Raw genomic sequence first — 57,671 nt, 5'->3', positions numbered from 1 at the left:
GTGGCCGTCGCCGGACCGTCGGTGCCGTCCGACTCCCCGGTCACGGTCCCGACGTCCCCGGCGGCGTCCGAGTCGCCGGCGGAACTGGAGTCGCCGGCGGAGTCTGAGTCCCCAGTGGCGCCGGAGGTGCCGGGACTGTCCGGCGGCCGAGTGAACACGAGTCGGTGCTCGCCGTCGGAGAGGGTCACCGTTGCGTTCACACTGCTGGAGTCGACGTCGTACCGGGGCGTATCGCCCTCGGCCGCCGTGAAGGCGTTCAACGGGCCGGACGAAGCGTCGGTCGGGAGCCGCAGCGTCACGTTCCCTTCGCCGCGGACGAACACGTCGAACGCGGCCACCGGACGCCCGTCGCCGTCGACGGTGCCGTCAGCCGTCGCGTTGTCGAGCCGGACGCCGGTGACACCGCGGGACGCGCTGACGAGACGTGCGCCGGACACGTCCGAATCGAGAACGATGACCGACGCGCGACCGTCGAGTGACCCGCCGTTCTCCGACTCGACCGTGACCGGACCGGTGAACCGGGTCGGCTCGCCCTCCGGGACCGCCGCGTCCACCGGAACGGACACGGTCAGGTTCACACTCGCGGCCCCGCCGACGCCGACGGTCCCGTCGGGACCGACGGCGGCGACCGTTCCCGGCAGCGCCGTCCCCGCGTTGTTCGTGAGTTCTCCGGCGGTGGCCTCGACAGCGCCGAGCGACTCCTGTCCGCCGCTCTCGACGACCCGGATCGACCCGCGCCGGTCCGCTCCCGGCGTGGCCTCGATGTCGACCGCCGACGGGACGAGCCCCATCACGGCCGGTCGGTCGGGTGTCGTCACCGCGAGTACTTCGACCGGGGCCGAGTCCTGACCCGTCGCGTTCCCGGCCACGGTAACTCCGATGTCGCGACGGCTCACGTTCTCGATTCGCACCGACTGGACCATCTCGCCGGTCCCGGAGACGGTCGCGTTCGGGATGTCGGTGGTTACGGTTCCAGTCACCGGGTCACGCCCAGCGGTCCGGCCAGCCGCGTCGGTCAGCTGAAGCGACGTCTCGGCACCCGTCGGGGACACAACGAGGACGCTGAGGCTGTGTGTCTCCGGACCGGTCGACAGCGACTCCGTGACGCGCCCGTCCTCGGCCGTGAGGTTGGTGTCGAACAGTTGCCGGACCTCGGGCCGGTCGTCGGTGAACGACTCCTGGGCCATCGCCAGTCCGGATTCCGTCGAGGCGGTTGTCAGTGCCACGTTGGGCCGACGGACCCTGAGCGTGCCGGACGCGGCTGTCTCCGGGGGCACGGGGTCGGGGCTATCGGCTTCGTCACGCCCGTACCCGGTCCGCCCGTCCGGGTCGGCGCAGTCGACGTTGCCCTGTCGACCGCCACGTTCACAGTCGAGGTCCCGGATGTCGAAGAACGTGTGATCGGTTGCGGTGTCGACGACCTTCCCCTCCATCAACAGGAGCGTGTGCTGGAAGTAGACGCGGAACGGGTCGCCAATCGGCTCCGACAGCGTCAGAGTCGTGTCCTCCGTGAGTGTCTCTCCGGGGTCCAGCGTTGCGGCCGATTCGCTGGATGCCGGGACCGTCGTCGCCTGTCCGTAGGTGCTGAAGTCGCTCCGGTCGGAACGGTACGTCGCGACGCTCACCACCCGCACCGGAGCGGGTTCGGTCCCGGTGTTGCGGACACTGATCCGGCGTTCGTCAACGTACCGCGTCTTGATGTCCACGTTTGTGTTTTCTTCGAGGGGTCGGTTCGCGTCGACAACCTGCACTCCGTTCTCGTCCTCGGAGAACGTCGGCGCCGTCTCGATACGTCCGTCGACGCCACCGACCGACGGGTCCCGGTACTCCGAGGACAGCCACTGTCTCACGTCCCCGTTGACGTTCCCGACGTTGTCGACGTCGTGCATCGCGTACAGGTGGGTCTTGAAGAACCGCTGGACCGTCGCGAAGCGCGCTTTCTCGCGTTCGATCGTGTACAGCACTTTGCCCGTGGTTCCGACCGCCTCGACCCCGGTCCCGACGGCGAATCCGTACGGGTTCTTGGTGGCGACACTCACGTCGGTGATGGTCCCACCGATGCGGCTGACGAACGAGGACAGTTTCTTCGCACCCTGTGACCCCTGGAAGTTCTGATACGCGCGCCGATGAGACGCCCGCGCCCCGGCGCTCTGATTGACCGTATAGACAGCTCCGTCCGGCGTCACGACGAGACCGTTCGCGACCCACTCACCCGCGATCGCATCCCGTTGGGTCTCCAGCACGTCCTCCATCGCCGCTGGATCGTAGTTCGGACCTGACCCGCCGCCGGGTAGCGATTGCCCGTCGTCCTCGCTGGTCAGTGCGTCCCTGAACACACACCCCCTGGGCGGGTTCGGGAGCGAACACACGTCGACGTTCCGTGACCGCAACTCCGCGAACCGGTCGCTCGTCTCCCCGATCAACCGCTCGGCCTCGACGGCCGTCGAGAGGTCCCGGTACTCGTCGCCCGCCTTCTGGACGTCGCCGTACGGGAACGAGGTGAGCCACTCGTTGTTCTCGAACTGCTGTGTGTAGGTCTTGTACTCCTCGGCGTCGTCGTTGGTGACGGCGCCAGCGACCAGCGCGCCGTACCGCTCTTTGATCTGGTTGGCAGTGACCGTGGTCGCACTCGATTTCGCCACCGACGTCGCGAACTCCGTGAACACGCTTTTCGCGGCCTGTCGCGGGCTCTTGGTGCCTCCTCCCTTCTTCGGATCCGCGGCGACCCCCGCGATCACCGAGTCCAGGAACGTGTTCGCCAAACTGTCGACGCCGGGAACCGGGTCGCCTTCCTCCAGGACGGTCCCGGTCTGTATGTGTGCGTTGTATGCCCGACGCAACGCGTCAGTCCGGCGGTTTCGGGAGGCGAACCGGAACGCAGACACCTCGTCGGTCATGTGGTCGAACCGCGTCGTGTCGGTGTGTGTCACCGTCGTCGACGTCACGTCGCCGGACTCGACCGCGATACACTGGGTCTTCACGTCCCGCGGACTCCGGTTCGGTGGCGCGACCAGCAGACAGTACTCGCCGGCCTCGAGTCCGGTGTACCGGACGATGCCTTCGGGTCCGGTCCTGACCACCCGGTCCGCAGTCTGTGAGACTTCGACGCCGTCGAACGGGAGGGTAATCTCCCCGTCGGAGTCGTCGTAGTACTCACGCCCGGCTTCCGAGGCCAGCGCGTCGGCAGTCGTGATACTCCGATCTTCGACCGAGAGCGGTTGTTTCTGGTAGAGGTACACTGTCGTCCCCGGGAAGGGCGTCGCCTCGTCCCCGTCAGAGACGGTCGCCGTGAGTCCGGTCGCGGCCGGGCTGACCGGTTCACCTAGCGGGTTTCCACAGAGTACAGCCCCCGAACACGTCCCATCTGCGGGACCGTCGGGAGTCCCCCACCAGTTCCGGCGGGCGGTCCCTCCGGGCGACGCACCACGGGCGTCGATGCCGGCAGCGTCCTCGAACTCCGTCCGGTGGATTCGCCAGACGCCGTCGGCATCGAGTGCGTTCACGTCCACTACGTCGTTCCCGGTGAACGTACTCCCGCGAATCTCCCAGTCGCCGGTCGTCGCTGCCGCGTCGACACCGGCGTCGCCGGCGCCTTCGACCCGCGCACCGTCCAGTTCCCACGACCCCACCGCGCCGGCGAGCGTCACTCCGTCACCGCCGCTGTCGCTGATTCGCAGGCCGGTCGCCGTGAGTGTGCCCGTCGCCGCCAACTGGGTCGCACGCACGCCAGCACCACCCGCGCCGTCGACGGTCACGTCCACGAGTTCGAGGTCGCCGGCGAACCCGTCAGCACGCACACCCGTCTCACTCGGGTCACGAACAGTGACGTCCGACAGCGAGACCGAACCGTCGGACCGCAATAGGTTCACGCCCACCTCGGCGTTCTCGACGGTGACCCCAGAGACGGTCAGGTCGGACCCGTCCCGAGCGTCGATTCCGTCGTCGAAGCCACGGACAGTGAACCCGACGATGGTCGGTTCGGCGTTGCTCGCTGCGACCCTGAAGCCGTCGTCCGCGATACCGCTGGTCCCCTCGCTCGTCAGTGTTGCGCCGTCTGGCGCGGCGACCGTGACGTTCCCGTTCAGCAGCACACCCGGCCCCGACTCGATTTCCCCGACGCTCGTCTCAACGGTTCCGGTCCCATTGTACGTCCCCGGTCTGACGACGACGGTCCCGTCGTCGCTGACGGCCTGCAATGCCGGGAGGAGTCGACGGAAGGCCGCGTCCGGGCCGCCGTCGTCGTCGACGACGATACGCCCGGCCGAGGCCCCTACTACGACGGACCGAGTGATGGTATCACTGTTGCCCTGCTCGTCCGTGACGGTCAGTTCGACGGTGTACGACCCCGCCTCCTCGTAGGTGACCGTCGCCGTCTCGCCGGTCGCAGATTCGCCGTTCCCGAGCGCCCACTCGTAGCTCCGAACCGTCCCCTCCGCAGTCGTCGGGCCAGCGTCGAACTCGACCGACTCCCCGACGACCGGGTCGCTCGACAGCTCGAAGTCGGGAACGAGTCGCTGGTCGGCCGCAGCCCGAGCGTCGGCACAGGCGGTTCTGACGGACCCCTCGCTGAACGCGTCCAAGATACCGGTCGTCAGTCGTGTTGCATCGTCACACACCGGGCTCACGTCCGCCCGCGCGACGTTGACGACTGTCGTCGCCGTGTCGGTGCCGGTTTCGTTGCTGACGGTCAGCAGGACCTGGTAGGTGCCGTCCGAATCGTACGTGTGGCTGACGGATTTCCCGGTCGCGGTCGTCCCGTCGCCGAATGCCCACTCGTAGCTCACCTCCCCGGTCGCCGTCGACACACTCCCGTCGAGGAACGTGGTGTTTCCGATGACGAGCGACCGGCCCTCCGCGGTCGGCGCCGGCGCGATTACGGTCGGGAGCCCGCTACAGGCCGCCACGACCGTGGACTTCTCGAACGGTTCGAACAGGCCCGGCGGGCGGTTCTCGGCGTTCTGACACACCGACGCAGGTTCGCCTGCGGCCACGTCTACACTGGCCGATGTCGTATCCGTGCCGGACCCGTTGCTGACGGTCAGTTCGACGTCGTACGAACCGTCCGCGTCGTACGCGTGGGTGACGGCCTGGCCGGTCGCGGTCGTCCCATCACCGAAGGCCCACTCGTAGCTCACCGAACCGGTCGCGTCGCTCGCAGTGGCGTCGAGGAACGCCGTGTCACCGATGGTGAACGCGTCGACCGAGGCCGTCGGTGGCGCGCCCGTGGACCCGTCCGCCAGCGCAACGGTCAGGTCGTACGCCCCCAACTCGCCCTCGCCGAGGCTCGGCCTAACGGTGTAGGTCCCATCGCTCGGCAACTCGACGGTCCCGGTGACCGTACCCCCGTCCTCCGACAGGTCCGTCGTCTCGAGTTGGTTCCCGTCGGGACTGCGCACCTCGAACCTCGGGAACGCGTCCGCGACTCGCGCGTCCAGTGTGATCTGGACCGTCTGGCCGTCGGTCCCCTCGAACTCGACGGGCTCGTAGAACGCTACCTGAGCCGTCTGTGGGTCTGTGGAGTCGACGAGTCCGGTTTTCGTCTCGCCGAGGGCGATGGAGCGGAGGTCACCGTCCGCTGGTCCCACCTCGCCGGGATTTCGAAGCGTCAGGTCGTACGACGCCGGTAGGTCCGTCTGTGGTGTGGCTACTGAAACGGTGTAGCTGCCGTCACTCGGGAGGACAGTCTCGTACGCCAGGCTCCCCTCGTCCCGTACCGGTTCGAGGGACACGCCCGCTGTCGTCTCGATTCCCGCTATCTCCAGATTGTCCACGTCCGTCTCGACGGTCGCCCGGACACGGTCACCCTGTGTCCCCTCGAAGGTAACGGTCTCCGTTACTTCGGAGAATCCCGTCTCGTCTCCGGAGTCTACCTCGCCGGTCTTCGTTTCGCCGAAGGCAATCGAGTCGAGGTCGGTGCCCGGTTGGGTCTCGGTCAGGCTCAGTTCGTACGAGAGCGTGTCGTCGGTGAAGAAACTGGCCGCGATGATTCGGTACTGGCCGGTTTCGGGGAGGGTCTCCCGACCGATCGTCGCGTTCAGGCCAACTCCTCCGTCGTCGTTCTCGGCAAGGACAGTCCCGTCGGGCCCGACGAGGTAGAGGTAGCTGTCCCCGCCGGAGCGCATCTCGACGGTCACGGTGTCGCCGGCCGTCCCCTGGAAGGTAACCGGCTCGTGGTACCCGTCGTACGCGGACACCCTCGGATCATCAGCGTCGATTTCGCCGCTGCGAGTCTCGCCCACGTCGATCGAACGGAGGTCGGTCGCGCTCTCGTCGCCGGTATCGCCTCCACCTGTGGAGCCGTTGCCACCGTCGTCGGACTCGCCAGAGCCGTCGGTGTCGTTCGGTCCATCTCCCGGTGTCGACGTCGGGGTGTCAGTTTCCGTCGGCGTCGGGGTGTCAGTTTCCGTCGGCGTCGGGGTGTCAGTTTCCGTCGGTGTCCCGCTCGTTCCGCCGCCCCCACCGCCACCTTCGAGCGGTTCGTCCTGCTGCTGTCCCACCACGCCGCTGGCCACGTTCGACGGGCCCCCGACTGTCAGACCGACCACTGGCGCCACCACGAGCGACAGTAACAGGCCAACGACGACTAACTGCCCGAGCAACGCCCGAACAGTTACTCCCGCGCGGCTTTCATCACGATACGTACCGTTCGCCACGGATCCCGTCCCACCGAGACCGCAACCCCACGACCAATCCATACCTCTTGATTTACACCACTATCCGGCTGTCCTAACATAAATGTGTTGCACAAGTCGAGAAAAATAGATGTCAGATAGGGGAACCGAAAGTCAGAGGGTCGGAATCGGTGCGGTCGGCCGAACTCTGCGTGGGTTCGAGGTCTCAGAGGAGCGGTTTCTGGTACGCGGGACAGGCGAGTGTCTCGGGGTTCGACCCCGTAGCCGTTCAGGGGTCGATCCGTTTGAGGTCGCTGTCGCCGGAACTGCTGTCGTCGTCATCGCCGCCGACTTCCTCGCCGTTGAGCGCCAGATAGACCGCGAACAGCATCGGCGAGAGGACACCCAGCACGATCGCCGCTCCAATAGCCAGCAGGCCGTCGGTCAGGACGATTTCGCCGCCTTCTTCCTCGCCACCGAGGGCCGCGTCGCCGACGACGACGACGCCCTGCATCACGCCCTGGTGGGGTTCACACAGGTACTTCACGACGCCGTCCTCCTCGAGGGTCTGCTCGAACGTCGCGCCGGTCTCGCTGACCGGGTCGCCGCTGTCGAAGTCGCGGTTCTCACCGACGACGTTGTGTCGGCCACCCTGCCACTCCCAGGTGATGGTCGTTCCGGGGTCGACCTGGACTGCGGGCGGGTCGAACACCAGACCGTCGCCCCCGACGGCGATGGTCACAGCGTCCTGTCCCGTCATGTCGACGACCTCACCGTCGTAGTTGGTCGTGTCGGCCAGCCACCCGTCGAAACTCGGTCCGTTCGACCCCATCTCCGTTCCGTCCTGTGCCGTCGCCGTGCCGGTCGCACCTGCCGCGACGCCCGCGGCCGCTCCAGCCGTCGCTGCCGTCCGCAGAAAGCCGCGACGACTGGCCGCCCCGTCGGATTCGTTCGAACGTTCTGTCTCCATATGCCTCGATTTTTCACCGTCCAGTATAAGCCCGACTAAACGTAACAGTGGTTGCGAATCCATTCCACACCACTTCGTCGAGTCCAGCCGAGTGACCCGGCGGACGATAGTGACGGGACAGGGTGCCCGTCTGAGAACCGCCTCGGCGACGCTGCCCAGCAGAATCCGCGAGACGCCCGACCGGCCGCGGCTCCGCCTGACGACGCGGTCGACCGCTTCGGTGTCGGCGTACTCGACGATGCTCCGGGCGGGGCGGCCGCGCGTCGTCGCCGCCTCCAGCGTGACGCCATGCCCGTCGGCGAACAACTGTTCGGCGTTCTCCTTCTCGCTCTCGTGCCAGTTCTCCCAGCGGCCCGGGAGCGACGCTTCCATCGGCGCGCCGTAGCCCGCTTCGATGACGTCCAGAACGTGCAATGCGGTGACCGCCGCGTCGTCGTCGGACTCCTCCAACGCGAACGTCACGGCCTACTCGGACAGCGGCGACGCGTCGATGGGCACCAACACGTGGTCTGTCATCGTTCGTGCTTGGCTCTCACCCCAATTAATCTCCGCCGTGAGTCCTGGTCCCCGGGAATCGCCGGTCGTGTGCCGACTGGGCACGACCGGACCGGAACACACGACTTTAGCCCGTCCAACCGCTATCGGTGCGTAATGGACAGACGACAGTACATTCGGGCCGCGCTCGGCGCAACAGCCGGGACGGTCGCCGTCGCCGGCTGTCTCGGCGGTGACGAGGACGGTCCGTCCGACCGGCACCCGAACGTGAAGCTCTCAAAACAGGAGATGTCCTTCGACGCCGAGGACGTTCGATTTCCGGCGTGGGGACAGCAGATTCCGTCGGCGACACTCCCGGACGCGCTGGGCGGGGGTGAGGCGACGACGACTGGCTTCGACGGGCCCCTCGCGTTGACGTTCATTTTCAGTAACTGCATGACGGCCTGTCCACTGTTGACGCAGGCGCTCGTGTCGGCACAGGGCAAGGCCCTCGAGGAGGGCTGGGCTGACGCCGTCGACTTCGCCGAAATCACCTTCGACCCGGTGCGGGACACGCCCGACCGCCTCCGAACGTACGCACGGGAGCGCGGCATCTCGCTCGAGGTCGGCAACTGGACCTTCCTCCGCCCCGAGACGGAGGCGCGGGCGAAGACAGTCGTGCAGAACCAGTTCGGCGTCTACTTCGAGAAGACAGAACCCGGTTCGGGAGGGACGGACGCCGAGACGACAGCAGCCGACTCCGGTGCCGGACCATCGACGTCATCGGCTGCGACCCCGGCCGGGACACCGACGGGGACTGACGAGGAATATATGTTCACACACCGGTCGCTGATTCTGCTGGTCAACGCCGAGGGTTACGTCGAACGGTTCTGGCACGGAAGCGGAGCGACTTCGACGGCCGCCGCCGAGTTGCCCGACGCGATGGACCGGCTCAGGACGGCCTGAACAGGGTTTCAGTCGTCGACGGCCCAGCCACCGTGCGTACAGCCAATAGACGATGACGGCAACGCCTCGTGTCGTGAGGGCGCTCTCGGCGATAATAGTGCCCTCCCGGGTGAGCGACAGAACGAGGTCGAATACGCTGGCCAGGGTACTCCCGGGGGTTCCGACTGCAAGCCCCCGCGCGAGGAACCCAGGTGGCTTCGCGCCGGTTCGACGAACGGTCCTGTACGAGAAGTAATTGATTACCCGCACCTCCGACCAGCGGCCCCGCAGTCGTTCGTCTGCGGTCCGGGCGGTCCGACTGAGGCCGGCTTTGACCGCCCGGTCCTCGTCGGGGGCCACGACGACCTCCCCGAAGTTCACCCGATACTGGCCGGCGTGTGGCCGTCGGGTCGAATCTCCACCCCCTCGAATAACAGCGACGCTTTGGTCAGCAGGTCCAGTTTCCGGTAGGTGGTCGACAGCGGGACGTCACAGGCCGCCGATACTTTTCGGCCGTCATGGGTTCATCGAGGCTCCAGGCGATGGCTCGACGTTTCGGGTCGTCCAGCGCGTCGAGCACGCCCCGTAGACCGGACCGGTCCTCGTCCGCGAACGGGTCTCGGACCCTGTATCGCCACCACGATTGGTGACAGTTATACTCGCTCCGACACACGAGCGTCGGTAGCGGCCGTGTGTCCGGGTTTGGCCGCTCGTTCGGCGAACGCGTTCGACCCACGTAACGTGGCGGCCAGTACTTATGAATACAAAAGAAGACACCCCGTCGCCCGCCTGTGTGTCGATGAACGCGTGACTGACGGACCGGTTCCCTTTTAACAGGGCCGGGTCAATAAGGGTGCGTGTTCGCCGTCGAGTTGCACTCTCACTCGTCGTTATCTCACGACGGCCGTGACCCCATCGAACTGCTTCTGGGACAGGCACAGGCCATCGATCTGGACGCGTTGGCTATCACCGATCACGACGAGATCGAGGCCAGTCTATCGGCCGTCGAAAAGGCCGAGGAGTACGGTCTCGTCGGCATCCCCGGTATGGAGGTCTCGACGGCCGCCGGCCACGTCCTCGCACTCGGGGTTCGCGAGGTGATCCCGCCCGGCCTGTCGTTCGGGGAGACGCTCGACCGCATTCGCACGCTCGGCGGTATCGCAGTCGTCCCACACCCGTTTCAGGAGTCTCGGAGCGGCGTCCTCGCGAACGTCTCCCAAGAGACGCTGACAGCCGCCGACGCCATCGAAGTGTACAACTCACGACTGCTGACGGGACGCTCGAACCGTCAGGCCGAACGGTTCGCTCGCCGCAACGGCATGCCGATGACCGCTGGCAGCGACGCACATATCAGCGAGATGATCGGGCAGGCCGTCACCCGCATCGACGCGGCCGAGCGCAGCGTCGACGCAATCCTCGACGCCATCCGCCAGGGTCGCACGACCGTCGAGGGCAAGCGAACGCCCTGGCGGATTAGCTTTCGGCAGGCCGCCGGGGGCGTGAAGCGTCGTGTCGAGCGCCGACTGTCCGACCTCCGATGATCGACGGCACCGACCCGGCGACCGTTCGTGCCGCGCTCGACAGTGCCGACCCGCTGCCCGGAACCCGAGGGTTCGCGGGCCGACTCGACGACCCGGACGCCGACGCGACCGCCCCCCGGTCCCCGTTAGTCCGGGACGTGCTCGGCCGATACCCGTGTTTCTCCGATGCCGACGACCCGACCACCTGGAGTGCCGACCCGACCGGGTTGACCGACCCAGAACCGGTACCCCCGGGACACGTCCGCACCGTCGACGGCGACGAACACGTCTGGACGCTCCCGGAGCCACCCGCGACAGACGACGACGCCGCGGCCGTCGACAGGGTCCGGCAGGCCGTCGACGTGAGTACCGCAGCCGTAGCCGAGGACGGACTCGCGGTGGCCTTCTCCGGCGGCGTCGACTCGGCCATTCTGGCCGCCAGACTGGACGCACCGCTGTACGTCGCCGGCTTTCCGGACAGCCACGACGTGGCAGCCGCCCGTTCGGCCGCCGCGGCGATGGATCGGGACCTCACCGTCGTTGAACTCACCCACGAGGACCTCGAACGCGCCGTCCCCGACCTCGTCCGTGCCACTGGACGAACCAACGTCATGGACGTCCAGATATCGCTTGGACTCTATCTCGTGGCCGAACGCGTCGCCGCCGACGGCTACGACCGCGTGGCGGTTGGACAGGGTGCCGACGAACTGTTCGGCGGCTACGCCAAGGTCGCCGGCGCCTCCGACGACACCCGCCTCACCGCCGAGACGGTCCGGGGTGCCCGCCGCGAAACCGTCACGACACTACCGGACCAGCTGGAGCGGGACGTACTGGCGTTGCGGGCTGCGGGCGTCGAACCTGTCGCGCCGCTGTTACACGACCGGGTCGTCGCAGCCGCGCTCCCGTTATCCGGGCGTCTGCTCGTGGCCGAACCCGGCCCGAACGAGGAACGGAGTGACTGCGAGCGGAAAGTCGCGCTCCGGCGGGCGGCAGCTCCGTGGCTCCCCGAGAACGTCCTTCGGCGAGAGAAGAAAGCCGTTCAGTACGGCAGTCTGATCGCTCGAGAACTGGATCGGCTGGCCCGGCAGGCCGGCTACAAACGCCGGATGGGCGAACACGTCAGGAAGTACGTCCAGTCGCTGGTCGCGTAGCCGTCACCGGCGACCGGTGCTCGGGAAAAAGCGTCGCAGGCGTTACTTCGCGACCGTGTCTTCGGCTTCCAGCAGTTCGTGGTAGCGGTTGCGGATGGTAACTTCGGAGATACTGGCGACTTCTGAAACCTCCGACTGGGTCACCTTCTCGTTGGCCAGCAGGGAGGCGGCGTAGACGGACGCCGCTGCCAGCCCGACGGGAGACTTCCCGGAGTGGACGCCTTTCTCCTTGGCGGAACTCAGCAGTTCCCGGGCCCGTCGCTCAACTTCCTCCGAGAGGTCGAGGTCGGAGGCAAAGCGGGGCACGTAGCTCTCGGGGTCTGCCGGCTGAATCTCGAGGCTCAGCTCTCGGACGACGTAGCGGTACGTCCGGGCGATCTCGTCTTTGTCGACACGGGAGACGCTGTCGATCTCGTCGAGACTGCGCGGTGTTCCGGCCTGGCGTGCGGCGGCGTACAACGAAGCCGTCGCGACGCCCTCGATGGATCGGCCCGGCAGCAGGTCCTCGTCCAGCGCGCGTCGGTAGATGACGCTGGCGGTCTCGCGGACGTTCTCGGGAAGACCCAGCGCGGAGGCCATGCGGTCGATCTCGCCCAGCGCCTGCTTGAGGTTACGCTCTTTCGAGTCCCGAGTTCGGAACCGTTCGTTCCAGGTACGCAGGCGCTGCATCTTCTCACGCTGGCGTGAGGACAGGGAGTTGCCGTACGCGTCCTTGTCCTGCCAGCCGATGTTCGTCGACAGCCCCTTGTCGTGCATCATGTTCGTGGTCGGGGCGCCGACACGTGACTTCTCGTCTTTCTCCTTGGCGTCGAACGCACGCCACTCCGGCCCAGGGTCGACCTCGTCTTCGGAAACGACCAGCCCACAGTCCTCACAGACTGTCTCGCCGCGTTCGGAGTCGGTTGCTAGCGAACCGCCGCACTCCGGACAGACGACCTGTTCTTCGTTTTCCCGCTCGTTCGATTCCGTCGAATCTTCGCGCGTGCGCTCGCGCTCGCCCGAATACTCTCTGATGGTGGTGTCGGTCATTGGTTAAATCGGCGGGCGCTGATGCCCGAGAAACTCTCTGAAGCAATCTCATATTGTGGGTGCGCCAACTTAAAGGTTCCGGCATTCTGACGGGCCCTGCGCACCGATTTTGGCCGTTCAGGGCCTCTCCCTGCGCGGGCGCGCCCGCGAGCGACCGAATCTACGACCGAAAGCCAATGTACCGAAACCCTTACCGCCGGTCCGGGCCTGGCCGCGAGTATGAGCGATTCGGCCGTCGAACCCGAGGACGTGCGCCACGTCGCCTCGCTGGCCCGCGTCGACCTCGACGACGAGGAGGTCGACCGGTTCGTCGAGCAGTTCGCGGACATCCTCGATTACTTCGAGACGCTGGACGAGGTTCCGGAAGTCGACTCCGAGACGGACCTCGCGAACGTGATGCGGGCCGACGAGGTCCGTGACTCTCTCGACCAGGACGAAGCGCTACGGAACGCCCCCGAGGACGAGGACGGCTTTTTCAAGGGTCCGAAGGTTTCCTAATGTCGCACAACGCCTACATCACCGACGAACGAATCGAGGCGGACGACGGCGGCCCGCTGGCAGACCGGACCGTCGCGGTCAAGGACAACATCTCCACCGAGGGGGTCCGGACGACCTGTGGCTCGGCGATGCTCGAAGAGTACGTCCCGCCCTACGACGCGACGGTCGTCGAGCGCCTCACGGCCGCCGGCGCGACCATCACCGGCAAGACAAATATGGACGAGTTCGGGATGGGTACAACCACCGAAACCTCCGCGTTCGGTCCCACCGAGAACCCTGCCGCACCGGGACACGTTCCCGGTGGTTCCTCCGGGGGCTCGGCGGCGGCCGTCGCGTCCGGTGACGCCGACCTCGCCCTGGGCACCGACACCGGCGGCTCCGTCCGCTGTCCCGCCGCGTTCTGTGGCGTCGTCGGTATCAAGCCCACATACGGTCTCGTCTCACGGTACGGCCTCATCGCCTACGCGAACTCCCTGGAACAGATCGGCCCCATCGCGCCCTCGGTCGCGGAGGCGGCCGAACTGCTGGAGGTCATCGCCGGCCCCGACGACCACGACGCGACCACCCGTGATGCCAGCGAGGAGGGCGCGGACACCGACTACGCCGCTGCTGCCGACGACGACGTCACGGGCATGAAAATCGGCATCCCGACGGAACTGGTCGAGGGTGCCGACGAGGCGGTCGTCGAGACCTTCTGGGACGCCATCGACGACCTCGAAGCACAGGGTGCCAGCTACCACGAGGTCGACCTGCCCTCGGCCGAACACGCCGTCGAGGCCTACTACGTCATCGCCATGTCAGAGGCCTCCTCGAACCTGGCGCGGTTCGACGGCGTCCGTTACGGGCCGAGCCCCGACTACGAGGGCAACTGGAACGAGGAGTTCGCAGGCGTCCGTGAGGAGGGCTTCGGGGAGGAGGTCAAGCGCCGCGTCCTGCTGGGCACCTACGCCCTCTCGGCGGGCTATCACGACAAGTACTACAAGAAAGCACAGGACGCCCGCGCCTGGGTGAAAGCGGACTTCGACGAGGCCCTGACCGAGGCGGACGTGCTGGCCTCGCCGACCATGCCCGTCCCGCCCATGCAGATGGGCGAGAGCCTCGACGACCCGCTCACGATGTACCTGGCCGACGCCAACACGACACCCGTCAACCTCGCGAACCTGCCGGCCATCTCCGTGCCTGCGGGCGAGACCGACGACGGCCTCCCCGTCGGGATGCAGTTCGTCGGGCCGGCGTTCGGTGAGGTGGATATCATCCGGGCCGGGAGTGCGCTGGCCTGAGGGTCCCGATTGCTCCACGGAGCGTCCTCGTTCCCCCGCGCCCCGTTCTCGCTGGTCGAAATAGGCCACCGAACCCGAGAGGGCCACCGGACGTTCGCCGTGTTCCAAGTCGTCGCTTCAGCCGCCGGGCACGTCGCGAAGTTCGTGGCCACCGAGGTCGACACAGCACAGATCGGTGTAACCTCTCGCCCTGACACGGCTCACGCCATCGACTCACACGGGGGCTGGCGAACGGTTCTACGATACAGACACAATGAGGCAGGCAATCTACAGTTCGCCGCCGAGCGACGGTTCCCTCGTCGGCGCGGTACTGGTGTTGCGACTGGCCGAAATCAAACAGTGAGACCGTGACAGGGTCGACGAGCGGATAGAGGCTCACTCGCGTCCGTGCGGAGGGGGACCAGCCATGGGCGACTGTCCGGGTTCCCCTGCCTCCCGATGACAGTTACTCTTCGTAGGCGAGGTTCATCACCCACTGTGAGAACGCGTCGGAGTGAGGGTCGACCTCCTCGTCGCCGATGAACGGCGAGAGCATGTCGCTGGCCATCAGCAACGAGAAGTTCAGGTCGCGGGGGGCAGGTGTGAGGTGATAGGTGTTGTGGCCCTCGTAGACAGTCTCCTCGCGCTGAATGAGACCTTTGTCGGCGAGCGACTCGACGATGCGGCTCCCCTTCCGAGAGGAGACGTCGAGTTCCTTCCAGAATTCGCTCTGGTGGATGCCACCGGTCTCCCGGACGAGTTCGAGACCGCCGCGCTCGTCCTCGGTAAGTTCGGATTCGGGCATAACCATACCCACTCTGGGACTGTCTGCGGTTTAAAACTGACTTTCGACGCGGCGGTAGTCGGTCTCACAGGGTGGTCCGTCGGCGAAGCGGTAGTGACTCCCCTTTGGACCGATGGTCAACAACGACGACGAGCGCGTCCCGAATCGATCCCGGTGGATACAGACGCCGTACTCGTGGTCTGCGATTACGTCTCCGGCGCGTTCGACCCACGCGCCGGCCTGCTCGCCGGGTTCGGGCTGGAGCTCCGTGCGGACCGCGGCGGCATTGCCGGCCTGCTGACGGCCGTCCTCGGTCCGTTCCCCGGGAATCCGCACGTCGTCGCTCGCACCGACGTTGACGACGACCTGGACGCCGGGCTGAAAGTTCCGAACCGCGAGTTGGCCGTCCCACTCCAGCAGGAGAGCGGCGGTCTCGTCGGCCAGGGCGAGATTGAACCCGTCGAACTCGTGATCTCGGACCTCGTTCTCGACGAAGCGAGCGGCTTCCTCTGCGCTCTCCTTCCGAAGGGCGTCCCGCGTTAGCAGGCCGCGCGACCGCTCGCCCGCCAACTCGACGTCGGTCCAGCGGTTCGTGATGCCGACGAACAGTCCGTGTTCGTTGTGTCCGATCCAGGTGCCGCCGGCTTCGCTGTCACGCGGCGCGACCACCGCAGGCGCATCGTCGAGCCGCTTGGGCGGCTCAGAGGGGCGGTCGACCATCTCGTCACGGTTGGCCGCGACGGCGACGGGCGTGTCGGCGAACACCTGCCAGGCGAGAACGAGTGTGCACACGAATCTGCATAACCACCGTGTCCGCTTAAACTGTCGGTAGATGTGCGGTCGCGCCAGGCTTATTCTCCTCCCTCTCGAAGCCGCTCTAGCACCCGCGCCCGGTCGACGGTCCCCGAAGCCGTCCGCGGCAGTTCGTCGACGAATCTGACCGTCCGTGGACATTTGAACCCCGCCAGCCGCTCCCGACAGTGAGACTCGACGTTCTCGACCGAGAGTGACACCTCGTCTACCGGCACCACCAGCGCCGCGACCCGTTCACCCCACTCGCTGTCGTCCAGTCCCACGACAGCGGCCGTCCGGATGTCTGGGTGGTCCCGCAGGACCGCTACGACCTCGCCGGGGTCGACGTTCTCCCCCCCGGTGACGATCCGGTCGTCCTTGCGGTTGTGGACCCACAGCCGCCCGTCCTCGTCCCGGGAGCCGATGTCGCCGGTGTGCAGGCCGTCCGGACCGAACGCGTCGTCGGTGACGTCGGGTTCGAGATAGCCCGGCGTCACCGTTGGCCCTGAGACGACGACCTCGCCCCGCCCGCCCGCTGGTGCCGGGTCGCCGTCCTCGTCGACGAGCGTGACAGTGGTGTTCACCAGCGGCTGTCCAACGGTTCCTTCGTGAGCATTTACCTGCTCCGGTGTCGCTGTGGCGATCTGTGAGGCCGTCTCGGTCATGCCGTATGTCGGGTAGGCCGGAACGCCGCGGTCCCGACAGCGAACCAGCAGTTCCGCCGGGGCGGGTGCGCCGCCGAGCAGGACGAACCGCAACTGCTCGGACGGTTCCCACCCCGTATCCAGCAGTCGCGTGAGCATGGTTGGGACGAGCGAGACGCCCGTAATTCCGAACTCGTCGAGAACCGCCGCCGTCGACTCGGCGTCGAACGCCCGCTGAATCACGGCCGTCGAGCCGTACAGTGCGGACCGGACGACCGGTGCGAGTCCACCCATGTGGTAGGTCGGGAGACAGCACAACCACCGGTCACCGGGCGAGACGCCCAGCCGGAAGGCCGACGCCGTCGCGCTCGCCAGTAGATTGCCGACGGTCAGCCGGACGCCCTTGGGCTGGCCCGTGGTTCCGGAGGTGAACACGACCAGTTGTTCCGTGCCGGGGCTCAGCGTGGCCGGCTCGACGGGACCGCCGTCGAGCGTATCGAGTGCTCGGGCGCGCTCACGCTCCGGCGCGTCGACGGACGCCACAGGGCCGTCGAAGATTTCGAGAGCCACTCTCTCCGTGTCGCGCTCACAGACCAGCACATCCGGTGCAGTCCGCTCGACCTGCTCGGTCAACTCGGCGGGCGTCAGCCGGACGTTCAGCGAAACGACCGACGAGCCCAGTCGCTCGGCTGCGAAGAACAGTTCTGCGACGGCCGGTCGAGTGTCGATCAGGACGGCGACCCGGCCGGGTTCGTCGCCGTCCGACAGCGCGGCGAGCGCCGTTGCCCACCGACCGACTGCGGCGTCGTACTCGCGATAGCTCTGTGTGTCGTCGCGGTCGGCGTCGACCAGTGCGGTCCGGTCCGGCGTCGCGGCAGCGCGGGCGGCGACGAGGTCCTCGACGGGCCAGTCCATCACTCGTCTCCGAGGTCGACTCCCAGCCCCTTCGCCTGCGGCACTTCGATCTGCCCGTCGGCGACCGGTGCGGGGTCGGGAGCGAGGTCGTCAGCGAGCCAGTCGGCCGTCGCCAGGCCACAGGCCGGAACCTCGGGGATGGCGGCGGCGACGTGGACCGCGGCGGTCCGGGCGACGACGCTGTCGATCGTCGTCGAGACGACCGGCGTCACGCCGGCCTGTCTGGCCTGCCGCGCGACGCTTCTGGCCCTGTCGGGGCCGCCAAGCGCCATCGGCTTGAGAACGAGATAGTCCGCGGCCTCGGCGGCAAGCAGTTCCGTCACGGCTCGGCCAGCTACCGACTCGTCGAGCGCGAGAGGGACCTCGTTGCCCCCGTTCCGGAGGCCAGCGTGAGCCGCCACCTCGTCGGCGGGCATAGGTTGCTCGACGTACTCCAAGTCGAACGGTTCCAGCGCATCCATCGCGCGCTCGGCCTGCGCACGGTCCCACGCGCCGTTGGCGTCGGCCCGCAGCGCCACGTCGTCGCCGACGACTTCCCTCACCCGCCGGAAGCGGTCGGCGTCCTCGTCGACGCTTCGCGCGCCGACCTTGATTTTCACGCAGTCGAAGCCGTTCTCGGCGGCCCTCGTGACCGCTCTCGCGGTCGTCTCGCAGTCGGCGTCGCCCACGGTGGCGTTTACCGGCACCCGACGGACGAGTCGTTCGTTGCCGAGGTAGCGGTACAGCGGCGTGTTGTCGAGTCTCGCTCGGGCGTCGGCTAGCGCCAGCGCCAGCGCGTGACGGGCCGCCGGCTCGGACGTCTCCCCGAGGGCGACGCCCCAGTCCTCGTCGCCGGCCAGTTCCGGTGCCCAGTCCAGGGCGTCCCGGCAGGCGTCGAGCGATTCCGTCCAACCCGGGAGCGGTGCGGCTTCGCCGACACCCATCCGGTCGGCGTATTCGACTCTGACGAGGAAGCCCGTACGCTTCTCGATGGTTCCGCGAGCGGTCGAGAGCGGCCGTGCCAGGTCCAACTGGTAAGATTCGATGTCGATCATGTCAGTGCCAGTCCGGTCGCGAACAGCGCCGAGTGCGCCGCCAGTAGCTGGCCAGTGCGTTCCAGCGCCGGATTGAGTGCCGCGCCGTCGGTGCGTTCCATGACTGTCGCCCCTACTCTGGCCGCCAGCGGCAACGTCGCCAGTGGCAACAGCGCCGGGAGGCCGAAGGCCGGGTCCAGTGCGAACAGGACGGGGACGACGTAGGCCATCCCGACCATCGCCAGCCACTCGACCCGGCTGAACGTGTAGCCAAGCAGCACCGCGAGCGTCCGCTTTCCGGCCGTGGCGTCCTCCTCACGGTCCCGAACGTTGTTCGCGATCAGGATTGCGGTCGAGAGCCCGGCCGCCGGGAGGCTGGCCACCAGCGCGGCCGCGGTTACGGTGCCCGCCGGAATCCCTATCGCGAGCGGCTCGACGGCCGGCAGGACGGCCGCTGCCTGCACGTAGTAGGTCCCGACGACGGCGATTACGCCGAAGTACAGAAAGACGAACAGGTCGCCGAGCCCGCGGTAGCCGTACGGGTAGGGACCACCGGTGTAAGCGATGCCGGCACCGATGCTGGAGAGCCCAACCACCAGGATAGGGAGGCCGCCGATGTACACGAGATAGAGGCCGACGACGACTGCGAGCGCGTATGTGGCGGCCATCGCCTGCTTGACGCGCGTGGGCTCGATCAGTCCGCCGGCGGTTACCCGCGTGAACCCCTCGCGGTCGGCCGAGTCGGTCCCCTTGACCGCGTCGTAGTAGTCGTTGGCGAAGTTGGTTCCCACCTGCAGGAGGAGCGCTCCGAGCAGCGCCGCTGTCGCCGCGGCCGGCGCGAACACCCCATCGTGGAGCGCCAGACCCGCCCCAACGACGACCGGCGCGGCCCCGGCGGGCAGGGTCTGTGGCCGTGCGGCCATCAGCCAAGCTCTCGTTCGCGACACCTCGGCCTCTGCCGTTGCCATTACCGCACAGTTGGTGGTCCAGCCGTGTGAAGGTTGCCAATTCGTATGTGCGTTGTGAGCAGTAGACACTGCATTGCGAGGCGGTCGCCCGATGTGCCTGTGAATCAGTCTCGCCCGAGGCGAACGGCCACGAGTGCCAACGCGACGGCGGCGACCACTGGACCGAACCCGGAGCCAGCGGCTGCCGTTCGTGTACTCGCGGAGTCGGGTTCGGCCTCGTCCTCGTCGGTCTCGGCCGTCGGGAGGTCTCCGGTGTTCCGGTCTACTCTCTCGCCCTCCCGATTCCGTGATAGCTCGACGGACTCGTAGTCGGACCCACCGTACTCGTCGGTGAGGCTCGCCTCAACGAAACCGCCGCGTTCCTCGAACCCAAACTCGACCGCCCGGCCGGTCAGGACGGTGCCGTTCGGGAGCCGCCAGCGGACCGTCGTGTTCCCGACGTCGTTCGTCACGTTCGCCAGGAGACGGGTCTCGTAGCCGTCGCCGTACGGCTGTGACGAGACGTGTTTGACCGACAGCGCGAGGTCAGGCGGGTCGTTCCGACGGGTCTCGACCGCCCGCGAGGTGGTATCGGTCTGTCCCGCACCGTCCACGACCGTCAGGCCGACCTCGTAACTGCGGTTTCGTCCGGCGAACGTGTGGACGGCCGTCGCGTTCGCCGTCGTCACATCCGGTTGGCCGTCGCCGTCGAAGTCCCAACGGTACCGGTCGATGGCCCCGTTATCACGGCTGTCCGCGGCCGACAGCGTCGTCGGTTCTCCGGCGGCCACCAGTCCTGACGACGGCCGAGAGATCACCGCCGACGGTGGCGTGGTATCCGTCACCCTGATAGCCGTGGTCGCCTTCGCGGTGTCGGTTCGTCCCCCGCCGTCTTCGACCGTGATGCGAGGCCGAACGGTGCCGACCGTCGCCGGCACGTACCGCAGGACCGGCGTCGTGGTTGTGCGTTCAGTCGTGCCGTCGCCGTCGGTGTCCCAGTGGTACCGCGCGACGCCGAAGTTGTCGGTCGACCCGTTCGCGGAGAGCGTGACGGTCGTGTTCCCGACCGCTGCTCGCTCACTGCCGACCGCGATTGCGGCCGTCGGCCCCACGAAGTCGATCCGGGTCGCGTAAGCGTCCAGGTCCTCGCCGCTCGTCCGCGCACCGACGGCGACGGTCGTCCCGTTTCGTGCCGGGAGCAGTCCGTTGACCTCGGTCCCGTGGACGCCCCGCCACAGCGCCTGGCCGCTAGCGCCGAACCGGGCCACGATACCGGTCCCGTTCCCCGTCTCGCCTGCGGCGAGTACCGTCCCGTCCGGGCCGCGGGCCACAGCGTTGACCTGGCCACCGCCCGGGAAGGGCTGTCGGGTCCACACCGGACTCCCTTCGTCGTCGAGTCGGGCTAACCAGCCGCTCTCTCCGCCGGTGCCACCGACGACGACGTCGTCGCCAACCGTCGAGAGCGCCCGCAACTGGACCGACTGCTCACCGACCCTTCGGCTCCACCGGCGGTCACCCTCGCCATCGAGTTCGGCCACGTAGCCGCTCGCCTCTCCGTCGCCCGTCTCTCTGGTCCCGGCGACCAGAACGCCGTCGTCGGTTGCCGTCCCGGCCCGGAGGGTGACGCCCTGTGGTGGGCTGTTGGTCCACGTGCGGTCGCCGTCGCCACGGGCGGCCTCGACAGCCCAGACCTGCCCGGAGCCGACGGCGACGACGTGGGTCTCGTTCAGCGGCAGGACGTCGTAGAAGGCACCGTCGCCCCGTGCGTACCGCCAGGTGTGAATGTCGCGGGTGTTGTCGAACAGGAGGGACTCGCCAACGCCGGTCATCGACGGCGCGTTCGTCGTCCCCGCGAGGACGTAGCGACCGTCGTTGAGTTTCAGCCCGTCGTGGAGGACGCGAGTGTGTGTCGCCGCGTGCATGTACGACCGTCCCCAGGTCTGTCGACCGTCTCGGTTCGCCTCCGCGGCGTAGGCGACTACCTCGTCGCCGTCGAACTCGTCCCAGCCGGTCCCGACCAGCAGGAGTCCATCCCGTGTCCGCGCGACGCCGTAGAGCCGCTGATCGTCTGTCTCACCGAAGTTGGTGAAGTAGCTCTCCGACCAGAGGCTCCCGTTGTCAGTGGGGGCGGCCGCGGACTGACCGGTCGCGGTGCCGGCACCCGTGAGGGCCACGACCGCCACCACGGCGAGAGCCGCGACCATCCCGGTCCGTGCGATACCTGTCACAAGACGGGATAGTCACGCAATCGGTAATAACTAATCGGACCGTTCAGTAGTGCCAGGGGAACTGCGAGAAGTCCGGATCCCGACCCTCGACGAAGGCGTCCCGGCCTTCCTGAGCTTCCTCGGTCATGTAACCGAGCCGGGTCGCCTCGCCGGCGAAGATTTGCTGGCCGACCAGCCCGTCGTCGGCGAGGTTGAACGCGTACTTGAGCATCCGGATCGCGGTGGGGGACTTCGTGTTGATCGCTTCGGCCCAGGCCAGCGCAACCGCCTCCAGTTCCTCGTGAGGTACGACCTCGTTGACCATACCCATCTCTTCGGCTTCGGACGCGTCGTAGGTTTTCCCGAGAAAGAACACCTCACGGGCCTTCTTCTGGCCGATCTGCTGGGCGAGCAGCGCGGAGCCGAAGCCGGCGTCGAAGGAAGCCACGTCGGGGTCGGTCTGGAGGAACTTCGCGTGTTCTTCGCTGGCCAGCGTCATGTCACAGACGACGTGTAGCGAGTGGCCGCCACCGACGGCCCACCCTGGAACAACGCAAATGACGGGTTTGGGCATGAACCGGATGAGTCGCTGGACTTCGAGGATGTGCAGGCGGCCGGTCTTCCCCTCTCCATCGTACTGGTAGCCGTCCGGCCCCCGCACGGTCTGGTCCCCGCCGGAACAGAACGCCCAGCCGTCGTCTCTGGGTGACGGGCCGTTGCCAGTCAGGAGGACACACCCCACGTCGGTCTGGCGTTTGGCGTGGTCCAATGCGACGTATAGTTCGTCCACCGTCGGCGGGCGAAAGGCGTTGCGGACGGCCGGCCGGTCGAACGCGATACGGACCGCGCCGGTGTCGGTCGCGCGGTGATACGTTATATCCTCGAAATCGAACTCCGCGACGGCTTCCCAGCGGTTCTCCTGGAAAAGTGCGGAAACCATACTTTGACTCGGTCCGGTGTCGTCAAATAGGTTCCCGGTCGCGACCGGTTTCAGCGCCGAGAGTACGGGGGAGATTTATCAGCGTTCTCTCGTATAGATAGGTAGACGAATCCAAGCGGTTCGACCGCTCAGTGTCGCCCGATAACTACCCCACCCTCGCCCCCCTACCCGATGCACGCCCAATCCACGTTCTACGACGTGCTCGACGTGTCGCCCGACGCGTCCCGCAGCGCTATCCAGGCTGCCTACCGCGAGAAGGTCAAGGAGACCCATCCCGACGTGAGCGACCGTTCCGACGCGGAACAGCGGTTCAAACGCGTTACTCGGGCCAGAGAGGTGCTAACGGACCCGGACGAACGGGCGCGATACGACCGGCTGGGCCACCGTCGGTACGTCGACGACACGGGAGCGGCCGACGCGGACCGGTCCCACAGCGGGCCGCAATCCGACGGCACGACGGGTCGACACGACACCGACCGGTCCGCTGACCGGGCGGCCGACGGTACCCACTCCGCGGGACGAGAGGACGCTGATCCGGGGCGCTCCGAACGGACGACCGGGACAGGCGACGCCGCAGCGCAGGGAAGTGCCGACGCGACAGAGTGGCAACAGACGGGGAGCCAGCGTGGCGGTGCGAGCGCGACCACGGCCGGTTACGCCACACGCACCGAGTACAAAGAACAGTCGTTCGACCGCGTTCGGGTCCCGCTGACACCCCAGTCGCTCATTCAGGTCGGGACGATGTTCGCGCTCTATCCCGTGTTTCTGTTCGCCTCGCTGTTCCCACTGTTTCCGGCGGCAGTCAACATCGTCGTCGGACTCTGTACGCTGTTCGTGGTCGCCTATCTGCTCTCGATTCCGGAGGTGGGCATCGCCGTATTCGGCGGCTGGGGCGTGCTGGCGCCAGCCGTCCTGATCGCCCTGCCCGACATCGGCATCGTCTCGCTGGTCGGCGTCGTCGCGCTGACCGCCTGCTGGGTCCCGTTCGGGCTCTCGGTGCTGACTCGGGCCGCCCTCCGGACCTGACCGGGGCCCAACGCGACCGTCGTCACGAGAGTCGGTCGAAGACGTCCCATGCAGGGTCACTGTCCGGCGACTCGAGCGCGTCGCCGTCGACGACGACACCCTCACCGTCGGTCACCGACCCGACCACGGCCGCAGGTGTCCCGCGCCGTCGCACTGCCTCGGCCACCGTGTGCCCGTCACCCGATCCGACGGCGATCAGGAGCGTCCCGGCGCTGGTCACCGTCCACGGGTCGACATCAACGGCGTCGCAGACGGCTTCGACGCCCGGCCCGACCGGCACTCGGTCGGCGTCGACCTCGAACCGGACCCCCGCGCCGCGAGCCATCTCGGTGAGTCCGCCGGCGACACCACCTTCCGTCGCGTCGTGCATGGCGGTGACGTCGCCGGCCTCGAAAGCGACATTGGCGTCTGCGACGGCCGCGATGTCGTCGACCCGCTCCTGTGCGGTCGCCACGGTTCCGGCGTCGAGGCCCAACTGCTCCGGGAACAGCGTCGCGAGCAGCCCGGTCATCTCCGCCGCCGGGCCCGTGGTCATCACGATCTCGTCGCCTGGGGTAGCGCCGTCGGGCCGAACCAGATCTTCGGGGTCGCCGACGCCCAGGACCGTCGCGCCGCCGACCCAGGAACTGTCGACACCGGCATACCGTCCCGTGTGTCCCGTGACGATGGCCACGCCGAGCCGTTCGGCGTGACTCGCGAGTCCGGCCCACGCCGCGGCCAGTTCCTCGTCGCTCCAGGTCGGTGGAAGCGTCAGGCTGATCGCCAGGTGTGTCGGCGCGATGCCGGAGACGGCCACGTCGGTCAGAACGACCTCCAGCGCGAGGCGACCCGCCCGCTCGAACCCGAGGTCGGGTAACAGTGAAATCGGGTCGGCCGCGATGGCGACCGCACGACCACCCACCTCCAGCACCCCAAAGTCGATTCCGTGCTGTGGCCCCAGCGTCACGTCGTCTCGGCTCGCCCCCAGCGACGGGTAGATTACGTCTCGGAACGTCTCGTCGTCGATCTTTCCAAGGCCGGTCATCGGTTCACCTCGGTCGCGTCCACGTCTGCTCCGGTCGAGAGGACGTGAACGTCCTTTGCATCGAACCGGAGCGAGACGGCCCCCGCCGGTGCGCTCGTGCCTCCGGTCTTGACGATGACCGGCCGCCCGTTCCACCGACAGTGAACCCGGTATGCGTCCCCGAGGTACTCCACGGTTTCGACGGTCGCGCGCTGCCACGTCGCGCCCTCGGACCCGGACGCCCCAGTCGTCGGTCCGTCCCTGCCGGTCGCCGGGTCGGCCAGTTCCTGTAGCGAAACCGCTTCCGGTCGGACCGAGACTGTCGCCGGCTTCCCCGCCGCCGTGTCGGTCCGCTCCGGGAGTGGGAGTCTCGCGGCCCCGCCGACTGAAATCTCGTCGCCGGCCTCGCCGACGACGCCGTCGAAGACGTTGTTGTCGCCGACGAACTCCGCGACGAAGCGAGTAGCTGGCTCGCGGTACACCCCCTCCGGCGTCCCGAGTTGCTCGATTCGACCGTCGCGCACGACGGCGACGCGGTCGCTGATCGCCAGCGCCTCGGCCTGGTCGTGGGTGACATAGACGGTGGTGATTCCGAGGTCGCGCTGGATCGACCGAATCTGCACTCTGAGCCGTTTCCGAAGTCGGGCGTCCAGCGCCGACAGCGGCTCGTCGAGCAGGAGGACGTCGGGTTTCGGGGCCAGGGCACGGGCCAGCGCGATCCGCTGGCGCTGGCCGCCCGAGAGTTGGTCGGGCGCTCGGTGCGCGACGCTCCCCAAGTCGACCAGGTCGAGCAGCTCCGCCACCCGCTCGTCGTCGGGTTCGGGGAGGTCGTGGAACTGCAACCCGTAGGCGACGTTCTCCCGGGCGCTCATGTGAGGAAAGAGTGCGTAGTTCTGGAAGACGACGCCGACCCTGCGCTCCTCTGGTGGTTCCTCCGTCGCGTCGCGCCCTTCGATCCGCACTCGGCCCGCAGTCGGCGTCTCGAGGCCGGCGACCGCGCGCAACAGCGTCGTCTTGCCACAGCCTGACGGGCCGACGAGCGTAAAGAACTCACCGTCGGCAATCGACAGCGACACGTCCGAGAGCGCCCGGACGTCGCCGAACGAGACCGTCAGGCCCTCGACGCCGACGCCGCCGTCCGGTCCCGACATCACTGCCACCTCCCGCCAACGCGGTCGATCAAGACGAAACTGACGGTCGTCACCGCCAACAGGACCGTGCCCATCGCCGTCGCCGGGCCGAGGTTCGGGCCCAGCGAGCGGGCGCCGACGTACCGTTCGAGCGCGACCGGCATCGTCGCAGTGTCGACCCCCGTCGAGAGCAGGACGGTCGAGTCGAATTCGCCGACGCTGATGGCGAAGGCAAAGGCCGCGCCGGCCACGAGCGCCGGCGCGACCAGTGGCAGTTCGACGTCCGTCAGGACGGCCGTCCGGTCGGCTCCGAGCGAGCGCGCGGCCTCCCCGAGCCGGTCGTCGACCGAGCGGAGGGCCGGGGTGACGCTCCGGGACACGAACGGGTACGCCGCGACCGCGTGAGCGGCGACGATGGCGACTGGACCGGTGACGGTGAGGCGGCGGCCGAACACGGTCGTCCCGAACACGAGCGTCTGGAGCAGCCCGAGGCCAAGTACAATTCCGCTGACCGCCAGTGGAGCCGTCAGCAGTGCCTCGGCGGCGCGAGAGCCACGGCCCCCGCGCGTGGCGACGATGGCGACCACTACCCCCATCGGAATCGCCACGAGGAGCGTCCCCACACCGAACAGCAGCGAGTTGACTACGGCCGGGAACGGCCGGACCGTCCCCGCGGCCGTCGAGGCCTGTCTGGCGAGCAGAAACGCGTAGTAGTCAAGCGTCGGCCCTCCGGCTGGCGTCGTGACACTCTCGACGACGAGACTCACCAGCGGTCCCGCGAACAACAGGAGGACGACACAGCCGTACCCGAGCAGGGCGAGCCGCAGGGGGTCGGTGAGCGAGCGCACTCCATCGACGAGCGGCCGTCGGGAGAGGCCCCGCTCCGCCCTGCTCGACCCGGTCCGTCTCGCCTCGTACTGCAGATAGACGTACAGCAGTCCAAGCGAGAGTGCGGTCTCGATGGCCCCCAGTGTCGCCGCCTCGGCCAGGTCGAGGCTCTGGACGCGTGCGAACAGCCACACCTCGACGGTGGCCAGTTCCAGCCCACCGAGTGCGAGGACGATGGGGAACGACATGAAGGTGAACACGAACGTCAACACTGCGGCCGTCGCCAGCGCGGGCAACAGTTGTGGGAGCGTCACGTCGCGGAAGGCCCGCACGGGCGACGCCCCGAGCGTCCGGGCGCTCTCGACACGGTCGGCGTCGACGGACTCCCAGGCCGCGGTCACGAGCCGCGTCACCAGCGGCGCGTTGTAGAACGCGTGAGCGAGGACGACGATTTCTACGGTGAACGTCAGTCCAACGGGGCCGAGCCCGGCGACTCCGAGTATGTCGTTGAACAGTCCGGTCCGGCCGAACATCGCCAGGAAGCCGACCGCGACGAGAATCGAGGGCAGGACGAACGGAAGGATGGTAACCGACCGGAGGAATCGCCGACCGGGGAACTCGAAGCGGGCGAGAACGTACGCACCGGGGAGGCCGACGACAACACTGACCACCGTCGAGAGCAGCGCCTGGTAGGCGGTGAATCCGAACAGGCCGAACTCGACGGCCGGTGCGCCGGCCGCGAGCCACGCCGCGACCCCCGCTGGAACTGCGGCGGGGTCGGTGACGAGCGTGTGTGCCGCGCCCGTGTAGAAGGGGTCGCCCAGCACCGAGCGGACCGGAGCGAGTGCGAACCGTCCGTCGACGCTGAACGCGTCGGCGAAGACGCTGGCCACAGGGTAGTAGAAGACGACGACGAGTGTCGTGACCGTCGCGGCGACGCCGACCCACAGCGACCAGCCGTCCCGGGTGGCCATGGTTACCCGCCCGCAATTTGGCGCGCCCACGCCTCGATCCAGCCGTCGACATCGCCGGCGAGTTCGTCGTAGCCGAACGTTACCGCCTCGGGCGGTCTGAGCGCGAACTCGCCGAAGTCACCACCCGGTTCGACCCCCTCGACCGCCGGGAACTGCACGTTCCGTACTGCGATCTCCTTTTGTGCCGCCTCGGAGAGGACGAACGACATGAACTCCCGGGCCAGTTCGGGGTCGTCGGCGTCGGCGAACTGCGCCATTCCTTCGGGGTTCGCGTAGCCTTGGTCGTTCAGGAACCCGACCTGGTGGCGCGACATATCGACGCCCTCGCCGTTGTAGTACACCTGGTCCGTGGAGTACGAGACGACCATCGGGGCCTCCCCGTCCGTGTACGCCTGATAGGCCGGCTCCCAGTCCGAGAGCACCTGGACGCCGTTGTCGGCCAACCCCTCCCAGTAATCGAGGTAGCCCTCTGGCCCCTTCGCGTCGATAGTCCACAGCAGGAACGCCCGGCCGGGGTCGGACTGCTGGGCGTTCTGGACGATCAGCGCGTCCTCGTAGGCCGGTTCCAGCAACGCGTCGAACGTCCCCGGTCCGTCGACCTCGCCCTCGTCGTAGACAAGACTGATGAACCCCGTATCGTAGGGGATGACGCGTCCATCCGGGTCGAACGACAGCGACGGGTCCACCGCGTCAGCCCCCTCGACGTCGCCCTCGACCGTCGCGAACAGTCGCTCGTCGAGTTGCTCGTCGGCCCGGACGAGTTCGCCGGTGTTCAGGCCGACGAACAGGTCGGCGTCGACCTGTGCGCCCTCGGACTTGCGTTGGACGAACCGGTTGACCCCGTTCTCCGGCGTCTGAAACTCGATTGTCGCGTCCGAACGCTCCTCCTCGAACGCCGACTTGAGCCAGTTGCCCGCCGTGTCCTCCCCCGTGAACGAGGAGTAGGTCGCGATGGTAAGCGTCCCAGTTCCTGTGTCCGACGAGTCACCGATACACCCTGCCGTCGCCGCGAGCCCTGCCGCTGCGAGCCCGGTCCGTGAGAGAAAGTTGCGTCGTTGCATTACCCGGTTGTCCAACCGGGTCGTACTTGAACGCTGGCTTTCGTGGACGGACTGGATTGCCCGTCTCACTCGCTCAACGGTCCGATTCGGCCTGCTCAACCACGCGCCGGTGTATCGCCTCCCGCGTCCGGTGGCTCGCCTCGGCGTTGAAGACCACTTCGACGACCTGCGTGCCGTCCATCTCCTGTGCCTCCTCGAACGCCTCGGCGAACTCGTCGGGTCGCACACGCTGGAACGCCAGGCCGTAGAGGTCGGCGGTCGGTTCGAAGTCCAACCCGTGGGGTGTTCGGAACTGCTCGGTAAACGGCGGGTCGAAGTCCTCGATGGGGAGGATGTGGAAGATACCGCCGCCGTCGTTGTTCACGAGGACGATGGTCGCGTCGACGCCACAGCGAGCCAGAGAGAGCAGACCGTTCGTGTCGTGGTAGTACGCGAGGTCGCCGGTGACCAGCACCAGCGGGTCACCGGTCGCGCTCCCGGCACCTAACGCCGTGCTCGTGATCCCGTCGATGCCGCTGGCGCCTCGGTTGCCGAGTACCGTCAAGTCGGTGGCCCGCGGCCGGCCGAACCGGTCCAGGTCACGGACCGGCATACTGTTAGAGACGAAGAGTGTCGCGGGGTCTGGGACGCGTTCGGTGACCGTCGCCAGCACCTGTCCCTCGAAGGGTTCGTCGGCGCGCGCGTCGTCGACCAGGTCCCAGTAGTCGCGCTCAGCACTGGCAAATCGCTCGCGGTACCCGCTGTCACCCGTGTCGGTCACCCCGTCGTCGAATCGTTCCGCCAGCGCCCGCGCCAACCGCGAGGGGTCCGCGACCAGGTGATCGGTGGCGGTGAACTCGGCCTCCCGCCAGCCACCGGCCGGGTCGACGACGAACTGCCGGTCGGCCCGGTCCCGAAGATACTGCCGGAGGACCTTCGACGTCGGGGAGGCGCCGAATCGCATCACGACCGTCGGGTCGGGCCAGTCGCCTGCTCCGTCGAGATAGGAGTCGTACCCGCCACAGACGGTCACGCCTGCTCGGTCGAGGTGGTCGCCGAATCGCAACCCGGAGAGGGGGTCGGCGAGGACCGGGAACCCCGTCGCCGCAGCGAGGTCGGCCACCGCTTCCGGGCCGAGGCCGGGTGCGTCGGCCGGTCCAGCGACGAGCAGCCCGCGGTCGCCGTTCCGCAGAGCCGCTGCCACGTCGTCGACCTCCGTCTCGGTCAGTTCCGGCCGTCCCGCGGTTCGTTCGACGTACGGACCGTCACGGCCCTCGACTGCGAGAGGAGCGCGGTCGGCCAGGCCCCCGGGCACATCGCCGTCCACGTCGACCGGTTCGAGCGGCTTTCGGAACGGGCAGTTGAGATGGACCGGACCGGCTGGAGTGGCAGTCGTCGCGCCGACGGCCCGGTCTATCGTGGTCCGAAGCGAGCGGAGTTTCCGGTCCGTCGGCTCCGGTTCCGGGAGGCTGCGGTACCAGCGGACCGAATCCCCGTACAGTTTCTCCTGGTCGACGGTCTGGTTGGCACCGCTGTCGGCGAGTTCGGGCGGGCGGTCGGCGGTCAGCAGCAGGAGCGGGACCCGCGACTGGCTGGCTTCGATCACTGCCGGGTGAAAGTTCGCAGCGGCGGTCCCGGAGGTACAGACGACCGCGGTGGGGTCGCCGGTCCTACGTGCCCGGCCCAGCGCGAAAAACGCCGCCGAGCGTTCGTCGAGCACGGAGAACGTCTCGAACTCGCTGTGGTCGGCGATAGCGACGGTCAGTGGCGTCGAGCGACTGCCCGGGGCCAGCACGGCACCCGACACGCCGGCCGCGGCGAGTTCGTCGGCGATGACTCGGCCCCACAGCGTGTTGCGGTTGGGCGCGGTCATCTGCGTTCGAGTTCGTCGAGGATCGGGCGGTACTTGTGCTCGACCTCGTCCCACTCCTCGTCGGGATCGGAATCGGTGACGACGCCGCTGCCGGCGAATAGCGTCGCCGTTCGACCACCAGCGACGCCCGACCGGATGCCGACGGCGAACTCGCCGTCCCCGTCACTGTCGAACCAGCCGACTGGCGCGGCATACCAGCCGCGCTCGAAGGTCTCGGTGTCGCGGATGACCTGCCAGGCACGCTCCGGCGGGAGACCACCGACGGCCGGCGTCGGGTGGAGCGCCTCGACGATGGTGAGGACGTGTTCGTCGTCCGATAGCGTCGTCGTGATCGGCGTCTGGAGGTGCTGGATGTTCGTGAGCTTTCGGACGTCCTGCTCGCCCTCCGAAACCTCGCCCAGCGGTGCCAACTGGTCCATAATCGCGTCGACGACGAGTCGCTGCTCGTGCTGGAGCTTCTCGCTCTCGAGTAGCGACTGTGCGTGGTCGGCGTCTTCCTCCGGCGTCTCGCCCCGCGGAACCGACCCGGCCAGCGCCTCGGTCTGGACCCGGCCGTCGGCCAGTTTCACCAGCCGTTCCGGCGGCGGGCCAAAGAAAGCGGCCTCGTCGGTCGGCTGGACGAGGAACCGGTAGCAGTTCGGGTAGGTTCGACGGAGCCGTTCGAGCACGTTCGGCACGTCGAGTTCGTCCGCGAGGTCGACCGACAGCGCCGTTGCGAGGACGACTTTCCGGAGATTACCGTCGGCGATTCGGTCGATGGCCTCGTCGACCTGCGTGGTCCACCGGACTTTCGTGGGCGTGACCTCGGTGTGCTCGACGCCCGGCGGACCGCCGCTCGGACACATCGAGGGAAGTATCTCTAGATTCTCTCGGGTGCGCTCCAGTCTGGCGGCCACGTCGTCGGGGGACACGTTCTGTCCGTAGTCCCTGACGGTCAGCCAGGTGGTGCCGTCCGCCCGCGTTAGCTGCGTCTCGGGGAGCAAAAACGCCGCCGCCGGGAACCCGGTCCAGGGCGGCGCTGGGTCGTGGTTCTCGTTGAACGCCAGCCCTCCGAGGAATCGCGGTCGCGTCTCCGTCGGCCCAGTGCGGTCCACGTCGCCGAAGACCGCCGCAGCCGCTTCGCGGAGTCGAGTGAACCGGTCCGGTCCACGAGCGGTCAGTGTCACTGCGGCACCGCTACCGACCATCTCGAGACCATCCGGCGCGGCCCAGTGGAGCCGCGGGGTCGGATGGCTCGCCAGGAACGCCCGGTAGGACACGTCCGGTACCTCGCAGGTACGACTGACAAGCACCGCACCCGCGCGTGGACCCACTCTCTCCTCGCGTTGGGCCGGTTCCATTCCACTGATTCTCAGGGTCGGTCCCTCTTGAGACTGTCCTTCCGGCGCGGTAGAAATTGCCCGTTTTCACCGGACACGTCGCCTGCCAATCAGCTGTACCGGTCTTCCGCCCACGGGTCGGCCGTCACAGAGTAGCCCCGCTGTTCCCAGAACCCGCGCTCCGGTTCGGTCAGGAACTCGACACCACACACCCACTTTGCGCCCTTGTACGCGTACTTGTGCGGCGTCACGACCCGAAGGGGGCCGCCGTGGTCGGCGGGGAGGTCCTCCCCGTCGAACCCGTAGGTGAACAGTACCTCCTCGCGCATACAGGCTTCGAGTGGCAGGTCCGTCGTGTAGTCGTCGAGCGCGGTAAACATCACGTGACAGGCGTCGTCGTGAACGCCGGCGCGCTCGGCCAGTTCGGGGAACGAGACGCCGGTGAACTCGCAGTCAAACCGACTCCAGCCGGTGACGCAGTGGAAGTCCTGTCGCTGGGTGACGCTGGGGAGCGCGGTGAACTCCGCCCACGACAGTTCCAGTTCTTCGTCGACGGCTCCGCTGACCCGGAAGGTCCACGTTTCGGGGTCCCACGCCGGCGTGTTTCCCTTCGAGAGGACTGGGAAGTCGCTCGTCTCGTGCTGGCCGGGCGGCAGCCGCTCGTCGCCGAACTCCTCGTAGAGGTCCGTAACGTCGGTCACGGGTACGGTCGAACGAACGGGTTACAGCCACCTATGCGTGCCGACTTTGGACGGACCTGTCGTCTGTGGGACTGCTTGCCGATAGCGGAACCCGAGTGATGGAATCCGGAAATATAGTACTCGTATCTGGAAAGTCTAGTTTGCGATTGCTGATAAAGAATTTTACTCGAACCGAAGAATCCCCGTCAGAGTTAAGTACCCCTCAGTCGAAACTTTCACTGTCCAAATGTCGAAGGCAGAGATAACAATCCCCGAGCACCTCGAGATGCGAATCGCCCAGCTCGTCGAGAAGGGGGAGTTCCTAAACCGCGAAGAAGCCATCGAAGACCTCCTCTCGACCGGTATCAAGGCGTACAAGACCAGCGGTCCGGTCGACGAAGACGACGAGGCTGGATTCGAAGACGACGGGATGATGGGCCACGACGACGAGTACGTCTTCTGACAGTCCGCCGACCGCCAGACGCCGGTGCCCACCCACAGACTGGGTTACGTCGCCGTCGGTCGAAAGTAGTCGCCACGTTCGTCCGGTCCGTACCGACACAGCTATGTGAGCCTGTGACGTGAGTTGTCGAAAACCCTTAAACGGCGCATTTGCGTATATCGTCGTAGAGATGCACAAAGACGAACTGCTTGAACTGCACGACCACATGGTGCAGATCAAAGACTACTTTTCGAGTCTGGAGGATGTAAACTCGGGACTGTTCGACCCGTACGAAGAACTCGACGTGACGCCAAACGACGTGCACAAATCCAAGAGCGAACACAAACACGCCGTTTTCGTCCTCGGGAACGCGCTGGCCACCGCCATGAGTGAAGACGAGTTCTCCGACGCCGGCCGTATCGGCAAACGGATGAAGGAACTCGCCGAGGACGCCGAGAGCAAACTCTAAGCCGGTGACTGCGGCCCGCACGGACGATACAGGTATCGAGTTACACGCCTGGCCGCCGAGAGCGCCCTGACCCGGCCGGTCTGTCCGAGGACCAATGGCTTGATGAATCCCGGGAGCGGTTGTACCGAACGACATGGCGTCCCTCCACCACGCGACACTGATAGCCGCGCTGACGTTTGTCGTCCTCGTTAGCGGTGCCGGCCTCGTCCCCATAACAGGGGCCACGTCGGTCGGTGGGCAGGCGGTTTCGCTGCAGTCAGACGCGATCGACGCGATGGGATCGGTCGATAGCTATCGGACGGTCACGAACCTGGACGTGTCGACCGGAGCCAACCGCACGTTCACCAACGAGACGACGCTGGTCAACCGATCCACGGTGGCCACGAGCGTCTACAGTACCGACGGCAACGACACCACCCACCGCGTCGGTGGCCAGGCCTACCGCAACACCAGTGACGGCTGGCAGACGGTTCCCGGCGGTTTCGACGGGAGGAACGACCCTGCGCGCGAACAGATGGCGTTGCTGAACGACTCACAGGTGGCCGACTTCCAGCGCGCACGGACAGACGGGCAACCGACCTACCACCTCGAACTGGCGCCGAGAAACAACACGCTCGCGGCGATTCTGGTCGAACAACCCGGCAACGGTATCGACCGGGCCGCGCCGGTGACGGTACTTGACCGCTCCTACGACGTCTTCCTGAACCGGACCACCCACCGCATCCAGCGGGTCGAGATGACGCTCAAATTCCGGAACCGTGGTGAAATCGGGCGCGCAACGATGGTAACGTGGTTCTCCGGGTACAACGAGACGGTTCCGACGGTGCCCACACGCCTGCAGTCGGACGGCTGAGACGGCGGCGGTCTCAGGGTCGCTCCAGAACGTTCACGCAGGACACTGCGCCGGTCGCGTTGCGACCGATGCCGATGTCGTGCTGGAGTCCGACCTCCGGCCCGTCCACCTGCACGTCGCCGGCCTCACGCCGGAGCTGTTCGAATATCTCGGCGATTTGGGCTCCGCCGGTCGCCCCGATGGGATGGTCCTTCGACAGCAGGCCGCCAGAAGGGTCGACGGACTTGTCGCCGTCGAGATGGGGGTGACCGTCGTCGAGGAACTGGCCGCCCGCTCCCTCGTCACAGAACCCCAGGTCCTCGTAGGTGATTAGTTCCGTAATCGAGAAACAGTCGTGGACCTCGGCCACGTCGATGCCGTCGGGGCCGAGTCCGGCGCGTTCGTAGGCCTGCGTGGAGGCCTGCCGGGTCGCCGGGAAATTAGATGTAAAGCGCGTCATAGAAACAGGAAGCCCCACCCTCAAGGAAGCCGCGTCAGCGGCTGAGTAGGGTTGGGTAGTTCACAGCGGTAACAGCGCGGAAGCCCACCCCTCCAGGGGTGGGAGGAAGCGCGTAAGCCACATTACCCCTTCGGTGGAGTCGGTCATCTTCTCGGTGCCGATGACCAGCGCGACCTCGACGTCACCCGCTTTGACGGCCTGAACGGCGTTCCGGAAGGCGTCGCTCCCGGTCGCACAGACGTTCTCGATTCGGGTGATCGGCCGCTCGAACAGACCGGTAGCATGAGCGACGGCCGACCCCGACGCCCCCTCGCTGGCGATGTCGATGGTGCCGTACCAGGCAGCGTTGATGTCGCCCGGGTCGACGCCCTTGTCGACGCCTTCGATTGGCGAGAGGGACACCGATTCGAGCAGGTCGTCGAAGGACTGCTCGTACAGTTCGCCGAAGTCGATTATCCCTGCGCCGACGACGTGTGGGTCCGTCACGCGAGCCACCGCCGGTGTCGAGTGTGGCCAAACCAGTGTTTCGCTCTGGGCTGACTCGTGTTTTCTCGTTCCGGGGAACGCTGAATTTGAACGAGTTGATCGGCCGCTCGCCGTCGCTGAACAGTTCACGGAAGCGGGCGACCACCTCGGTACCCACATCGATCTCGGCCAACAGGCCGTATGCCCGAACCGGTTCGCCGTCACCGACCTGTGGCAGGTCGACGACGGCCACGGGTTGCGGCGTCTCGATGTCCTCGGGGAGGTACTGCTGGACGACGAACGTTTGAATCTCGCCGTGTTCCTGCAGTTGCATCTTCGCTATCTCGGCTGGGCCGTCCCCACACCGTTTGCAGGTGCGTTTCTCCTCCGGGAGCGACACCCAGCCGCAGGCCTGGCACCCGAAGCCGGCCGAGTGTCGATTCCGGTGTTTGCTTCGTTCGTATCGTGGCCTGCTCATGTGGTCTTCACCCCCTCGTACTCGACGGACTCGCGGCACTCCTGGTGTTTGGCATAACTGGTCTCCTCGCTGGCGTCGAGATACGTGGCGACCGACTTGGCACCGGCCGTCCCGACGCCATCACCCGTCTGCAGAGCGACTGCACCGGCACCGCCAGCGCCGTAGGCGACGAGTAGCACCGTCTCGCCGGCGTCTGCGGTCTCCGGCAGGCGCGCCAAGTCGAGCAACGCGGCGGCCGCGTCGGCGGCGGCCCCGGCGAGTCGGCCGCTGGGTGCCACGGCCGCGGCGTTCGCCGGTTCCGTCCCGTCGAGCGCCCGCTCCGTGGCCGCTGGGACGGCATCCTCGACACCGTGTCGGCTCTCGAACTTGGAGTCGCCGCTCTCTCCGGGTTCGCCGTGGCGGCGGTGGTGTTCGACGAACCCGGTCGTCTCGTGTGCTGTGCCGAGGAGTTCAGCGGCGGGACTGTCGGCTTCGGAGCGGAGGACGACCGCACCCGCGCCAGCACCGGCTTCGGCCACGTCGTCGGACTCGGGTCAGCGGGGAGGACGTCGACGCCGACTCCCGCACAGGTCGGTCGTCCGAACGGCTCCGGTAGCGCCGAGGCGGTAGGCGGCGTGTGGCGCGACCCCGTGTTCGGCGAAGGGACCGCTCACGCTCGCGGTGAGAACTGCACCGAGGTCGTCACCAGCCACGCTGGCACGGGTGAGAGCGTTGCCGGCCGCCTCACAGGCCATCGTGATATGGTTCTCGTCGCGGGCCGGCACGGCGCTCTCGCCACGGCCCCGACCGCCCTGCTGGGCGGCCACTTCGCTTCTGTCGACGCGATACAGCGGGACGTAGCCGCCGTGTCCGTCGATCACGACCACCCGGACCACCTCTCGACGACCGGAACGCTTCCGAATTCTGTGTTCGTATTATTAACGCTCCACGAGAGCCTGGTAACAATCCCTTCCGATGGAAGACGAAAAACATACATGTAAAAAGTTGGAAATTCACGACGGGTTGCGACCTGTATCCGGTGTACCAGGCAGGTCTTAACACGAACCACCTGCTCACCCCTCTCTGGTTTACAACTGACAAGATACATCGAAACAGGGTTTACAGCGTTCCACTGCTCCGGTGGAGTTATACCGGTGGGGGTACAGCTACCCCGCATGTCAGTTGACGACATCGAGCGCGTCGCGGTACTCGGCGCCGGGAGCATGGGTCACGGTATCACAGAGGTCGTCGCCATCGCCGGCTACGACGTCGTGATGCGGGATATCGAACGGGAGATCGTCGACGAAGGTTACGAGGATATCGAGTGGAGCCTCGAGAAGCTCGCCGAGAAGGGCATCGTCGACGAGGAACCCGAAGACGTGATGAGCCGGATCGAGACCGCGGTCGACCTGGAAGCCGCCGTCGAGGACGTAGACCTCGTGATCGAGGCCGCGCCCGAGCAGATGGACCTCAAGAAGGAAATCTACGGCGACCTCACTGAGTTCACGCCGGCGGACACCGTTCTCGCGTCGAACACCTCTTCGCTGTCGATCACGGAAATCGCGACGGCCACCGACAAACCCGACGCGGTCGTCGGAATGCACTTTTTCAATCCGCCAGTCAAGATGGACCTCGTCGAGGTCATCTACGGCGAGCAGACGACAGACGAGACTGCCGAAACGGCCTACGAGTTCGTCGAGTCTATCGGCAAGACGCCGATCTACGTCCGGAAAGACGTGAACGGTTTCGTCGTCAACTCGGTGCTGGGTCCGTTCGGCGACGAGGCCGGCTGGATGGTCAGTGCCGACGAAGCCACCGTCCGCGAGGTCGACGCCACGATGGTCCACGAGCGCGGCTATCCGATGGGCCCATTCGAGCTGGGCGATCTGACCGGTATCGACATCGGCTACCACGTCCGGAAGGAGGCGGGCAAGCCGGTTCCGCCAATCGTCGAGGAGAAAGTCGAGGCCGAGGAACTCGGCCAGAAGACCGGCAAGGGTTACTACGACTACGAGGACGGTGACGGGGCCGATTACGGCCACGAAGACGCGTCGGAGGAGTTCGACTGGCTCCGTATCGAGGCCCGGATGGTCAACGAGGCCGCCAAACTCATCGGGTCGGACGTCGCCACGCCCGACGCCATCGACACCGGAATGCGCCTGGGTGCCGGCTTCCCCGAGGGCCCCTGTCGCCGCGCGGACAAACTCGGACTGGACGCGGTGCTGGACAAACTGGAGACGCTACACGAGCAGACCGAGGCCGAGCGGTACCGGCCCGCAGACTATCTGGTCGAACTCGTCACCGACGGCCACACCGGTGAGGACGCCAACCGCGGCTTCTACGAGTACGGCGAGTCGGGCGGCGACCGTGAGTACCGCACGCTGAACGTCCTCGAGGCGGGCGAGGTGCTGGCCGTCGAACTCGACCGCCCCGAGCGGATGAACGCGCTCAACGAGGACCTGATGGACGAGATCGAGCACGTCCTGAACAACGCCGATCTGGAGACAGTTCGCTGTGTTACGTTCGAGGGTGCGGGCGACCGCGCGTTCTGTGCCGGCGCGGACATCGGTGGCTTCGCCAGCACCGAACCCTGGGAAGGCGGTACGATAACCTCGATGTTCGAGACGGTGAACGACTTCCCCAGGCCCACAATCGCCAAGATCGATGGCTTCTGTCTGGGTGGCGGTCACGAACTCGCGCTGGCCTGTGACCTCCGGATCGCGACCGAGGACTCGCAGTTCGGCTTCCCCGAAATCAACCTCGGACTGCTCCCCGGCGGCGGTGGCACCCAGCGCACGATGCGGATGATCGGCGAGGCGCGTGCGAAAGAACTCGTCTTCCGCGGCGAGCGCATCTCCGCCGAGAAGGCCGAAAACTGGGGGCTGATCAACCGAGCCGTCGACCCCGAGGAGTTCGACGACGTCTGTGCGGAGTTCGTCGACGACATCGTCGAGGGCCCGCCCGTCGCGCTGGACTACGCGAAGAAGATTATGAACCGCGGCGAAGACGCGAGCCTCGAAGCCGCACTGACGATGGAGAGTCAGAGCTTCGGCCTCCTGATGAGCACCGAGGACGTCCTCGAGGGCACCTCGGCGTTCGCCGAGGACCGCGACCCCGAGTTCGAGGGCAAATAGATGGACGAGGACGACGAGAGCCGGTCGACCCCGGTCGACATCGATCCGGACGCTCCCAGCGCGGAGGTGGCCGCGTACGTCCTCGAAAACCACGGCTATCTCTCGTGGCTGAACATCACGGTCGCGGACCTGGAGGTGGGCCGTGCGGTCATGCATCTGCCCTACCAGGAGAAACTCGCAAACTGGGTGACGGGCACGATTCATGGCGGCGTGACCGCCACGCTGATCGACACCTGCAGTGCGTTCGCGCTCCGGACGACCATGGACGATCCGATGGAGACGACGCTGGCGACGACGGACCTGGACGTGAAGTACGTTCGGCCGGCGACCTCCGATATCGAGGTCGAGGCGGAAGTCATCCGCTCGGGTACCTCGACCGGCGTCACCCGGGTCACCGTCACCGGCGAGACGGACGACGGCGAACGCAAGGTCGTCGCCATCGGCGCGACGACCTACCGACTCTTTACGGACAGTTCACTATGACAGAGAGCTACTTCGAGACGGTCGAGATCGGCGAACAGCGCGAGACCCAGGCCCGGACGGTCACGGAGACGGACGTGGTCAACTTCGCCGGCGTCAGCGGCGACTTCAACCACCTGCACACCGACGCCGAGTCGATGGCCGACTCGGCCTTCGGCGAGCGGATCGCCCACGGAATGCTGGTGTTCTCGATAGCGACGGGCCTGCTCTGGCAGTCCCGGTCTCAAAAAGAGCGTGACGCCGTCGTCGCGTTCTACGGCATCGACGAGGTGCGGTTCGTCGGGCCGACGCTCATCGGCGACACGATTCACGTCGAAATCGAGGTGCTCGAGAAAGAACCCCGAGAGCACCCCGTCGCGACCGGCGTCGTCCGGTACGACATCGCCGTGGTCACACAGGACGACGACACGGTGCTGTCCTGTGAGATGCTCTCGCTGGTGACCTGACGCGGAAGAGCGGACGGCGCGTTTTTACGGAAGAACGAGGAGAAAGCCTCGCCATTTAGGGCGGGGTTGAATCTGACAACTTGGCGTCAAACCACACTCGCAGCTACGGCTGGATATTCCACCACGGGTATTAATACGAATAATTATGTATGTAATATGCTTACGTGTGTCGAATCAGGCCATCACTCGGACACTGAAAGCGAGTCTCACCAATCACTCGCAGGTCCACGATGATCTCGATTCGCATGGCTTCGCCGCCAGCAAACTGTGGAACATCGGTCGATGGACGATATCCCGTGTTTGGGATGTATCGGCCATACTCCAGACGCCGATGAAATCTGTTCGTACCTCAAGAATCACGACCGCTATGCGGACTTGCACTCACAGTCCAGTCAACGAGTGCTCCAAGAACTCGGTGAAGCGTTCATCTCGTGGTACGAACAAAACGGTTCTAACGCGAACCCGCCCGGCTATCCTAAAAGCGGCGACGAACACCCACGCTCAACGGTGACATGGAAGAACAAGGGATTTAATTTGGATACCGAGTACGACCGCGTTCGTCTTTCAAAGGGAACGAATATGAAGGAGTCTCGGTACGCCGCAGACTACATCCTCTGTGAGTTCACGGTTCAGGCAGACGAGCAAACACTTGCTGATATTGAATCCGTCCAAACTGTTCGAGCGGTCTAGACTGGTGAGAAATGGGAACTGCATTTTGTCCGCGAGATGTAGATTGAAACGCCCGAAACACCCGGAGAGAAAACTGCTGGTATCGATCTTGGAATCTGCAATACAGCGGCCGTCTCTGTCGGTGACGAGACACTGTTGTACCCCGGCAACGATTTGAAAGAAGATGCTCACTACTTCCGTCACGAGGAGTACGCTACGGGAGGTGAGAGTGGCCCAAGCCAGGAAGCACAACAGCTCCGACAGAAGAACTCTCGTCGGCAAGACCACTTCCTGTATACCCTCTCAAAAGATATTGTTGAGCAGTGTGTTACCCGGAGTGTCGGCACGATAGCCGTCGGCCACCCGAAGCAAATTCGCGATGACTCTGACTGGGGACGCCACGGTAGCAAACGGCTACACGATTGGGCGTTTGAAACGCTTCTAAGCCACATTGAATACAAAACAGCGGAACGCGGTATCGACGTAGAACGCGTTTCCGAGGGGAAGTTGAAAACCTCGAAACGTGTTGTGAGTGTGGGACAGGGGCAGATTCAAACCGTGTTGAGCGTGGATTGTACGTGTGTGAGAACTGTGAGTTAGTCGCCAACAGTGACCTGAATGCCGCGGAGAATATGCGAGCGACGGTAACTCCGAGTCTGTCACAGGATAGGAGTAATGGCTGTTTGGCACAGCCATCGGTACGCCTGTTCGGTAAATCGACCGGGAGAGTAGCCCCACAAGAACAGGTAGTATCGTGAAGTGCCTCGGTGTCAAGCCCCGAGGCTTCCTGTTTCTCTGACAGAACTTGCAGAAACCGTCTCTCGGTGAGACGTTTCCACAGCGGTTCCAGTCTCCGCAGGCGTCAATTCGGCGTCTCCCCAACCTACTTGATAGCGACGGAACGTAGTCTGACTGTCCGTGTTTTTGGACTCTAAGCCACCTGTTTCTCCGTCACGGCTGTTGAGTTACCGGGGAGAAATATACTGATTTGATTGGCAGCAGTCGGATTCATCCACAGGGGCAAGCCCCGTGGCATTCGCCTCGACAGCCTGTAAACCACAATATCCCAACGGCGGTCGGGAATCCTCGCCCCTCGGGACGGGGGGATGTCAATCGTCCTCGTGGAGCGTCTCCAGGATCTGCGGGTCGGTCCTGAATTTGAGGACGTTGTGGACGACGGAGTTACGGATGTTGTGCACGACCCCGCCGTAGTTCTTATAGAACTCGTGGATCCACTTCGACTCGGCCTGGCGGTCGGGAAACATCATCACCGACTTCCACTGGTACTCGCCGTCCGAGAGGAAGTACATCAGCGTGTTCGGCGAGTCCCGGATGTACTCCATGGCCTCGCGCCACTCGTCTTCAAACTGCTCCGGGTTGATCTTGAACTCGAACATCCCGAAGATGAAGTACTCCTCGTTGGGGATGATCGCCTCGCGGAAGACGCCTTCCTCGCGCATCCCGCGGATCGACTCGCTAACGGTCACGTGAGACACCTCGATGTCGTGTTCGGTTTCGAGGATTCTGGCCAGGTCACGCGAGGACAACTGTGGGTCCCGCGATAGCTCACGTAGTATCAGTACGTCCCGTTCCTTGAACTCCCAGTCCGGTGCCGTTTGTTCTCCGCTCACGCGTCTCCCTCCATCGCCTGTGTGGTGGTTTGTAGGTTCATTTTACGCTTTTCACTCGGACACAAACTGCGACACGGCTTCGGCGAACCGCTCGGGGCGATCCTCGACGACCCAGTGGTAGGCGTCGAGTTCGATCACGTCGCCGCCGACGTCTTCGGCCAGCCGTCTCCCGTACTCCAGGGGCTGCATCACGTCCTCTGCACCCCAGAGACAGAGCAGGTCGGCCTCGATATCGTCGTAGTTTATCTCGGTGGTGTGGCTGGTGTTCGTCGCGACTGCGTTTCGGCACAGCGACATCTGCCCGCGCTCGTCAGCCCAGGGCGCGGCGATTCCCTCGACGAAGGTCTCGTCGACTTCCTCACCGTAGAGCCCCTGTCTGAACGCCCCTTCGAGCATCGCCTGGAACTCCTCGGGGTCCTGCTCGGCGGTGTCGGGCAGGCCCAAATTCGAGATGAACTCGACCGGCCAGGAGTCGTAACAGACGGCGTTGGCCATCACCAGATCGGTCACGTCGCCGGGCTGATGTGCGGCGTACCGGACCGCCGCGCCGCCGCCGATGTCGTGGGCGACCGCGGCGAACTCGTCGATCTCGAGTTCGTCGAGCAACTCCTCCAGCATCAGCTCCTGGGCACGGACCGACCGGTCGAACCCGTCGTGCATCGCCGAGTTCCCGTAGCCGAGCATGTCCGGAACGATTACCCGGCGGTCGGTCGCCTCGGCGACGGCGGGAGCCACGTCCCGCCAGAGGTACGACCACGTCGGAATCCCGTGTAGGAAGACGATGGGTGGGTCGTCGTTCGCGGTGTCGACCTCGCTCTCGCCCTCGTCGGCCGGTTGGTCGGACCCCGTCCGGCTCTCAGAGGGACCGTGTCCCTCACTGTCGAAGAAGGCCACCGACAGGTCGTGGCCATCGACGGTAACGGTCGCGTCGCTTTGCTCACTGGACCACTCGTCGTGTGTGTAGCGTGTCTCGGACATCCCTAGAGATGATCCGCGATGATGTTCTTCTGGATCTCGCTGGTCCCGTCGTAGATCTTGGTGATACGTGCGTCCCGGTAGAACCGCTCGACCGGGTGATCGGTGACGTAGCCCGCGCCGCCGTGGACCTGAATCGCCTCGTCGGTCACGTCGACCGCCCGCTCGGAGGCGAACAGTTTCGACATGCTCGCAAGTTTCGTCGCCAGATGGTCGTTACCGGACTCGATGGCCGCGCCCGCGCGATATGCCAGCGACCGGCTGGCCTCGATGTCGGTCGCCATCTCGGCGAGCTTGTGCTCGATGGCCTGGAACTCGTCGATAGACTGACCGAACTGCTCGCGCTCGCTCGCGTAGTCGAGTGCGGCGTCCAGCGCCGCCTGTGCGACACCGACGGCCTGCGCGGCCACGTCCGCCCGGGCCGGGGCGAAAAACTCCATGAGCTGGTAGAAGCCCTGGCCGACCTCGCCGACGACGTTCCGCTCGGGAATCCGGAGGTCGTTCAATACGATCTCGGCGGTGTCCTGTGCGCGGATGCCGAGCTTGTTGTCGATACAGGCGGCTTCGTAGCCGTCCACGTCAGTCGGGGTCAGGAGTGCTGTAATGCCGCCGTGGCCCTCGCCGGTACGGGCCATAACGATGGCCACGTCGGCGACCGTGCCGTTCGTGATCCACATCTTCCCTCCGTTGACGACCCACTCGTCACCGTCGCGCTCGGCCGCGGTCTCCATCCCCGCGACGTTGCTCCCGTGTGCCGGCTCGGAAATGCCCATACAGATGGGTGTCTCGCCGGCCGTAATCCGCGGGAGCCACTCCTCTTTCATCCAGTCGTCCCCGTACTCCAGCAACATCTCCGTCCCGAATCGTGCGGCCGAAATTGACCCACCGATGCCGGGGTCGGCCCGCCACAGCTCTTCGGTCACGAGGAGTTCGCTGATGGGGTCCATCCCCGCACCTCCGTACTCCTCGGGGACGTTCGGTGCGACGAGGTCCAACTCGGCGGCCGCTTCGAGCAGGCCGTTCGGATACCGCTCGTCGGCCTCGTACTCGCCTGCGACCGGGCGAATCTCGGCTTCGCCGAACTCCCTGACCGCTTCCCGGATGGTGCCTTGCTCCGCTGTCAGCCGGAACGACATACCGGCTGTTCGTTACCACTGGAAAAATAAGTTCCGGGGAGCCGAAACGGCGTTAAGATTCTCGCCGGGTTTAAGTCCGCGCCCGTCGAGAGTATCCGCTATCGTATGCATCGGATCACGCTCGGAAACACGTACTTCGAGGGCGAGAACGACGCCTACCTGTTCACTGGCGCGGAGACAGCACTGGTCGATACGGGTATCGCCACCGCCGACACCCGCGAGCAACTCGCGGACGGACTGGCCGAACACGGCGTCGAATTCGCCGACATCGACGCAATCTTTCTCACACACTATCACGCCGACCACGCCGGTCTCGCCGCCGAGATACAGGACGAGAGCGGCGCGACGGTCCACGCCCACGCCGAGGACGCGGCACTGATCGCGGGCGACGACGACGCCTGGGACGACCTCGAAACCCGTCAGCGCGCGGCGTTCGAGGCGTGGGGGATGCCCGAGGACGAACAGGAGGTACTGGAGACGTACATGCAGGCCGGCGTCGACCACCACACCGCCGGGGCCGAAGTAGAGACGTTTGCGGACGGCGACCGCTTCGACCTCGGCGAGGTGACACTGGAAGTCGTGTACACGCCCGGCCACACTGCCGGACTGTCCTCGTTTGCCCTGCCCGAGCGAAACGACGTCCTCACCGGCGACGCGCTCCTGCCGGTGTACACACCGAACGTCGGTGGCGCCGACGTGCGCGTCGGCCGTCCGCTCCAGCGCTATCTCGACACCCTCACCCGGGTCGCCGACGCCGAATTCGACCGCGCCTGGCCCGGCCACCGCGACCCCATCGACGACCCTACGGCTCGCGCCGAGGAGATCATTCACCACCACGAGGAACGGGCTCACCGCGTCCTGCAGGCGCTCGACGACCTCGGCCCGGCCGACGCCTGGGCGGTCAGCGCCGACCTGTTCGGTGAACTGGACGGCATCCACATTCTCCACGGACCCGGCGAAGCCTCGGCTCATCTCGACCACCTGACCCGTGAGGGCGACGTCGAGAGAGACGACGGTCGTTATTCGCTCCCGGACGAGACGCGCGACCGACTCCAGGCCCACGACGGCGAGTCCTGGCCGCTCTGAGCGGCCGGCGGCGTTCCATCAGGCTCCCTGTTCGGGGTCGGCCGCCAGGTCGCCGAAGCCGGCGATCCGGAACTGCCGCGAGTCGGTGCAGTCCTCGACGGCCGCTGCGAGGGTGCCGACCGTGTAGTCGAACCGATGCTCGAAGGCGTCGTAGCTGTCGTCGGCCACCCGGTCGATCACCGCCGCGACCGTGAGGTCCTCGCGGTACTCCTCGCGGAAGGCTGTGGCCTTCTCTGCGGCGACCGCCGCCGTCTCCTCGTCGGCCCCGAACTCGTCGACGAACGCGGTTTCCAGTTCCGCTGCGAACTCGCTGTCTTCGGTGTCGCTCATGTGCGAGTCACGCTCGGCGCTACACCTATTCGTTGTGGATTCCGGTCGCCCGACGCGCCGCCGCTCTCGGAGCCGTGACACATGTCCACGTCCCCCACCCGGAATAACTTGTTGCGGAAGGAGGGGATTTATACGATAGAGCCGTAGCATCAGTGTGGACTCCCCATTCGACGTTCTCGGGATTGAACCCGACGCGGACGACGCCGCGATTCGCGACGCCTACCGTCGGCGGGTCAAAGAAGCACACCCCGACCGTGGTGGGTCCGCTCGCGAATTCCGGCGCGTCAAGAACGCCTACGAGAGAATCGAGAACGGATGGGAGCCCGACGACCAGTCCGACCCCGTTCCCCAGCAGCCCGGTCGGCCGGACTCGGAGGCCGAGAGCGAGTCCTCAGAACCGGCGGGCGCCCGTGTCGAATACCTCGACTACGAGGTACTCGGCGACCACGGCTGGGAACTCACCGACGAGGCTCTCTTCGAGAAAGCCGCCGGTCAGTCCCTCGACGAGGAAGATTACGGTGAGCTACACGTCCAGCCCAATCAGTCGTTGCTGGAGGCCGCCGAGGAAGCGGGCCACGCCTGGCCCTTCGCCTGCCGTGGCGGTGCCTGTACGAACTGTGCCGTGGCCGTCATCCAGGGCGAGATGCCGACGCCGACCAACCACATCCTCCCACAGGAGATGCTCGACCGGGGCATCCGCCTCTCCTGTATCAGTTCCCCCGTCGACGGCGACGCGAAAATCGTCTTCAACGTCAAGTACCTCCCCGGTGTCAACGACCTTCTCCTGCCAGCCAGTCGGTTCGAGGGTGCGTCGACCACCGACTGAGTGCCCGCGGTTGGCCGGTCGGTTTCCTCGGACACAGACCGAAACCGAGAGTCGCCCGCACGACTCGTGTGGTCACGCCGCTCTCAAAACCGAGTCACGGTCGTCGCTCATCGTGGATTCCGCTGAAGCGGCCATCGTCGCTGCGGTGAATATAGGCGACGATACCGACACCGTGGGTGCAGTGACGGGCGCGGTTGCCGGCGCTCGGTTCGGCGTCGACAGCCTCCCCGACCGCTGGGTGGAACCCCTCAACTGTGAGGCGGCGCTCCGCTCGTTGGCGACGACCCGACCACCGCGTGATCATGTGTTACGACTGCCGATGACGACCCCAATCACTACCATCGTACTCTCGACGTCACTCGGTTGGAATCGACTGCCTGGCGGCCATTTGTGCCTGGTCCGACTGGTCGGTGGCTCCGAGGATCGGGCTCATCCCAGAGACGCACGCCAACCGCGTCGCACCGGCGGCGGGCCTCGTGAATCTCCGGACTGCCGGCGAAATCGTGTCCCTCGGAGACGCCGTGGGGTGCGGTCGTCTGCGTGTCGAGTACGGCGTCGACCGTGCGCAACGAACCGTCGAAACACAGGGGCTCCCGGACGAGATCGGGGGCCCGGCTAGAAACCGGTCGGTGACGGTGGGAAGGAACGGAGCACATCGGGGTGGAGATGGCGCTTAATTGCGAAATAAGACGTAGAGAAGACCGCCTGTAGCCGTTACGAGTATTCCAGCAACGAGCATCAGCGCCCGGTACCCCTCGACGGTGCTCACGAAGAACGTCTCGGCGACGAACGTGAAGCCGACCGCACCGACCGTCTGTCCGAGACGGAGCATACTGGTTCGCACCCCCATCATCCCGGCTCGCAGGTCCGCCGAGACGAGCGTAATCACTTTCATATCGACGGACGGCAGCGCGAGCCCGATCCCGATTCCGAAGGCGATTAAGGCGATAGCAATCGACCATGTCGTAGCGGATCGCCAGATGAGAAGCAGGCCCGAGCCGAAGGCGACGAATCCCAGCGAGATCAACTGCGGAGCGGTCCGTCGCTGTGAAATCCGCCCATACAGCGACGACGTGACGGCATTCGCCAGCGCTGCGACGGCCAGTATCAATCCGATGGTCGAAGCGGTCAGTCCGAACTCGTCACTCAACAGCAGCGGCAACGCCGTCACCACGGCGCCATAGTAAACGAACACCGCGAAGAACATCGCAGCGAAAAGTGCGAGTGCTTCTGGCGACAGAATCACCGCATAGATTCGGGTGACGTACGTGGAGAGCTGGACGTCTGACGCACCAGTCGACTCGTCCAACGTCACCACTGCGAGAACTCCGATCGGAATCGCTACCCCGAAAAAGAGAAACGGGACGCTCCACCGTATCGTCGCGAGTGTGCCGCCGAGCAGTGGATAGAAGGCCGCCCCGACACCGATCATACTACCGTTTATTCCGACGAGGGTATCGCGACGATTCCCATCGTAGATATCACCGATCAGAGTGACCGCGAGCATCACGAGCGCGGTGGCCCCGATGCCCTGGAGGAATCGCAGTCCCAGGGCAACGAGAAGGTTCGTCGTAAACGCGATTCCGGCGCCCGCGATGCCGAAGGTAAAGAGTAGTGGGACCAGCACCCACTTACGACCGATTCGGTCGGCTGCGTATCCGATGAAGGGGGTAATGAATATTCCGGGGATAGAATAGGCGGTAACGAAGAGCCCGACCACTGCGTCTGAGACACCGAAGACTGCGCGTAGCTCTGGGAGGAGTGGGCTGATTAGTGAAACACCCATGACACCGATTAACGAGCTCGAGACGATGACGTAGAACACGACGGAGTACCAGGGAACTGCCGACCCAACCGTGTCTCCACTCGTGTTTTCCGCCATAGCCGGTACTGATAACGCTGACGTCTGTGTTGCTTATATCACTGCGGTTTCCGAGTGGCCGCTAACTGGACCACCGGTACCGAGTTATCAATTCGTCTCCTGCTTGCCGCCCCAGGCCTCGACGAGGACACCACCGCCACGATGGACGACCGCCCCGAACGAGGTGGCCGCGCCCGCTCCGCAACTTCGCGCGTTGCCGGCTGACGAACATCCCATCGTCCGGAAAAACGCGTGCTGGGCGCTCAACGGTGAACTCAAGCTTCCTATAACCAGCCTATCGTGGAACCACGAGGCGTTGTTCTGATCGTTTCACTTCCATAGCTTAATATTGCGACCTCAGACGGATTTCAGACTCCTGAACTCACGACGCAGTATCGACTCCCGACTCGACACGCTCGGGAACGAACCCCGGTGCCAATCGACCAGTCCGTCCGCCGTCGGTTGATGTGTCTCGACGAACTCGAGGATAGCGTCTAACGTCTCGACGTACCGTGTTGCACCGCCGAACATCGGTACGATACCTCGAAGTCGCTCCGAAGGCATGCAAACACATCGATGCCGTCAGATATGATCGTTTCCCCGCCAGAGCCGAAACGTCCAGACGACGACGGTGATCTGTCTCGCTGGTCTGACCGCGGCTAGCTCGATGGAATCGATATTTGATAGATCGGCATCGCAGTCGAGCGTGCCAACCCGCGTATCCGTCTGTACCGCGGGGGTGCGCGACATCGGTCGTGTAAGCACCCTGTTTATATCAGACGAGTAGACAGAAATGCTCCATTCTGCTCGCGCCGTTCATAGCCGTGCTCATCGCGCACCCGTCCGCTTTCTCCGGGTCTTTGCCGAACGCGGGCAGTCAGCGCAGACACTCCGCGCGCTCCGGGCGGTAGTCGGCGAGTTGGCACTGGTTCAGTCGCTTCTCGGTGGGTCCGAGAACGATTGAGATTGGGCCAAGAGTTACAGTCGACACTCCGGGTGAGTCCGCCTAATCGGATTGCCTGTCCACTTTGGAAACCGCCGGACGGCGGTGGGGTGATTTTCGGGTAGGGTGTAATTGCCTTCGACATTGCGTTTACCTCGGGTTAGGATAGGCCAAGGAATCGCAGGACGTCGGAAGGAAAGGAGTGCTCCGACAGGGATTCGAACCCTGGTCATTGCCGTGAGAGGGTACCTGTCGAGGTCACCGCCTTGTGGCGGTTTTGACCATCAGTTGGCCCCGTCAATCCCGGGATTTCCGTTGTGACAGGTGAAGCTAACGGGTGCCAGATATAAAAATCAGCGGCTCATTGCCTCCGAGGCAACTTCGAAGGGTCGGGTCAGGTTCGTCTGACGCTCACCGCGACATCAACCGTTCGATCAGTCTATCAAACATTACCCCTAGCTTGGAATGGAGCATGATGCGCGGCAGGACAATATACCGATCACCGTCAGCCAGTGAGTGATGCTGGATTCTCTGCCCTTGAGCATCGGTATGGCGGACGCTCTGGGCAATCAAGTAGTCCTGGTCGTGTCTCTGACCTACGGAGGGTGGGAATGTCGACCGAAACTAAACTCAGCTGGGTGCAAGTAATTATTAGAATGCAGGACCAAGAACTGGTATGATCCCAGAAGAGGGGGCAGAAGCATCGGACACGGGAGACGGGTTCGACGCGTGGCGCGCGCTTCAGAAAGCGACTGATAAGAAGCGTGCGGACATAATCGCCGATATCGTCGGCCATCCTGAAGACTCGATAAGTGTAGAAGAACTGTCGTATATGAATCCGCCTCTCAGTGAAGATTCGATCAGACGCCACCTCAAGACGTTAGTTGATGTGGGTGCCGTCCAAGAGTGTACCTTCGCCGCCGGTGAGCGCGATCGGGACTATCCGTACAAATTCTACCGAATCACTGACGAAGCCCGGCAACTGTTCGACAAAAATGGGTTGTTCCCCGTAGCTCCGTGGCAACGACAGTATCAGACCGTCGGAAAGACACCCCGAATCCGGGATATCGAGCAGATGCCCCGACCCCGCTCGTAACAGTCTCGGTAATCGGGTCGAAATTCGTAACTTCGGGACAGTGATTCGCGGGATAGAATCCGCGGATCAGATCGCTCTCGTTGGGTCTTTACGAGGCCGCTCTTTTCGAAGATGTCGGACATTACGCCGATGTCCGTGTAACCCCTCGACAGCGTCGCTCCCGCGTTCATCGTCGCGTGCGCGATCAGCAGTCGGCGTCGAAGACGACGTAATCCGGGACTGCCATTACTCCTCTGTCGAGAAGCGAGCGTCACGCTCCTCCCGATCCTGATCGCGTTTCTCGTGGAGGATTTCGGTCGCAAGCGTATCGGTGGTCGCCTCGCTGTGAGCGGCGAAGCCACGCATCTCGCTCGGCGTACGAACGGATTCGACGATCACCGTGCCGTCCTCGGTCTCTCGGAACACAACTTTCCCGGGAGTATCGATTCCGGACTTCTCACGGAACCGCTTCGGGATGGTTGCCTGGCCGTGCTTCGTAACGGCGACGACTTCCCTATCAGAGGTTCCCGGACGTTCTGGTCCACTCATTATGTACAGTATTGGGTCCATTCATACGTGAGGATTTCCCATGACGCGGGCCTCATTCACTATGGAAACTGAGTTTTCGGTAGGTATCGGAGCAAATGAACCAGTTCAAATTGCTCTTGATGCTACAGACGGATATTCACCGGAATTAGAGATGTTCTGAGACGGCCGTGGCAAGATGACTGGGTTTGATCGCGGAATCACCTTGTTCGACCGCGTATCGCGCGGCTTCAATGACGAGGGTTTCGAGAGTGGCTGCCGATACCCCCTCTGTTTCTGTTGCTAGTCGTGACAGATCCGAAGCCGAGACATTTGATGGCCGGGTTGTGAGCTGTTGCTCCAAGATAGCCGCACGGGTGTCTTCGCCAGGCATCCCAAACTGGAACTCACGGTCGATACGACCGCTCCGAACCGCGGCTGGATCAAGCTCGTCCCGACGATTGGTTGTCCCGACAAATAGCGTCTCGTTTCGGGTGGTCCGCTCTAAGTAGGCCAGGAATTCAGTCGTGACCTTTTCGTCCTCCTGGTGTTTATCGACACCTCCCCGAGCCGGAAGCAGAGTGTCAATCTCTTCGGCAATGACCAGCGCGTATCCATACTGCTCGCCGATATGAGCCGCCTCTCTGAACAATGTCTGGACGTAGTCAGTCGACTCGTTGAGCCACCGACTCTGGAGCCGCCCACATGTGATCACGACGTACGGATATCCAAGTTCACCAGCCAGTGCGATTGCTGAATAGGACTTGCCCGTGCCTGGTGGCCCGGCGAACAGCAGATTGGGGATATTGATCCCGAACCGGCGGTACTGGCTGCGCTTGGGTCCGAGTGGGCGTACGACGGTTCGCCGTAGCTCTTGTTTGAGTTCACTGAATCCACCCACATCGTCCAAAGTGCGGTCCGGGGCAGATCGCCATGGGAACGAGAGGTCGACATCCAGGTCTGCCTGTAGACTGGTGGGACTGCCGGCGTCGGGATTACCACGTTCGTTAAAGCTGCCCGTCGCCGTCATGGTCACACGGGATGGATATTGTGGTCGGGTACTGTCGGGGATGATCCGTGGTCGCGGATGACCTCTTGGACAGCGTTGTCGTGTTGTACCTCGCTGACGAGCGTAACGATTCGATCCACAGATAGCGGCACGTTGTACCGAGTCCGGAGGCGACGTGCGTACGCTGGATCGTCCTCGGGAATATCGAAATCGTGTACCTCACGGTCGCGAAGCGCCAAGCGGATCACCGCGAGATCTCTGAAATCCCGGAGACCGAGTTTTTTAGCGCGCCAGTCTTGCTGGCTGGCTTGGTCGCTCTCGTCACCACCGTGCAGGAAGTCGTGACAGAACTGGCAGAGACTGGTGCCGACGTCCGGTTCGTACTGCCAGTGATGATAGCCGAGATAGGCCAGATTGAGTTGATTGAGCGAGCGATCACAGAGCTGGCAGGTGACGGTCCACTTCCAGTCCCACACTTCCGCCAACCGCTGGACTTCCTCAGTGAACTCCCGAGTGTGTGGAAGCCCGAGGTCTTGGACTCCGACGCGGAACTGACGCTCCCAGTACTCCTGCACCAACGCACGGAGGTCGTCAGTCGTCGGTGGCGCGGTGGAGATGTTCGGCGTTACCACTGCGGACCAGCGGTGCAGTTGGATGTCGCAATCGAAGCACTGGACATCAGTCCGTACCGGGTGTTCCGAGAGACCTGTGAAAAGTTGGTCTGCGACTTCGCCGCATCCCGGACAGAGGACGATTGCTTCACCGTCCTGGAAACGGCTCTGATCTATGGCGTCTCCGAGGACCAACGCGTAGTCCAGGGGCGTGTCTGAGGATTGTTCTGCGGGATGCTGTACTTGGTGACCACAGTGCGTGTGTCCGTGCGATTGATGGGGACACGTTTCGTTTCTTTGCATGGGTTGATCTGTTGCCCAGAGAAACCCGGTCCGGGTGTTCCAGCACCCGGGCGTTTCAAACACCCCGATGGGACCGGGCTTCTCCTCTCAAGGGTAGGAGTGGCACTAGCATAAAAAGTTGGAAATCAGCTGAGAGGAGATGTGTAGTCACCAACGGAATCCACACTCAGGAACGAGTAATACTGACAAACCCTCCACCGCCGCACACCCTGAAACACTTCTGATCTTGAATTAGTGGCCCACGCTTTTTCGGGGGGTACAGGAACGTTTGCTTCTGTAGAGTGTCAAACGTATTATCGACTCTTCGGCCCCAAGAGCATATGATAGCAGGTGTCTCAAACCATCGCTTGACTGAAACGAACCTTTCGTGGGTGAAGGCGCCCAAGTCAAAGCAATGCGCAACTCCGTCTATGAAGTCCGTCATGGTGATCGTGATTACGCAACTCCTTAGGGTATAATTCAACCAGATTATTGGACAATATACTGTGGATGGATGTAGCACTTGTCTGGGTGAATTCTCACTAACTTACAATTAATGACACCGACAATACTCTGGTATGGCAGCCGCTGATGCTGTTTCAATCGACGAAGCGACGGGCAGACTCACTATCGAGTCGATGGAGATCGACGATGGAGATCTCGTTGATTTCCTGCGCGACCATGACCCGGACGAGCGGGCTGAAGTCGTCTCGGAGGCGCTAACGATCGGAATGAAGACGATGCAGTTGATGAATACCTCGCAGGATGTCGAGTACGTTGAGCGACGCCTCAGCGAACTTGAGGCGGAACTCGCTGACCGAGTAGATACGTTTCGGGAAGAGTTGGACGAGAAGGTCGGTGATGATGGCACTCTTCAAGAGGCGCTCGACGAGTACGTCGGTGAGAACGGGACGTTGGAAGAGCGAATCGAAGCCGCGTTCGATGACGATGGGCCATTCGTTGAGCGCTTGGACAAAGAACTCGGAGAAGACGGCGAGCGCATCCAAGCGGCACTCTCCGACGAAGACGGTCCGCTGCACACTGTCGAACAGCGATTGAAAGACGAGATTGAGTCGGTGCGTGACAAACTTGTGGAGCAGGAAACTGAGGAAGCCGTCCGAAGCAGAACATATCTTAAGGGCGGTGATTTCGAGGATTCTGTCGAGCAGATACTCAATGATATCGTCCGACAGACGCCCAACAACGTCGAGTTCACTGGAAATACGACAGGGAAAATCGGTCGTGACGTGGGCGACTTTGTTGCTACGATTGCAGAGACAAATCAGCGGCTTGTGATTGAGGCTAAGACTGAGAGTTACTCGACACAGAGTATCAAAGACGAAGTGCAGGAGGCTATGCAGAACAGGGATGCGGCATATGGGCTGTTCGTTACGGATTCACTGGAAAACCTGCCACGGACCAAAACCGGATGGTTCCACGAATTCCCAGATCAGAATACTGTTGTCGTCGCGTTGAGTGAAACTAACGAAGACGACATAGAATCTGGATATCTCCGCATCGCGTTCCACTGGGCCCGTATGCGTGCAATTCAAGCATATGCTGAGGTCGACAGCGGCTTCGATCCAGAGACACTCCAGGTGGAACTGAACGAGATTGAGGAAGACATCGGCCGTTTTCAGCAGATTCGTGGGGAGTGTAAGGAGATTCAGAAATCACAGGATCGGATCAGGGGGACACTCAGTGAGATTCAGGAGAGCATCACGTCCCGTCTTGCGACGATTGAAGCCGAATTGATGAAGGCAGACGCCGAGTGAATCCTTTGCCTCCAGCGTGGGAAATTGAGAGAGGGTGAATTCACCGGAAACCTGATTATGTACATACCGGTATCGTAGACAATAGCGAACAGTCTCTGTGACAATTCGAAGGACATCTAAATGATTGTAGATCAGATCGTAGAGCCTGATTTTGAGAGTCTTGAAAGCGCTCTTTCAGAATCACAGGGCCTGGATAAAGTACTCGTACTTTTTGCAACTTGCACGGTTGAGTGGAGGGGGAACAGAAATGGGTCGATCGGTACGGGCCAGCGGATTATTCTCTGCAAACCCGATGGCGCTATCTCAGTCCATCGACCAAACTGGGCGCGAGCGATCGCCAGACAGGGAGTAAATAGCACCTTGGAACTGTACCCACTGGAGAATGGTTTTCTCCTCTATGCAGGCAAATCAAAAGGAGAGCATACGATCCATATCCATCTCTTGGAAGTACCGCTCGTGGTCGTTTATGATGCTTCTGACAACGCTGAGCCAAAGCACAGAGAGACAGAGGAGAAAATGCACGAGTTCATCAAATCCAATCCGGAAGCTCTGGAGGACGGGCTACGGCTACTGCATCACGAGTACCCGATCGATGTGGGCACGATAGATTTCGTGGGTGCTGACAGAGATGGGAATCGGGTCATCATCGAAGTGAAGACAAAGTATGCAGAGCTCTCTCATGTGGATCAGCTACAGCGGTACGTGAAACACTACAATCGGACTGCCAACCCGTCAGTACGGGGACTTTTAGTTGCGCCGGGTTTCGGAAAAAAGGCCAAACGAGAGCTCCGAGAAAATGGGCTCGAAAAATGCAGGCTGAAAAAATTCCAGCATCAAGATTTGGGCCCTAATCAATCATCTTTCGAGAGATGGCAATAACCCAGCTGCCGTCGACAGATGCGCCTTCCTTTCAGGACGACATCCCTTACTGGGTAAGTTCTTTTTTTTTTTGACGTGATGTAGCATCTATCGGTGCTGACCGAATTTTAGAAAAAGAATGAATGTACACAACTCTTCACGGGGACTCTGTAACGGCTTATTCTACTGTATCGGCGACCTCCTCTTGAGTTATCGGCGCATTTAGTTCTCCTTCATCGATCGCGGCATCTATCACACGGCTACAGAGACTCAAGATCTGTCGGACGTTCCCCTGAGATTGCTGGAGGATATACCTGAGTGCATCCTCGCTAAAGGGTTCGATCCCGCTCGCACCCTGGGTCCGAGCAATATCGAGATACTCTCTGACGAGGTCCTGAATCTTCTCTTCAGTCATCGGACGTAGGGCAACTTCCTGCCCGATCCGCTCCGAGAACGCGTGGTACTCGCTCATCACGTCTTGCCACACTTCGGGGGCACAGCCGAACAACACGCAGAGACCGTTGCTATTCTGGTCCATCAGGTGTCGAATGCTGTTGAGTGTCGCCTGCTCGTCCTTTGGAGAGAGACGGGCAATCCGTTCGAACTCGTCGACGAACATGAACACACCCGTGTAGCCCAGGTCACGAAGCATGTTCTTCAGGGCAGTGAAGGCCCGCACAGCGGTTGTATCGTCGTCGATCGCACTGTGAATCTCCATCTCTTTCCGCTGCTCGTACCGAAGCCCTTCAGCGGTCAGCCACTGCCACGCGTAGAGATTCGTGTCCTCGTAGACCAGGTGGACGATGGCCCGAGCGAAATCGGCGAACTTCGTCACGTCGCTCAGTTGTTGAACCGCAGCCGGAACGATTTCCGAGAGCAGTACTTCTCCCTCGTCGATAAGTTCCTCCATGGCCGCGGCGCTCATGGGATTCTTATCCGTCCCGTCTCGAGTAACTTCCGCTAAATACTCGTAGCTCAGCTTCTGGAATCGGTCGAACCCGACATCGTAGATGAAATCGTGATAGATGTCGAGAAATCCTTCGCCCGGTTGAGCCACGTATCCGACGAAGACATCGTCCCGATCACGGACGAGTGATCTGGTGTATTTGAGCGTGTGTGACTTTCCGTTACCGTACTTGCCGGTCACGACCAGATGTTTCGACTTTCCAGTGCTGAGGACTGTCGAGACGGTGTTGCTGATCTTGTCGGTCACGTGTTCTTGGCCACAATAGATCAGTGGATCATCGTCGGGGACTGGACTGTAGGGGAACGGGTTGCTCTCGAGACCGAACTCCGAGTAGTCGCGCTGTTCGTCCGTGATGGTGAAGTTGTTGCTCATGACTGTGTGTACGTGAGGTCGCGATCGTGTACCGTGAGATAGTAATACTGTTTGCCGAACTGTTCGATACCGGCCATCACTCTCTCGGTGGACTGGGAGGTCGAAACCAGGGCGCCGTCGTCGGCGAGCGACATCGTCTTGATTCCATAGGACGCCTCTTTTGCTCCGGTATCAACCGGCGCACCGGATAACTCCAGTTTGCCCACGTTTTGCTGGGCGATCTGGCTGAGGGCGTCGTCGAAGGCATCGCGAGTCGTACCGAGGCGACTACATAACTCTTCGCGGACCTCGGGAATGGAGAGATAGCGCTGGCGCATTCCGACACCAGCGGTCTCCTCCATATCATCGTAGACTTTCAGGAGAGCGTTTGCAAAACGGGGTGGGACAGTGTTTTTCTCCGCTAGGTAGTACTCGCCGGAGAACGCGTTTCGCTGGACAACACCGAGTCTACCTGCCCAGTCCCCCAGTACCTCAACGCTGGCCTGATTGTAGGAATACGGCGTGAACTCGGCATTTTCCTCGAGACTTACCAGCGCGTCTTCAAGTGTTATCGGCCCTTCCGACTCGACAACATCCACGAACTCTCCGTAGTGTGGGCTGCGTGTCTCCAGAATGGAACTAACACGGGTCCAGTTCTCATTCTGGACGGCTTCAACGAACGACTCTCCGACAGCGGTACTGTCGTACAGATCATCGTCCACCTCTTTGATGAGCGATATCCGGGTGGATTCCAGGATGGCCGAGCGAGCCCGTCGATGACTCACGCCGAGAGCGTCCTCTATGTCATCAGTCGTCCGTTCTTGCGGTTCACAGAGGTGTGTGGTTTCGACGAGTCTCGCAATAGTCACGGGCCGAACGGTCGGTCGCTCGTCACTCATGTCAACCTCCGGACCTGCTGTTTCGCGAGGCGGTATGCTCGTTTCGTGACATCGTTCCCCTGAAACCGCAAGTCAAGGTACCCTTCCAAGTCCTCATTTGCGGCA

51 protein-coding genes and 3 pseudogenes (1 of these 54 running past the window's edge) are annotated in these 57,671 nt (G+C 64.3%); 19 read left to right on the top strand and 35 right to left on the bottom strand.

Annotated features, from left to right (window positions below; translation table 11 throughout):
- Positions 1–6,599: the 5' portion of a PKD domain-containing protein gene (locus Q0964_RS00265; RefSeq protein ID WP_299262194.1), read on the bottom strand. It extends 223 nt beyond the left edge of the window; 6,599 of the gene's 6,822 nt are visible here — the first part of the coding sequence; the start codon lies at positions 6,597–6,599; its stop codon lies beyond the left edge, outside the window.
- 301 nt (positions 6,600–6,900) lie between these two features.
- Positions 6,901–8,043, bottom strand: a complete 1,143-nt coding sequence (locus Q0964_RS00260; protein WP_299262192.1) for a halocyanin domain-containing protein — start codon at positions 8,041–8,043, stop codon at positions 6,901–6,903.
- 189 nt (positions 8,044–8,232) lie between these two features.
- Here Q0964_RS00260 and Q0964_RS00255 point away from each other — a divergent pair, with 189 nt between their 5' ends.
- A complete protein-coding gene (locus tag Q0964_RS00255; RefSeq protein ID WP_299262190.1) occupies positions 8,233–9,021 on the top strand; it encodes an SCO family protein in 789 nt (262 codons plus the stop codon).
- Positions 9,022–9,069: 48 nt separating this feature from the next.
- Here the strand turns inward: Q0964_RS00255 and Q0964_RS18525 are convergent.
- Positions 9,070–9,270, bottom strand: a pseudogene (locus Q0964_RS18525) (DUF7521 family protein); the annotation flags it as partial.
- A pseudogene (locus tag Q0964_RS00250) lies at positions 9,265–9,580 on the bottom strand (helix-turn-helix domain-containing protein); the annotation flags it as partial. The pseudogenes Q0964_RS00250 and Q0964_RS18525, both read right to left, overlap by 6 nt.
- A gap of 277 nt (positions 9,581–9,857) precedes the next feature.
- Between Q0964_RS00250 and Q0964_RS00245 the strand changes: the two are divergent.
- Positions 9,858–10,541: a PHP domain-containing protein gene (locus Q0964_RS00245; protein WP_299262188.1), complete on the top strand. Its 684-nt coding sequence runs from the start codon at positions 9,858–9,860 to the stop codon at positions 10,539–10,541.
- The gene (locus Q0964_RS00240; RefSeq protein WP_299262186.1) at positions 10,538–11,671 is read left to right on the top strand and encodes an asparagine synthase C-terminal domain-containing protein; all 1,134 of its coding nucleotides are present in this window, start codon (positions 10,538–10,540) and stop codon (positions 11,669–11,671) included. The genes Q0964_RS00245 and Q0964_RS00240 overlap by 4 nt, the downstream gene beginning before the upstream one ends.
- Positions 11,672–11,713: 42 nt before the next feature.
- On the opposite strand, the gene Q0964_RS00235 is transcribed toward Q0964_RS00240, so the two are convergent.
- A complete protein-coding gene (locus tag Q0964_RS00235; protein WP_299262184.1) occupies positions 11,714–12,700 on the bottom strand; it encodes a transcription initiation factor IIB in 987 nt (328 codons plus the stop codon).
- A 219-nt stretch (positions 12,701–12,919) separates the two neighbouring features.
- Between Q0964_RS00235 and gatC the strand changes: the two genes are divergently transcribed.
- Both gatC and gatA read left to right on the top strand, forming a co-directional pair.
- Positions 12,920–13,198: an Asp-tRNA(Asn)/Glu-tRNA(Gln) amidotransferase subunit GatC gene (gene gatC / locus Q0964_RS00230; RefSeq protein ID WP_299262183.1), complete on the top strand. Its 279-nt coding sequence runs from the start codon at positions 12,920–12,922 to the stop codon at positions 13,196–13,198.
- Entirely contained in the window at positions 13,198–14,478 is a 1,281-nt protein-coding gene (gene gatA, locus Q0964_RS00225) for an Asp-tRNA(Asn)/Glu-tRNA(Gln) amidotransferase subunit GatA (protein ID WP_299262181.1), read from the top strand. The genes gatC and gatA overlap by 1 nt, the downstream gene beginning before the upstream one ends.
- A 445-nt stretch (positions 14,479–14,923) precedes the next feature.
- On the opposite strand, the gene Q0964_RS00220 is transcribed toward gatA, so the two are convergent.
- The 7 genes from Q0964_RS00220 to Q0964_RS00190 form a co-directional block, all read right to left on the bottom strand.
- Complete coding sequence (locus Q0964_RS00220) at positions 14,924–15,268, bottom strand: helix-turn-helix transcriptional regulator (RefSeq protein ID WP_299262179.1); 345 nt, start codon at positions 15,266–15,268, stop codon at positions 14,924–14,926.
- 24 nt (positions 15,269–15,292) lie between these two features.
- A complete protein-coding gene (locus Q0964_RS00215; protein ID WP_299262177.1) occupies positions 15,293–16,033 on the bottom strand; it encodes an NRDE family protein in 741 nt (246 codons plus the stop codon).
- Positions 16,034–16,092: 59 nt separating this feature from the next.
- A complete protein-coding gene (gene menE / locus Q0964_RS00210) occupies positions 16,093–17,592 on the bottom strand; it encodes an o-succinylbenzoate--CoA ligase (protein ID WP_299262176.1) in 1,500 nt (499 codons plus the stop codon).
- Positions 17,592–18,623 (bottom strand): mandelate racemase/muconate lactonizing enzyme family protein, encoded by a 1,032-nt coding sequence (locus tag Q0964_RS00205; RefSeq protein ID WP_299262241.1) that lies wholly within the window; start codon positions 18,621–18,623, stop codon positions 17,592–17,594. Before Q0964_RS00205 ends, menE begins: the two co-directional genes overlap by 1 nt.
- The gene (locus Q0964_RS00200) at positions 18,623–19,573 is read right to left on the bottom strand and encodes a 1,4-dihydroxy-2-naphthoate polyprenyltransferase (RefSeq protein ID WP_299262175.1); all 951 of its coding nucleotides are present in this window, start codon (positions 19,571–19,573) and stop codon (positions 18,623–18,625) included. Before Q0964_RS00200 ends, Q0964_RS00205 begins: the two co-directional genes overlap by 1 nt.
- Before the next feature lie 104 nt (positions 19,574–19,677).
- Positions 19,678–21,780, bottom strand: a complete 2,103-nt coding sequence (locus tag Q0964_RS00195) for a PKD domain-containing protein (protein WP_299262174.1) — start codon at positions 21,778–21,780, stop codon at positions 19,678–19,680.
- 43 nt (positions 21,781–21,823) lie between these two features.
- A complete protein-coding gene (locus Q0964_RS00190) occupies positions 21,824–22,699 on the bottom strand; it encodes a 1,4-dihydroxy-2-naphthoyl-CoA synthase (RefSeq protein WP_299262172.1) in 876 nt (291 codons plus the stop codon).
- Positions 22,700–22,870: 171 nt separating this feature from the next.
- Here Q0964_RS00190 and Q0964_RS00185 point away from each other — a divergent pair, with 171 nt between their 5' ends.
- Positions 22,871–23,725 (top strand): J domain-containing protein, encoded by an 855-nt coding sequence (locus tag Q0964_RS00185; RefSeq protein ID WP_299262170.1) that lies wholly within the window; start codon positions 22,871–22,873, stop codon positions 23,723–23,725.
- A 22-nt stretch (positions 23,726–23,747) separates the two neighbouring features.
- On the opposite strand, the gene Q0964_RS00180 is transcribed toward Q0964_RS00185, so the two are convergent.
- The 7 genes from Q0964_RS00180 to Q0964_RS00150 form a co-directional block, all read right to left on the bottom strand.
- A complete protein-coding gene (locus tag Q0964_RS00180; protein ID WP_299262168.1) occupies positions 23,748–24,749 on the bottom strand; it encodes an AIR synthase family protein in 1,002 nt (333 codons plus the stop codon).
- Positions 24,746–25,879 carry an ABC transporter ATP-binding protein gene (locus Q0964_RS00175; protein ID WP_299262166.1) on the bottom strand — a complete coding sequence of 378 codons (1,134 nt, stop codon included), beginning with the start codon at positions 25,877–25,879 and terminating at the stop codon, positions 24,746–24,748. The genes Q0964_RS00180 and Q0964_RS00175 overlap by 4 nt, the downstream gene beginning before the upstream one ends.
- On the bottom strand, positions 25,879–27,660 hold the full coding sequence (locus tag Q0964_RS00170) for an ABC transporter permease (protein WP_299262164.1): 1,782 nt from the start codon (positions 27,658–27,660) through the stop codon (positions 25,879–25,881). Before Q0964_RS00170 ends, Q0964_RS00175 begins: the two co-directional genes overlap by 1 nt.
- 2 nt (positions 27,661–27,662) lie before the next feature.
- Positions 27,663–28,721: a thiamine ABC transporter substrate-binding protein gene (locus Q0964_RS00165; protein WP_299262163.1), complete on the bottom strand. Its 1,059-nt coding sequence runs from the start codon at positions 28,719–28,721 to the stop codon at positions 27,663–27,665.
- 73 nt (positions 28,722–28,794) lie between these two features.
- On the bottom strand, positions 28,795–30,573 hold the full coding sequence (gene menD / locus Q0964_RS00160; RefSeq protein WP_299262161.1) for a 2-succinyl-5-enolpyruvyl-6-hydroxy-3-cyclohexene-1-carboxylic-acid synthase: 1,779 nt from the start codon (positions 30,571–30,573) through the stop codon (positions 28,795–28,797).
- Positions 30,570–31,913, bottom strand: a complete 1,344-nt coding sequence (locus Q0964_RS00155) for an isochorismate synthase (protein ID WP_299262159.1) — start codon at positions 31,911–31,913, stop codon at positions 30,570–30,572. Before Q0964_RS00155 ends, menD begins: the two co-directional genes overlap by 4 nt.
- Before the next feature lie 89 nt (positions 31,914–32,002).
- Positions 32,003–32,593 carry a sulfite oxidase-like oxidoreductase gene (locus Q0964_RS00150; protein WP_299262158.1) on the bottom strand — a complete coding sequence of 197 codons (591 nt, stop codon included), beginning with the start codon at positions 32,591–32,593 and terminating at the stop codon, positions 32,003–32,005.
- Between the two features lie 226 nt (positions 32,594–32,819).
- Between Q0964_RS00150 and Q0964_RS00145 the strand changes: the two genes are divergently transcribed.
- The 3 genes from Q0964_RS00145 to Q0964_RS00135 all read left to right on the top strand — a co-directional run bounded on the left by Q0964_RS00145 (position 32,820) and on the right by Q0964_RS00135 (position 34,336).
- Positions 32,820–33,035: a ribbon-helix-helix domain-containing protein gene (locus tag Q0964_RS00145; protein ID WP_299262157.1), complete on the top strand. Its 216-nt coding sequence runs from the start codon at positions 32,820–32,822 to the stop codon at positions 33,033–33,035.
- Positions 33,036–33,204: 169 nt separating this feature from the next.
- Entirely contained in the window at positions 33,205–33,483 is a 279-nt protein-coding gene (locus Q0964_RS00140; protein WP_299262155.1) for a UPF0058 family protein, read from the top strand.
- Positions 33,484–33,616: 133 nt separating this feature from the next.
- Positions 33,617–34,336, top strand: a complete 720-nt coding sequence (locus Q0964_RS00135) for a hypothetical protein (RefSeq protein WP_299262153.1) — start codon at positions 33,617–33,619, stop codon at positions 34,334–34,336.
- 13 nt (positions 34,337–34,349) lie between these two features.
- On the opposite strand, the gene Q0964_RS00130 is transcribed toward Q0964_RS00135, so the two are convergent.
- The 4 genes from Q0964_RS00130 to Q0964_RS00115 all read right to left on the bottom strand — a co-directional run bounded on the left by Q0964_RS00130 (position 34,350) and on the right by Q0964_RS00115 (position 36,593).
- The gene (locus Q0964_RS00130) at positions 34,350–34,775 is read right to left on the bottom strand and encodes a thiolase family protein (protein WP_299262151.1); all 426 of its coding nucleotides are present in this window, start codon (positions 34,773–34,775) and stop codon (positions 34,350–34,352) included.
- Positions 34,776–34,835: 60 nt separating this feature from the next.
- Positions 34,836–35,261 (bottom strand): thiolase family protein, encoded by a 426-nt coding sequence (locus Q0964_RS00125; protein WP_299262150.1) that lies wholly within the window; start codon positions 35,259–35,261, stop codon positions 34,836–34,838.
- Between the two features lie 453 nt (positions 35,262–35,714).
- Positions 35,715–36,236 carry a hypothetical protein gene (locus tag Q0964_RS00120; RefSeq protein ID WP_299262148.1) on the bottom strand — a complete coding sequence of 174 codons (522 nt, stop codon included), beginning with the start codon at positions 36,234–36,236 and terminating at the stop codon, positions 35,715–35,717.
- 15 nt (positions 36,237–36,251) lie between these two features.
- Complete coding sequence (locus Q0964_RS00115; RefSeq protein ID WP_299262147.1) at positions 36,252–36,593, bottom strand: hypothetical protein; 342 nt, start codon at positions 36,591–36,593, stop codon at positions 36,252–36,254.
- A gap of 279 nt (positions 36,594–36,872) precedes the next feature.
- On the opposite strand from Q0964_RS00115, the gene Q0964_RS00110 reads away from it, so the two are divergent.
- From Q0964_RS00110 to Q0964_RS00095, 4 genes and pseudogenes are all read left to right on the top strand, one after another.
- Positions 36,873–38,831 carry a 3-hydroxyacyl-CoA dehydrogenase/enoyl-CoA hydratase family protein gene (locus Q0964_RS00110; protein ID WP_299262145.1) on the top strand — a complete coding sequence of 653 codons (1,959 nt, stop codon included), beginning with the start codon at positions 36,873–36,875 and terminating at the stop codon, positions 38,829–38,831.
- Positions 38,832–39,314: a PaaI family thioesterase gene (locus Q0964_RS00105; protein ID WP_299262143.1), complete on the top strand. Its 483-nt coding sequence runs from the start codon at positions 38,832–38,834 to the stop codon at positions 39,312–39,314.
- Positions 39,311–39,757 (top strand): MaoC/PaaZ C-terminal domain-containing protein, encoded by a 447-nt coding sequence (locus Q0964_RS00100; RefSeq protein ID WP_299262141.1) that lies wholly within the window; start codon positions 39,311–39,313, stop codon positions 39,755–39,757. Before Q0964_RS00105 ends, Q0964_RS00100 begins: the two co-directional genes overlap by 4 nt.
- A 166-nt stretch (positions 39,758–39,923) precedes the next feature.
- Positions 39,924–41,184 (top strand): annotated as a pseudogene (locus Q0964_RS00095) (RNA-guided endonuclease InsQ/TnpB family protein).
- A 351-nt stretch (positions 41,185–41,535) separates the two neighbouring features.
- Here Q0964_RS00095 and Q0964_RS00090 read toward each other — a convergent pair.
- The 3 genes from Q0964_RS00090 to Q0964_RS00080 are packed head-to-tail and all read right to left on the bottom strand — an operon-like array spanning position 41,536 to position 44,168.
- Positions 41,536–42,057: an Lrp/AsnC family transcriptional regulator gene (locus Q0964_RS00090; protein WP_299262139.1), complete on the bottom strand. Its 522-nt coding sequence runs from the start codon at positions 42,055–42,057 to the stop codon at positions 41,536–41,538.
- A gap of 51 nt (positions 42,058–42,108) precedes the next feature.
- On the bottom strand, positions 42,109–43,035 hold the full coding sequence (locus Q0964_RS00085) for an alpha/beta fold hydrolase (protein ID WP_299262137.1): 927 nt from the start codon (positions 43,033–43,035) through the stop codon (positions 42,109–42,111).
- Between the two features lie 2 nt (positions 43,036–43,037).
- The gene (locus Q0964_RS00080) at positions 43,038–44,168 is read right to left on the bottom strand and encodes an acyl-CoA dehydrogenase family protein (protein WP_299262134.1); all 1,131 of its coding nucleotides are present in this window, start codon (positions 44,166–44,168) and stop codon (positions 43,038–43,040) included.
- 105 nt (positions 44,169–44,273) lie between these two features.
- Between Q0964_RS00080 and Q0964_RS00075 the strand changes: the two genes are divergently transcribed.
- Positions 44,274–45,254: an MBL fold metallo-hydrolase gene (locus tag Q0964_RS00075; RefSeq protein ID WP_299262132.1), complete on the top strand. Its 981-nt coding sequence runs from the start codon at positions 44,274–44,276 to the stop codon at positions 45,252–45,254.
- A gap of 18 nt (positions 45,255–45,272) precedes the next feature.
- On the opposite strand, the gene Q0964_RS00070 is transcribed toward Q0964_RS00075, so the two are convergent.
- Positions 45,273–45,584 (bottom strand): hypothetical protein, encoded by a 312-nt coding sequence (locus Q0964_RS00070; RefSeq protein ID WP_299262130.1) that lies wholly within the window; start codon positions 45,582–45,584, stop codon positions 45,273–45,275.
- Positions 45,585–45,738: 154 nt separating this feature from the next.
- Between Q0964_RS00070 and fer the strand changes: the two genes are divergently transcribed.
- Together fer and Q0964_RS18400 are read left to right on the top strand one after the other, a co-directional pair.
- Entirely contained in the window at positions 45,739–46,410 is a 672-nt protein-coding gene (gene fer, locus Q0964_RS00065; protein WP_299262128.1) for a ferredoxin Fer, read from the top strand.
- Entirely contained in the window at positions 46,352–47,029 is a 678-nt protein-coding gene (locus Q0964_RS18400) for an ADP-ribosylglycohydrolase family protein (protein ID WP_414652122.1), read from the top strand. Before fer ends, Q0964_RS18400 begins: the two co-directional genes overlap by 59 nt.
- Positions 47,030–47,083: 54 nt before the next feature.
- On the opposite strand, the gene Q0964_RS00055 is transcribed toward Q0964_RS18400, so the two are convergent.
- From Q0964_RS00055 to Q0964_RS00045, 3 genes are all read right to left on the bottom strand, one after another.
- Positions 47,084–48,292 (bottom strand): MFS transporter, encoded by a 1,209-nt coding sequence (locus tag Q0964_RS00055; protein WP_299262126.1) that lies wholly within the window; start codon positions 48,290–48,292, stop codon positions 47,084–47,086.
- A gap of 87 nt (positions 48,293–48,379) precedes the next feature.
- Positions 48,380–48,508 carry a hypothetical protein gene (locus tag Q0964_RS00050; protein WP_299262124.1) on the bottom strand — a complete coding sequence of 43 codons (129 nt, stop codon included), beginning with the start codon at positions 48,506–48,508 and terminating at the stop codon, positions 48,380–48,382.
- Between the two features lie 120 nt (positions 48,509–48,628).
- Positions 48,629–48,835 (bottom strand): hypothetical protein, encoded by a 207-nt coding sequence (locus Q0964_RS00045; RefSeq protein ID WP_299262122.1) that lies wholly within the window; start codon positions 48,833–48,835, stop codon positions 48,629–48,631.
- A 1,055-nt stretch (positions 48,836–49,890) separates the two neighbouring features.
- Between Q0964_RS00045 and Q0964_RS00040 the strand changes: the two genes are divergently transcribed.
- Complete coding sequence (locus Q0964_RS00040) at positions 49,891–50,310, top strand: helix-turn-helix domain-containing protein (protein ID WP_299262120.1); 420 nt, start codon at positions 49,891–49,893, stop codon at positions 50,308–50,310.
- Between the two features lie 225 nt (positions 50,311–50,535).
- Here the strand turns inward: Q0964_RS00040 and Q0964_RS00035 are convergent, their stop codons facing one another.
- The 3 genes from Q0964_RS00035 to Q0964_RS00025 all read right to left on the bottom strand — a co-directional run bounded on the left by Q0964_RS00035 (position 50,536) and on the right by Q0964_RS00025 (position 52,455).
- Positions 50,536–50,838: an AbrB/MazE/SpoVT family DNA-binding domain-containing protein gene (locus Q0964_RS00035; protein ID WP_299262119.1), complete on the bottom strand. Its 303-nt coding sequence runs from the start codon at positions 50,836–50,838 to the stop codon at positions 50,536–50,538.
- Between the two features lie 145 nt (positions 50,839–50,983).
- A complete protein-coding gene (locus Q0964_RS00030; RefSeq protein ID WP_299262117.1) occupies positions 50,984–51,844 on the bottom strand; it encodes an AAA family ATPase in 861 nt (286 codons plus the stop codon).
- A 2-nt stretch (positions 51,845–51,846) separates the two neighbouring features.
- Positions 51,847–52,455, bottom strand: a complete 609-nt coding sequence (locus Q0964_RS00025; protein ID WP_299262116.1) for a hypothetical protein — start codon at positions 52,453–52,455, stop codon at positions 51,847–51,849.
- An 839-nt stretch (positions 52,456–53,294) separates the two neighbouring features.
- Here Q0964_RS00025 and Q0964_RS00020 point away from each other — a divergent pair.
- Positions 53,295–54,491, top strand: coding sequence for a hypothetical protein (locus Q0964_RS00020; protein WP_299262115.1), 1,197 nt, complete (start codon positions 53,295–53,297; stop codon positions 54,489–54,491).
- A 120-nt stretch (positions 54,492–54,611) separates the two neighbouring features.
- A complete protein-coding gene (locus tag Q0964_RS00015; protein ID WP_299262114.1) occupies positions 54,612–55,370 on the top strand; it encodes an endonuclease NucS domain-containing protein in 759 nt (252 codons plus the stop codon).
- Positions 55,371–55,527: 157 nt separating this feature from the next.
- Here Q0964_RS00015 and Q0964_RS00010 read toward each other — a convergent pair whose 3' ends face one another.
- Together Q0964_RS00010 and Q0964_RS00005 are read right to left on the bottom strand one after the other, a co-directional pair.
- A complete protein-coding gene (locus Q0964_RS00010; RefSeq protein ID WP_299262113.1) occupies positions 55,528–56,688 on the bottom strand; it encodes a BREX system ATP-binding domain-containing protein in 1,161 nt (386 codons plus the stop codon).
- The gene (locus tag Q0964_RS00005) at positions 56,685–57,566 is read right to left on the bottom strand and encodes a hypothetical protein (RefSeq protein ID WP_299262112.1); all 882 of its coding nucleotides are present in this window, start codon (positions 57,564–57,566) and stop codon (positions 56,685–56,687) included. Before Q0964_RS00005 ends, Q0964_RS00010 begins: the two co-directional genes overlap by 4 nt.
- Positions 57,567–57,671 lie beyond the last annotated feature (105 nt).

Origin of the sequence: Halorientalis sp., from assembly GCF_028275115.1 — an archaeon.
GTDB lineage: Archaea > Halobacteriota > Halobacteria > Halobacteriales > Haloarculaceae > Halorientalis.
This window is presented reverse-complemented; position numbering and strand designations above follow the sequence as displayed.

Coding starts and splice junctions, on each gene's coding strand:
- Q0964_RS00255 (WP_299262190.1), top strand. CDS start 8,233: ATGGACAGACGACAGTACATTCGGGCCGCGCTCGGCGCAACAGCCGGG.
- Q0964_RS00240 (WP_299262186.1), top strand. CDS start 10,538: ATGATCGACGGCACCGACCCGGCGACCGTTCGTGCCGCGCTCGACAGT.
- Q0964_RS00235 (WP_299262184.1), bottom strand. CDS start 12,700: ATGACCGACACCACCATCAGAGAGTATTCGGGCGAGCGCGAGCGCACG.
- gatC (WP_299262183.1), top strand. CDS start 12,920: ATGAGCGATTCGGCCGTCGAACCCGAGGACGTGCGCCACGTCGCCTCG.
- gatA (WP_299262181.1), top strand. CDS start 13,198: ATGTCGCACAACGCCTACATCACCGACGAACGAATCGAGGCGGACGAC.
- Q0964_RS00220 (WP_299262179.1), bottom strand. CDS start 15,268: ATGGTTATGCCCGAATCCGAACTTACCGAGGACGAGCGCGGCGGTCTC.
- menE (WP_299262176.1), bottom strand. CDS start 17,592: ATGGACTGGCCCGTCGAGGACCTCGTCGCCGCCCGCGCTGCCGCGACG.
- Q0964_RS00200 (WP_299262175.1), bottom strand. CDS start 19,573: ATGGCAACGGCAGAGGCCGAGGTGTCGCGAACGAGAGCTTGGCTGATG.
- Q0964_RS00190 (WP_299262172.1), bottom strand. CDS start 22,699: ATGGTTTCCGCACTTTTCCAGGAGAACCGCTGGGAAGCCGTCGCGGAG.
- Q0964_RS00185 (WP_299262170.1), top strand. CDS start 22,871: ATGCACGCCCAATCCACGTTCTACGACGTGCTCGACGTGTCGCCCGAC.
- Q0964_RS00180 (WP_299262168.1), bottom strand. CDS start 24,749: ATGACCGGCCTTGGAAAGATCGACGACGAGACGTTCCGAGACGTAATC.
- Q0964_RS00175 (WP_299262166.1), bottom strand. CDS start 25,879: ATGTCGGGACCGGACGGCGGCGTCGGCGTCGAGGGCCTGACGGTCTCG.
- Q0964_RS00170 (WP_299262164.1), bottom strand. CDS start 27,660: ATGGCCACCCGGGACGGCTGGTCGCTGTGGGTCGGCGTCGCCGCGACG.
- Q0964_RS00165 (WP_299262163.1), bottom strand. CDS start 28,721: ATGCAACGACGCAACTTTCTCTCACGGACCGGGCTCGCAGCGGCAGGG.
- menD (WP_299262161.1), bottom strand. CDS start 30,573: ATGACCGCGCCCAACCGCAACACGCTGTGGGGCCGAGTCATCGCCGAC.
- Q0964_RS00155 (WP_299262159.1), bottom strand. CDS start 31,913: ATGGAACCGGCCCAACGCGAGGAGAGAGTGGGTCCACGCGCGGGTGCG.
- Q0964_RS00145 (WP_299262157.1), top strand. CDS start 32,820: ATGTCGAAGGCAGAGATAACAATCCCCGAGCACCTCGAGATGCGAATC.
- Q0964_RS00140 (WP_299262155.1), top strand. CDS start 33,205: ATGCACAAAGACGAACTGCTTGAACTGCACGACCACATGGTGCAGATC.
- Q0964_RS00135 (WP_299262153.1), top strand. CDS start 33,617: ATGGCGTCCCTCCACCACGCGACACTGATAGCCGCGCTGACGTTTGTC.
- Q0964_RS00130 (WP_299262151.1), bottom strand. CDS start 34,775: ATGACGCGCTTTACATCTAATTTCCCGGCGACCCGGCAGGCCTCCACG.
- Q0964_RS00110 (WP_299262145.1), top strand. CDS start 36,873: ATGTCAGTTGACGACATCGAGCGCGTCGCGGTACTCGGCGCCGGGAGC.
- Q0964_RS00105 (WP_299262143.1), top strand. CDS start 38,832: ATGGACGAGGACGACGAGAGCCGGTCGACCCCGGTCGACATCGATCCG.
- Q0964_RS00100 (WP_299262141.1), top strand. CDS start 39,311: ATGACAGAGAGCTACTTCGAGACGGTCGAGATCGGCGAACAGCGCGAG.
- Q0964_RS00085 (WP_299262137.1), bottom strand. CDS start 43,035: ATGTCCGAGACACGCTACACACACGACGAGTGGTCCAGTGAGCAAAGC.
- Q0964_RS00080 (WP_299262134.1), bottom strand. CDS start 44,168: ATGTCGTTCCGGCTGACAGCGGAGCAAGGCACCATCCGGGAAGCGGTC.
- Q0964_RS00075 (WP_299262132.1), top strand. CDS start 44,274: ATGCATCGGATCACGCTCGGAAACACGTACTTCGAGGGCGAGAACGAC.
- Q0964_RS00070 (WP_299262130.1), bottom strand. CDS start 45,584: ATGAGCGACACCGAAGACAGCGAGTTCGCAGCGGAACTGGAAACCGCG.
- Q0964_RS00055 (WP_299262126.1), bottom strand. CDS start 48,292: ATGGCGGAAAACACGAGTGGAGACACGGTTGGGTCGGCAGTTCCCTGG.
- Q0964_RS00050 (WP_299262124.1), bottom strand. CDS start 48,508: ATGGGATGTTCGTCAGCCGGCAACGCGCGAAGTTGCGGAGCGGGCGCG.
- Q0964_RS00045 (WP_299262122.1), bottom strand. CDS start 48,835: ATGCCTTCGGAGCGACTTCGAGGTATCGTACCGATGTTCGGCGGTGCA.
- Q0964_RS00040 (WP_299262120.1), top strand. CDS start 49,891: ATGATCCCAGAAGAGGGGGCAGAAGCATCGGACACGGGAGACGGGTTC.
- Q0964_RS00035 (WP_299262119.1), bottom strand. CDS start 50,838: ATGAGTGGACCAGAACGTCCGGGAACCTCTGATAGGGAAGTCGTCGCC.
- Q0964_RS00030 (WP_299262117.1), bottom strand. CDS start 51,844: ATGACGGCGACGGGCAGCTTTAACGAACGTGGTAATCCCGACGCCGGC.
- Q0964_RS00020 (WP_299262115.1), top strand. CDS start 53,295: ATGGCAGCCGCTGATGCTGTTTCAATCGACGAAGCGACGGGCAGACTC.
- Q0964_RS00015 (WP_299262114.1), top strand. CDS start 54,612: ATGATTGTAGATCAGATCGTAGAGCCTGATTTTGAGAGTCTTGAAAGC.
- Q0964_RS00010 (WP_299262113.1), bottom strand. CDS start 56,688: ATGAGCAACAACTTCACCATCACGGACGAACAGCGCGACTACTCGGAG.
- Q0964_RS00005 (WP_299262112.1), bottom strand. CDS start 57,566: ATGAGTGACGAGCGACCGACCGTTCGGCCCGTGACTATTGCGAGACTC.